42 protein-coding genes, 9 tRNA genes, 1 pseudogene and 1 riboswitch are annotated in these 57,671 nt (G+C 72.1%); of the genes and pseudogenes, 27 read left to right on the top strand and 25 right to left on the bottom strand.

Going from position 1 to position 57,671, the window contains the following annotated elements; all coding sequences use genetic code 11:
* The first annotated feature begins 123 nt into the window (after positions 1–123).
* From purD to HTV45_RS31480, 4 genes are all read left to right on the top strand, one after another.
* Positions 124–1,380 (top strand): phosphoribosylamine--glycine ligase, encoded by a 1,257-nt coding sequence (purD, locus tag HTV45_RS31495; protein WP_215209311.1) that lies wholly within the window; start codon positions 124–126, stop codon positions 1,378–1,380.
* Between the two features lie 293 nt (positions 1,381–1,673).
* Entirely contained in the window at positions 1,674–3,716 is a 2,043-nt protein-coding gene (locus HTV45_RS31490; RefSeq protein ID WP_215209310.1) for a hypothetical protein, read from the top strand.
* 294 nt (positions 3,717–4,010) lie between these two features.
* The gene (locus HTV45_RS31485; protein ID WP_215209309.1) at positions 4,011–5,543 is read left to right on the top strand and encodes a N,N-dimethylformamidase beta subunit family domain-containing protein; all 1,533 of its coding nucleotides are present in this window, start codon (positions 4,011–4,013) and stop codon (positions 5,541–5,543) included.
* Positions 5,544–5,612: 69 nt separating this feature from the next.
* Positions 5,613–6,512: a phosphoribosylaminoimidazolesuccinocarboxamide synthase gene (locus tag HTV45_RS31480; RefSeq protein WP_215209308.1), complete on the top strand. Its 900-nt coding sequence runs from the start codon at positions 5,613–5,615 to the stop codon at positions 6,510–6,512.
* Between the two features lie 114 nt (positions 6,513–6,626).
* Here the strand turns inward: HTV45_RS31480 and HTV45_RS31475 are convergent.
* From HTV45_RS31475 to HTV45_RS31440, 8 genes are all read right to left on the bottom strand, one after another.
* Positions 6,627–6,699 (bottom strand) — tRNA-Gly (locus HTV45_RS31475).
* A gap of 22 nt (positions 6,700–6,721) precedes the next feature.
* Positions 6,722–7,342 (bottom strand): response regulator transcription factor, encoded by a 621-nt coding sequence (locus tag HTV45_RS31470; RefSeq protein ID WP_215209307.1) that lies wholly within the window; start codon positions 7,340–7,342, stop codon positions 6,722–6,724.
* A complete protein-coding gene (locus HTV45_RS31465) occupies positions 7,339–8,610 on the bottom strand; it encodes a sensor histidine kinase (RefSeq protein WP_215209306.1) in 1,272 nt (423 codons plus the stop codon). The genes HTV45_RS31470 and HTV45_RS31465 overlap by 4 nt, the downstream gene beginning before the upstream one ends.
* 28 nt (positions 8,611–8,638) lie before the next feature.
* The gene (locus tag HTV45_RS31460; RefSeq protein ID WP_215209305.1) at positions 8,639–9,415 is read right to left on the bottom strand and encodes an ABC transporter permease; all 777 of its coding nucleotides are present in this window, start codon (positions 9,413–9,415) and stop codon (positions 8,639–8,641) included.
* A complete protein-coding gene (locus tag HTV45_RS31455; protein ID WP_215209304.1) occupies positions 9,412–10,374 on the bottom strand; it encodes an ABC transporter ATP-binding protein in 963 nt (320 codons plus the stop codon). The genes HTV45_RS31460 and HTV45_RS31455 overlap by 4 nt, the downstream gene beginning before the upstream one ends.
* A gap of 149 nt (positions 10,375–10,523) precedes the next feature.
* Positions 10,524–10,596, bottom strand: a tRNA-Gly gene (locus HTV45_RS31450).
* 95 nt (positions 10,597–10,691) lie between these two features.
* Positions 10,692–10,763, bottom strand: a tRNA-Gly gene (locus tag HTV45_RS31445).
* A 223-nt stretch (positions 10,764–10,986) separates the two neighbouring features.
* On the bottom strand, positions 10,987–11,304 hold the full coding sequence (locus HTV45_RS31440) for an Lsr2 family protein (protein ID WP_215209303.1): 318 nt from the start codon (positions 11,302–11,304) through the stop codon (positions 10,987–10,989).
* Positions 11,305–11,656: 352 nt separating this feature from the next.
* Between HTV45_RS31440 and purS the strand changes: the two genes are divergently transcribed.
* The 7 genes from purS (at position 11,657) to purM (ending at position 19,525) form a co-directional block, all read left to right on the top strand.
* Entirely contained in the window at positions 11,657–11,920 is a 264-nt protein-coding gene (gene purS / locus HTV45_RS31435) for a phosphoribosylformylglycinamidine synthase subunit PurS (RefSeq protein WP_010045045.1), read from the top strand.
* A complete protein-coding gene (purQ, locus tag HTV45_RS31430; protein WP_215209302.1) occupies positions 11,917–12,621 on the top strand; it encodes a phosphoribosylformylglycinamidine synthase subunit PurQ in 705 nt (234 codons plus the stop codon). The genes purS and purQ overlap by 4 nt, the downstream gene beginning before the upstream one ends.
* Positions 12,618–14,876 carry a phosphoribosylformylglycinamidine synthase subunit PurL gene (gene purL / locus HTV45_RS31425; protein ID WP_215209301.1) on the top strand — a complete coding sequence of 753 codons (2,259 nt, stop codon included), beginning with the start codon at positions 12,618–12,620 and terminating at the stop codon, positions 14,874–14,876. Before purQ ends, purL begins: the two co-directional genes overlap by 4 nt.
* Before the next feature lie 322 nt (positions 14,877–15,198).
* Positions 15,199–15,996: a maleylpyruvate isomerase family mycothiol-dependent enzyme gene (locus tag HTV45_RS31420; RefSeq protein ID WP_215209300.1), complete on the top strand. Its 798-nt coding sequence runs from the start codon at positions 15,199–15,201 to the stop codon at positions 15,994–15,996.
* 50 nt (positions 15,997–16,046) lie between these two features.
* On the top strand, positions 16,047–16,835 hold the full coding sequence (locus HTV45_RS31415; RefSeq protein ID WP_215209299.1) for an META domain-containing protein: 789 nt from the start codon (positions 16,047–16,049) through the stop codon (positions 16,833–16,835).
* A gap of 62 nt (positions 16,836–16,897) precedes the next feature.
* Positions 16,898–18,424, top strand: a complete 1,527-nt coding sequence (purF, locus tag HTV45_RS31410) for an amidophosphoribosyltransferase (protein WP_215209298.1) — start codon at positions 16,898–16,900, stop codon at positions 18,422–18,424.
* Positions 18,425–18,457: 33 nt separating this feature from the next.
* Positions 18,458–19,525 (top strand): phosphoribosylformylglycinamidine cyclo-ligase, encoded by a 1,068-nt coding sequence (gene purM / locus HTV45_RS31405; protein ID WP_215209297.1) that lies wholly within the window; start codon positions 18,458–18,460, stop codon positions 19,523–19,525.
* Positions 19,526–19,657: 132 nt separating this feature from the next.
* Here the strand turns inward: purM and HTV45_RS31400 are convergent, their stop codons facing one another.
* Together HTV45_RS31400 and HTV45_RS31395 are read right to left on the bottom strand one after the other, a co-directional pair.
* Positions 19,658–19,909 (bottom strand): DUF3073 domain-containing protein, encoded by a 252-nt coding sequence (locus HTV45_RS31400; protein WP_215209296.1) that lies wholly within the window; start codon positions 19,907–19,909, stop codon positions 19,658–19,660.
* Between the two features lie 318 nt (positions 19,910–20,227).
* The gene (locus HTV45_RS31395) at positions 20,228–21,316 is read right to left on the bottom strand and encodes a Glu/Leu/Phe/Val dehydrogenase dimerization domain-containing protein (protein ID WP_215209295.1); all 1,089 of its coding nucleotides are present in this window, start codon (positions 21,314–21,316) and stop codon (positions 20,228–20,230) included.
* A gap of 248 nt (positions 21,317–21,564) precedes the next feature.
* On the opposite strand from HTV45_RS31395, the gene HTV45_RS31390 reads away from it, so the two are divergent.
* Together HTV45_RS31390 and bldC are read left to right on the top strand one after the other, a co-directional pair.
* Complete coding sequence (locus HTV45_RS31390; protein ID WP_215209294.1) at positions 21,565–22,407, top strand: hypothetical protein; 843 nt, start codon at positions 21,565–21,567, stop codon at positions 22,405–22,407.
* A 540-nt stretch (positions 22,408–22,947) separates the two neighbouring features.
* Positions 22,948–23,154: a developmental transcriptional regulator BldC gene (bldC, locus tag HTV45_RS31385; protein WP_003949541.1), complete on the top strand. Its 207-nt coding sequence runs from the start codon at positions 22,948–22,950 to the stop codon at positions 23,152–23,154.
* Positions 23,155–23,590: 436 nt separating this feature from the next.
* Here bldC and HTV45_RS34635 read toward each other — a convergent pair whose 3' ends face one another.
* The 7 genes from HTV45_RS34635 to HTV45_RS31355 all read right to left on the bottom strand — a co-directional run bounded on the left by HTV45_RS34635 (position 23,591) and on the right by HTV45_RS31355 (position 30,251).
* Positions 23,591–23,779: a DUF6274 family protein gene (locus HTV45_RS34635; RefSeq protein WP_251693200.1), complete on the bottom strand. Its 189-nt coding sequence runs from the start codon at positions 23,777–23,779 to the stop codon at positions 23,591–23,593.
* 232 nt (positions 23,780–24,011) lie between these two features.
* Positions 24,012–24,086, bottom strand: a tRNA-Asp gene (locus tag HTV45_RS31380).
* Between the two features lie 92 nt (positions 24,087–24,178).
* Positions 24,179–28,159, bottom strand: a complete 3,981-nt coding sequence (gene hrpA, locus HTV45_RS31375) for an ATP-dependent RNA helicase HrpA (protein ID WP_215209293.1) — start codon at positions 28,157–28,159, stop codon at positions 24,179–24,181.
* A gap of 94 nt (positions 28,160–28,253) precedes the next feature.
* A tRNA-Phe gene (locus HTV45_RS31370) sits at positions 28,254–28,327 on the bottom strand.
* 24 nt (positions 28,328–28,351) lie between these two features.
* Positions 28,352–28,426 (bottom strand) — tRNA-Asp (locus tag HTV45_RS31365).
* A gap of 37 nt (positions 28,427–28,463) precedes the next feature.
* Positions 28,464–28,536 (bottom strand) — tRNA-Glu (locus HTV45_RS31360).
* Between the two features lie 80 nt (positions 28,537–28,616).
* Positions 28,617–30,251 (bottom strand): metallophosphoesterase, encoded by a 1,635-nt coding sequence (locus HTV45_RS31355; RefSeq protein ID WP_215209292.1) that lies wholly within the window; start codon positions 30,249–30,251, stop codon positions 28,617–28,619.
* A gap of 84 nt (positions 30,252–30,335) precedes the next feature.
* Between HTV45_RS31355 and HTV45_RS31350 the strand changes: the two genes are divergently transcribed.
* From HTV45_RS31350 to HTV45_RS31330, 5 genes and pseudogenes are all read left to right on the top strand, one after another.
* Entirely contained in the window at positions 30,336–30,686 is a 351-nt protein-coding gene (locus tag HTV45_RS31350) for a metallopeptidase family protein (protein WP_189557072.1), read from the top strand.
* A gap of 128 nt (positions 30,687–30,814) precedes the next feature.
* Positions 30,815–31,360: a hypothetical protein gene (locus tag HTV45_RS31345; protein WP_215209291.1), complete on the top strand. Its 546-nt coding sequence runs from the start codon at positions 30,815–30,817 to the stop codon at positions 31,358–31,360.
* Between the two features lie 246 nt (positions 31,361–31,606).
* Positions 31,607–33,841, top strand: a complete 2,235-nt coding sequence (locus tag HTV45_RS31340; RefSeq protein WP_215209290.1) for a DEAD/DEAH box helicase — start codon at positions 31,607–31,609, stop codon at positions 33,839–33,841.
* A 150-nt stretch (positions 33,842–33,991) separates the two neighbouring features.
* Positions 33,992–34,064, top strand: a tRNA-Lys gene (locus HTV45_RS31335).
* A 132-nt stretch (positions 34,065–34,196) separates the two neighbouring features.
* Positions 34,197–36,989 (top strand): annotated as a pseudogene (locus tag HTV45_RS31330) (BTAD domain-containing putative transcriptional regulator); the annotation flags it as partial.
* Positions 36,990–37,185: 196 nt separating this feature from the next.
* Here the strand turns inward: HTV45_RS31330 and HTV45_RS35105 are convergent.
* Positions 37,186–37,683 (bottom strand): DUF3040 domain-containing protein, encoded by a 498-nt coding sequence (locus HTV45_RS35105; protein ID WP_308309798.1) that lies wholly within the window; start codon positions 37,681–37,683, stop codon positions 37,186–37,188.
* A gap of 208 nt (positions 37,684–37,891) precedes the next feature.
* On the opposite strand from HTV45_RS35105, the gene HTV45_RS31320 reads away from it, so the two are divergent.
* The 5 genes from HTV45_RS31320 to HTV45_RS31300 all read left to right on the top strand — a co-directional run bounded on the left by HTV45_RS31320 (position 37,892) and on the right by HTV45_RS31300 (position 42,424).
* Positions 37,892–38,890, top strand: a complete 999-nt coding sequence (locus HTV45_RS31320) for a HAMP domain-containing sensor histidine kinase (protein WP_215209289.1) — start codon at positions 37,892–37,894, stop codon at positions 38,888–38,890.
* Between the two features lie 28 nt (positions 38,891–38,918).
* On the top strand, positions 38,919–39,578 hold the full coding sequence (locus HTV45_RS31315) for a response regulator transcription factor (RefSeq protein ID WP_215209288.1): 660 nt from the start codon (positions 38,919–38,921) through the stop codon (positions 39,576–39,578).
* Between the two features lie 72 nt (positions 39,579–39,650).
* On the top strand, positions 39,651–40,784 hold the full coding sequence (locus HTV45_RS31310) for a dihydrofolate reductase family protein (RefSeq protein WP_215209287.1): 1,134 nt from the start codon (positions 39,651–39,653) through the stop codon (positions 40,782–40,784).
* Between the two features lie 63 nt (positions 40,785–40,847).
* A tRNA-Met gene (locus tag HTV45_RS31305) sits at positions 40,848–40,921 on the top strand.
* Between the two features lie 314 nt (positions 40,922–41,235).
* Positions 41,236–41,392, top strand: a riboswitch (cyclic di-AMP (ydaO/yuaA leader).
* Between the two features lie 12 nt (positions 41,393–41,404).
* On the top strand, positions 41,405–42,424 hold the full coding sequence (locus HTV45_RS31300) for a M23 family metallopeptidase (RefSeq protein ID WP_215209286.1): 1,020 nt from the start codon (positions 41,405–41,407) through the stop codon (positions 42,422–42,424).
* A 150-nt stretch (positions 42,425–42,574) separates the two neighbouring features.
* On the opposite strand, the gene HTV45_RS31295 is transcribed toward HTV45_RS31300, so the two are convergent.
* From HTV45_RS31295 to HTV45_RS31280, 4 genes are all read right to left on the bottom strand, one after another.
* Positions 42,575–43,972, bottom strand: coding sequence for a PrsW family intramembrane metalloprotease (locus HTV45_RS31295; RefSeq protein ID WP_215209285.1), 1,398 nt, complete (start codon positions 43,970–43,972; stop codon positions 42,575–42,577).
* A gap of 18 nt (positions 43,973–43,990) precedes the next feature.
* A complete protein-coding gene (gene trmB, locus HTV45_RS31290; RefSeq protein WP_215209284.1) occupies positions 43,991–44,839 on the bottom strand; it encodes a tRNA (guanosine(46)-N7)-methyltransferase TrmB in 849 nt (282 codons plus the stop codon).
* A gap of 57 nt (positions 44,840–44,896) precedes the next feature.
* Positions 44,897–46,153: an L-2-hydroxyglutarate oxidase gene (gene lhgO / locus HTV45_RS31285; RefSeq protein ID WP_215209313.1), complete on the bottom strand. Its 1,257-nt coding sequence runs from the start codon at positions 46,151–46,153 to the stop codon at positions 44,897–44,899.
* Positions 46,154–46,232: 79 nt separating this feature from the next.
* Complete coding sequence (locus HTV45_RS31280) at positions 46,233–47,657, bottom strand: MFS transporter (protein WP_215209283.1); 1,425 nt, start codon at positions 47,655–47,657, stop codon at positions 46,233–46,235.
* Between the two features lie 738 nt (positions 47,658–48,395).
* Here HTV45_RS31280 and HTV45_RS31275 point away from each other — a divergent pair.
* Positions 48,396–50,510 carry an asparagine synthase-related protein gene (locus HTV45_RS31275; protein ID WP_215209282.1) on the top strand — a complete coding sequence of 705 codons (2,115 nt, stop codon included), beginning with the start codon at positions 48,396–48,398 and terminating at the stop codon, positions 50,508–50,510.
* A 286-nt stretch (positions 50,511–50,796) separates the two neighbouring features.
* Here HTV45_RS31275 and HTV45_RS31270 read toward each other — a convergent pair whose 3' ends face one another.
* Positions 50,797–51,546 carry a TetR/AcrR family transcriptional regulator gene (locus HTV45_RS31270; protein WP_215209281.1) on the bottom strand — a complete coding sequence of 250 codons (750 nt, stop codon included), beginning with the start codon at positions 51,544–51,546 and terminating at the stop codon, positions 50,797–50,799.
* A 377-nt stretch (positions 51,547–51,923) separates the two neighbouring features.
* Here HTV45_RS31270 and HTV45_RS31265 point away from each other — a divergent pair, with 377 nt between their 5' ends.
* Together HTV45_RS31265 and HTV45_RS31260 are read left to right on the top strand one after the other, a co-directional pair.
* Positions 51,924–53,303: an NAD(P)/FAD-dependent oxidoreductase gene (locus HTV45_RS31265; RefSeq protein ID WP_215209280.1), complete on the top strand. Its 1,380-nt coding sequence runs from the start codon at positions 51,924–51,926 to the stop codon at positions 53,301–53,303.
* A 172-nt stretch (positions 53,304–53,475) separates the two neighbouring features.
* Positions 53,476–55,224, top strand: a complete 1,749-nt coding sequence (locus HTV45_RS31260; RefSeq protein WP_308309797.1) for a SpoIIE family protein phosphatase — start codon at positions 53,476–53,478, stop codon at positions 55,222–55,224.
* A gap of 36 nt (positions 55,225–55,260) precedes the next feature.
* Here the strand turns inward: HTV45_RS31260 and HTV45_RS31255 are convergent, their stop codons facing one another.
* A complete protein-coding gene (locus HTV45_RS31255; protein WP_215209312.1) occupies positions 55,261–56,535 on the bottom strand; it encodes an MFS transporter in 1,275 nt (424 codons plus the stop codon).
* Between the two features lie 123 nt (positions 56,536–56,658).
* On the opposite strand from HTV45_RS31255, the gene HTV45_RS31250 reads away from it, so the two are divergent.
* Entirely contained in the window at positions 56,659–57,207 is a 549-nt protein-coding gene (locus tag HTV45_RS31250) for a MarR family winged helix-turn-helix transcriptional regulator (protein ID WP_215209279.1), read from the top strand.
* 265 nt (positions 57,208–57,472) lie between these two features.
* On the opposite strand, the gene HTV45_RS31245 is transcribed toward HTV45_RS31250, so the two are convergent.
* Positions 57,473–57,671: hypothetical protein (locus tag HTV45_RS31245; RefSeq protein ID WP_215207724.1), on the bottom strand; the 199-nt coding region annotated here is incomplete at its 5' end.

Genomic DNA, 57,671 nt, shown 5'->3' with positions numbered 1-57,671 from the left:
GTGGAGGGAGCGGCGGACGTCCGCTCCGTGGCCGGGTGTTCGGAGGAACGCACAAGGCGGCTCCCCCCGCGCCTTCGGAAGCCCGCACAAAGGGAACCTGCGGTCTCCCGTAGGCTGACCCCCGTGAAGGTCCTCGTCATCGGCAGCGGCGCCCGCGAACACGCCCTGTGCCACTCCCTGTCCCTCGACCCCGACGTCACCGCGCTGCACTGCGCGCCCGGCAATGCCGGCATCGCCGGGGTCGCCGAGCTGCACCAGGTCGACGCCCTCGACGGCGCCGCCGTGTCCGCGCTGGCCGTGCGGCTCGGCGCGGACCTCGTGGTGGTCGGCCCGGAGGCGCCCCTCGTCGCCGGCGTCGCCGACGCCGTGCGTGACGCGGGCATCCCGGTCTTCGGCCCCTCCAAGGAGGCCGCGCGGCTCGAGGGCTCCAAGGCCTTCGCGAAGGACGTCATGGCGGGGGCGGGCGTACCCACCGCCCGTTCCTACGTCTGCACGACCCCCGAGGAGGCCGACGCCGCCCTCAAGGCGTTCGGCGCCCCGTACGTCGTCAAGGACGACGGGCTCGCGGCCGGTAAGGGTGTCGTCGTCACCGGCGACCTCGAGGCGGCCCGCGCGCACGCCGGACGATGCGACCGCGTGGTCGTCGAGGAGTTCCTCGACGGCCCCGAGGTCTCCCTCTTCGCGATCACCGACGGCGAGACCGTCGTGCCCCTCCAGCCCGCCCAGGACTTCAAGCGTGCGCTGGACGGCGACGAGGGCCCGAACACCGGCGGGATGGGTGCGTACTCCCCGCTGCCGTGGGCCGGTCCGAAGCTGGTCGACGAGGTCATGGAGACGGTGCTCCAGCCGACCGTCGACGAGATGCGGCGCCGTGGCACCCCCTTCTCCGGCCTGCTCTACGCCGGTCTGGCGATCACCTCGCGCGGTGTCCGCGTGATCGAGTTCAACGCCCGCTTCGGCGACCCCGAGACCCAGGTGGTCCTGGCGCGGCTCAAGACCCCGCTGGGCGGCATCCTGATGGCCGCCGCCACCGGCAATCTCGCCGACCTGGAGCCGACGCGCTGGAGCGACGAGGCCGCGGTCACCGTGGTCGTCGCCTCGCACAACTACCCCGGCACCCCGCGCACCGGCGACCCGATCACCGGTCTGGACGAGGTCGCCGCCCAGGACGCCCCGCACGCGTACGTGCTGCACGCCGGGACGCGGAGCGAGGGCGACGCGGTCGTCAGCGCGGGCGGGCGCGTGCTGTCCGTCACGGCGACCGGCAAGGACCTCGACCAGGCCCGCGACCGCGCCTACCGCGCGGTGTCCCGGATCGGTCTGGACGGCTCCCAGCACCGCACGGACATCGCGGCCAAGGCGGCACGGGACGAGACGTAGCCATCACGCCGGTGCGTGTCCCGCCCGGCGCAGGTGAACCCCACAGGCCCTGGATCCGTCTCCGGATCCGGGGCCTGACCTTTGCCGTCTGTCCTCCACCTTTCCCCAAAGCCATTCCATCGGGTGAGCGATACGCCATCCGGCTGACGTGACCCGGGGCCCCAACTATGGTGCCGCGCAAGCGTTCCGGCACTTGGCCCACCGGCATTGCGGTGTCGGTGGCGGGTGCCACAGTGGGGGGCATGGGCAATGCCAGGACAGCGTCCGGAGCCGGGAGGGGGTGACGTCGGACCATGAGCGGAAGCGGAGTGGGAGCAGCTGAGGCCCAGGGCCCCAGCGCGCGGTCCCGGGCCCTGTCCGTGCTGAGGGTCCGCAGCCGGGCGCTGGCCGTCGCGCTGCTGCCGGCCGCCGTCGCCGTGATCCTGCTCGCCGGTGGTTCCACCGGCCACCTGCCGGGCGCCGGCTGGGATCTCGCCCGCCGGATCGTGACGCCCGTCGCGGTGCTCGTCCTGCTTCTCGCCGCCGGGGTCGCCCTGGTGGTCGTCCGGGCCCGTCCCGCCATGAGTCCGACGGTGCCGATCGCCGAGGAGGCGGCGCCCGACCTGTACCGGATGGTGCGTGACCTGGCCGACCGCCTCGACGTCCCGGCGCCGTCCGCGATAGCGCTCACCCCGGACTGCGACAGCTGGCTGGAGGACCGCACCCATCCGGCGCACGGCCCCCCGCCGGCCGAGGAGCACGGCGACATAGCGGGCGCGGGGCGGCCCCCGCGCGGGGGGCCCGCCGCGCCGGTGCTGGTGATCGGGTCGCCGTTCCTGTGGTGGATGCGCGTGGGCGAGCTGCGTGCGGTCCTCGCACCGGTGGTCGCCGGTACGGGACCCTCGGCGCACCCGGACATAGCCGCCGCCCGGCGCTTCGTACAGGGGCTGGACGCGGCGGCGGCCGTGACCTCCGCCCCGCGTCGCGGCCCGGTGTCCCGCCGGGTGCTCGCGGGCGTCGGCTGGGTGGCCCGGCTGCTGCTGCGCGGGTGCCGGGAGCATGTCGCCGAGATGGAGCGGGGGGTCGCGGCCGCGGCGGCCGACCGTGCACAGGCTGTGGACTACGGGGTGCGGATCGTCGCGCAGGAACAGGTGGGCCTGGCGTACGCGGGCTGGGACCGGCTGCTCACCCGGGTGGCGCTGCCCGCCTGGCGGATGGGCCGCTGGCCGTCGCGGCTCAACGCGGGAGTGGTGGCGGCGCTGACCGAGCTGTCCCGCCGGGACCGGCTGGCGGAGGGCTTCGCCTCCCGCCTCGGCGAGCGTCCCGCCTGCGACCTGCTCGAAGAGCCCGGCGCGGTGGACGAGGCCACCTCCCTGCTCGCCGCCCGCCTCTTCCACGGCGGGCCCGCGGAGAGCGGCCCGGACTGGTCGCCGGTCCACTGGGGCGACTACCCGGAGGAGGTCGTCGACCGCAAGTGGCGCACCGACGCCGCCCGCCTCCACCGGATCCTGGACGGCCTCCACGTACCTCCGCCGGCCCCGGGAACCCCTCCGCCCCCGGACGGCCCCACCCTCACCCGAGTCCTCGCCCACCTGACCACCGACCCGGGGCCGGGGGAGCAGCCGCCCGGGTCCGCCGAGCCGCTCGCGTCGGCCGGGCGGCCCGCGTCCGGCGAGCGGCCCGGGTCTGCCGAGCCGCTCGCGTCCGCCGGGCCGCCCACGTCCGCCGGGCCGTCCGGGTCGCTGCCGGACCCCGGGCAGCCACCTGTGCCCTGGGACGGCGACCCGCTTCCGTCCTCCTACCGTCCGTCCGCGGACACGGATCCTGTTTCGCCTCCGGACCCCGACGGCGGCGTCCCTCCCTCCGGCCCCGGCGACGTCCTGGGCGACGACGACGACCTGGCCGGCACCACCCCGCACGGCGCCGCGCTGGCCGCCCGGCTGAGCGCCGAGCTGGCGCGCGAGGAGGTGGCGGCGGCAGCGGTGGCGGCCTCCGCCGTCGCTCACGCCTCGGCCGCGGGCGCGGAAGGCACCACGGCCTCCGGCACCTCCCCCGACCCCGCCGCCCTCCGCGACGACCGCGCGCTCCCCCTCTTCCCGCTCCAGGCCCCGCGCACCGCCCGAGAGCTGCTCGCGGACCACATCACGGCGATGGTCTGCTGCGCGGCGATGGACACCGCGGGCGCCACCCCGGGGCTCGACTGGCTCGACGGCCCGACGCTGATCCTGGGCGGCACACGGGCGGCGGACCTGTCCCCCCAGGTCCTGGCGCTGATCGAGGACGGCGATCCGGCCGACCTGAGGCTGTGGCTGACCCGGCACGGCATACGCCCCGAGAAGCCGGTCCGTCTCGTCTGAGCCGCGTCCGCCCCGGGAGCCCCGGAGCCCCGGAGCCCGGGAGCCCGCCGCCCTCTCCGGGCCCGCGCTCCCCACCCCGGCCCGGCCGGAGTCCACCCCTCCGCTTTCGGTCAATTCGAAACGAACGGTGACGGACTGCGCGCGTTATGTGATGTGCTTGGACCGTTCAGGTTCGCTGGCAAGAGCTGGCGACATACGACAAGCACATAGCTCACGCCGGGCCTCACCCGTCAGGCGACTGCCGAACAGCACCACGCACCGCATCGCAACCGGGGCACGAGGAGGGGAGCGATCATGGGCTCGGAGCAGATTCGCCGCTGGGAGTCGGGAGCACTGGCGCACGCCGTGAACGACCCCTTCGGGCAGGGGCCCCTCCCGTGGCTGCGGGGCAGCGAGACGTACTTCGGCGACACCGGCCAGGTGGTCCCCTGGTACGTGGACGCGGATACCGGGTCCGGCCCCCTACCGCCCCCGGACCGGGCCGCGGCCCGCCTCCCCGGGCAGCGCGGCGCCAGGGTCCCCTCGCCCCGTTCCTCCGGCGGCGGTCCCCGCGCCGCCGACGACGTGCGCCGCCAGATCAAGGGCTTCAGCTCGACCGGCGCCGTGGCCCCCGGCGAGGCCATCGACTTCCACATCACCGTCGACCCGCCCCAGGAGTTCGGCGTCGACGTCTACCGCATCGGCCACTACGCCGGCGACGGCGCCACCAAGATCACCTCCAGCCCCCGGCTCTCCGGCATCGTGCAGCCCCCGCCGCTCACCGCCGACCGCACCGTCTCCTGCCACCACTGGTGGCTGTCCTGGCGGTTACCGGTCCCGTCGTACTGGAGCGTCGGCGCGTATGTCGCCGTGCTCACCACCGCCGACGGCTACCGCTCGCACATTCCGTTCACCGTCCGCGACAACCGCCCGGCGGACCTCCTCCTGGTGCTGCCCGACATCACCTGGCAGGCCTACAACCTCTACCCGGAGGACGGCCGCACCGGCGCCAGCCTCTACCACGCCTGGGACGAGCGGGGCAGGCTGCTCGGCGAGTCCGACGCCGCCGTCACCGTCTCCTTCGACCGCCCCTACGCGGGCGCCGGCCTCCCGCTGCACGTCGGGCACGCCTACGACGTCATCCGCTGGGCCGAACGCTACGGATACGACCTCGCCTACGCCGATGCCCGCGATCTGCACGCCGGCCGGGTGGACCCCGCCCGGTACCGGGGCCTGGTCTTCCCCGGCCACGACGAGTACTGGTCGGCCCCCATGCGCACCGCCGTGGAGCGTGCCCGCGCGCACGGCACGTCCCTGGTCTTCCTCTCCGCCAACACCCTGTACTGGCAGGTGGAGCTGGCCGCCTCCCCGTCCGGCTCCGACCGCCTGCTGACCTGCCGCAAGCGCCGTGGTCCGGGCAAGCCGGTGCTGTGGCGGGAGATCGACCGCGCGGAGCAGCAGCTGCTCGGCATCCAGTACGCCGGCCATGTCCCGCGGCCGCACCCGCTGATCGTCCGCAACGCGTCCCACTGGATGTGGGAGGCGACCGGCGCCCACGAGGGAGACGGCATCGAGGGCATGGTCGCGGGCGAGGCCGACCGTTACTACCCGCGCACCCCGCTGCCCGACCACGAGGAGCGCGTGCTGCTGGCGCACTCCCCGTACACCGACCGGGCGGGTGCCCGGCGACACCAGGAGACCTCGCTCTACCGTGCCCCGTCCGGTGCCTGGGTCTTCGCCGCCGGAACCTTCGCCTGGTCACCGGCGCTGGACCGTCCGGGCCATGTCGACCCCCGGGTCCAGCGCGCCACGGCCAACCTCCTGGACCGCATCTGCAAACGCGACTGACCCGCGGCGACGACCGTCTCTCCCGTACGGGAGAATCGAGTCATTCAGACAGAACCACGGGGAGGAACCGTGTCCGGATTCGTCGAGAAGCCCGAACCGATCCAGGTTCCGGGCCTGGTGCATCTGCACACCGGCAAGGTGCGCGAGCTGTACCGGAACGAGGCGGGCGACCTCGTGATGGTCGCCAGTGACCGCATCTCCGCCTACGACTGGGTGCTGCCGACCGAGATCCCCGACAAGGGCCGGGTGCTCACCCAGCTGTCCCTGTGGTGGTTCGACCAGCTCGCCGACCTGCTGCCCCACCACGTCCTGAGCACGGAGCTCCCGGACGGCGCCCCCGCCGACTGGGCGGGCCGCACCCTGGTCTGCAAGTCGCTGAACATGGTCCCCGTGGAGTGCGTGGCCCGCGGCTACCTCACCGGCTCGGGCCTCGCCGAGTACCAGGCGTCCCGTACGGTCTGCGGCCTCGCCCTCCCGGAGGGCCTGGTGGACGGCTCGGAGCTGCCCGCCCCGATCTTCACCCCGGCCACCAAGGCCGCCGTCGGCGAACACGACGAGAACGTCTCCTACGAGGAGGTCGCCCGCCAGGTCGGCGCGGACACCGCGGCCCGGCTGCGCCAGGCGACCCTCGCCGCCTACTCCCGTGCCCGGGACATCGCCCGGGACCGGGGCATCATCCTCGCGGACACCAAGTTCGAGTTCGGCTTCGACGGCGAGAACCTGGTCATCGCCGACGAGGTGCTCACCCCGGACTCCTCCCGCTTCTGGCCGGCCGAGCAGTGGGAACCGGGACACGCCCAGCCCTCCTACGACAAGCAGTTCGTACGGGACTGGCTCACCTCGGCCGAGTCGGGCTGGGACCGCGCGGGCGAGCAGCCCCCGCCGCCGCTGCCGCGGCAGGTGGTGGACGCGACCCGGGCCAAGTACGTGGAGGCGTACGAGCGGTTGACCGGCACCACCTGGAGCTGAACACCCGGAACCCGAGCGGCCGGGCCCGGCCACCAGGGCCCGGCCGGCGGCGAAGGGCCCGCCGCGAAGGGTCATGACAGAGGCCCCGGTCGATGACCGGGGCCTCTGCTGCTGAGCGAACGACGAGGTTCGAACTCGCGACCTCAACCTTGGCAAGGTTGCGCTCTACCAACTGAGCTACGTTCGCATGCGCCGTGGCGCGACACCCACTATACCCAACCTCGCTCCCGTGCGAGGCGCACCGCGGCATGACGGTTCTCGGCCCCGAGCTTCGAGACGGCCGAGGAGAGATAGTTGCGCACGGTCCCCTGCGACAGCGCGGCCCGCTCCGCGATCTCCGCCACCGGCGCCCCGTCCGCCGCCAGCTCCAGCACCTCGGCCTCCCGCGCGGTCAGCGGGGAGTCACCGGCGGCGATCGCGTCGGCGGCCAACTCGGGGTCGACGTAGCGGTTTCCCGCGTGCACCGTGCGGATGATCTCGGCGAGGCGCTGGGCGCTGACGGTCTTGGGGACGAATCCGCGCACGCCCGCCGCGAGCGCCCGCTTCAGATGTCCCGGCCGGCCGTGACTGGTGACGATCAGCACCCGGCAGCCGGGCAGCTCGGCCCGCAGGGATGTGGCGACCTTCACACCGTCCGCGCCGGGCATCTGCAGATCCAGTACGGCGACGTCCGGGGCGTGGGCGCGGGCCATCGCCAGTGCCTCCGGTCCGGTGGCCGCCTCGGCGACGACCGTCAGGTCGTCCTCGAGCGAGAGCAGCGCGGCCAGCGCGCCCCGGATCAGATGCTCGTCGTCTGCGAGCAGCAGCCGCACGGGCCGGTCACCGGTCACGGCGTCGCCTCACTCACGGAATCAGGGGTCTGTCCGGCGGCGGCCGGAGCGGCCTCGCCGGAGTGCGCGGGCAGGGGGACCTCGACGGTCAGCAGGAACTGCCCGTCCCCGGTGGGGCCGGCCCGCAGCGTCCCCCCGATCTCGGCCAGCCGTTCGCGCAGACCGACGAGTCCGGCTCCCCGGCTCGGGCCGCCGGACTGCGGCACCACCCCGTCGTTGCTCACCGTCAGCACCACGCGCCCTTCCCTTACCCGCAGTTCCATCGCGCAGCGTCGCGCGTCCCCGTGCCGCAGCACATTGGTGGCCGCCTCCCGCACCGCCCAGCCGAGCGCGGACTGCACCGGCGCCGGGAAGCCGGTCACCGGTCCGGTGACCGTGCAGTGGATACCGGCGGCGGTCAGCACGCCCTGGGCGCCGGCGAGCTCGCTGCCGAGATCGGCCTCGCGGTAGCCGCGCACCACCTCGCGTACCTCCCGCTGTGCCTCGTGCGCGAGCCGCTGCACCTCGACCATCTGCGTCACGGCCTCCGGGCGCTCCCGCTGGGCCAGCTGGACGGCCAGTTCGCTCTTCAGCGCGATCACCGCGAGGTTGCGCCCCATCACATCGTGCAGGTCCCGCCCGAACCTGAGCCGCTCCTCGGCGACGGCGAGCCGGGCCCGGGTCTCCCGGGCGTCGTCCAGTGCGTAGACGGCGTCGAGCAGCCAGACGGAGAAGGCGGAGGTGAAGGCGAAGAACCCGCCGACGACCAGCACCAGCGGGCCGACGACCAGCGCGCCGAGCCAGGGCAGCCCGGTGATCAGGTACAGCACACTGGCCCCCGCCGCGAAGCCCGCCACCATGGCGAACACGCGCCGCCCTCCGTGCACGGCGACCGCGGTCGCGCCGGCCCCGAAGATCATGACGGCGGAGAAGATCCCGGCGGCGGCCCTGGTGATCTCGCCACCCTCGCCGTGCCGGGAGATGAGGAGCGCGGTGACGGCCACCAGGGCGGTCGTGACGCCGAACGCCCACAGCGTCCGCACCGGCCGGTCCCGCTGCCCGCGCCGCCAGTCCAGGGCGCGCGAGGTCATCACTCCGCAGGCCGCGCTGTGCACGAGGACCAGGGAGATCAACGGCGTGGCGGGCCGCGGCCCCACCTGTCCGAGCACCGGCCCGACCGCGACGGAGAGCTCGGTCAGCGGGAGCAGATGGAACGACCACCGCGTGTACGTCTCGAACTTCGCCGGTGTGCTCTTCCGTCCCCACCAGCCGCCGGGCCTGCTTCTCATCTCGTCGCGTCCCTCGCGCTCGCGTACGTCAGTGCCTCGGCTCCCAGCGGAACCACCGTCGTACAGCAAACACCGCGAAAGCGATCCAGGCCACCGCCACGGCCACCGCTCCCAGCGCCTCGCCGGCCGAGAGGCCGCCGGTGAAGCCGCCGCGCACCAGGGTCATCACGGGTGTCAGGGGCAGCAACTCGCAGACGGCGGCCACCTTGTCGGGAAGGATCTCCAGCGGGACCATCATCCCGGAGGCCATCACCGACAGGAACATCAGCGGTATCGGAGTGACCTGGGCGCTCTCGCTGGTCCGGGTGAAGCTCGCGGTGACGACGGCGAGTCCCACGCACAGCACCAGCCCCAGCAGCAGGCCCAGCACCGACAGATACACGGCCGGCGGGGCCGACATGTCCAGCAGGATCGCGCAGCCGACCGCCAGCAGCAGCGACTGCACCAGGCCGGTGGCGGCCGCCGGCAGCGCGGACCCGGCCAGGATCTCGCCGTCCCGCAGTTCCCCGGTCCGCAGCCGCTTGAGGACGAGTTCCTCCCGGCGGGCCACGAGGGAGCCGACGAGCGCCGAGTAGACGGCGAACAGGAGCGAGAAGCCGATCGCGGCCGGCAGCACCATCGTGCCGATGGTGAGCCCGGCCTCGGCGAGGTCCATCCCCTTGGCCGCCTCGCGCGCGCTGATCGGCAGCACCAGCGGGACGAACAGCGCGGCGAAGAGGGTGCCCTTGGCCCGTCCCAGCAAGGTCAGCTCGGCCCGGGCGAGCGAGGTCATCCGGCTCATCGGGGTGGTCACGGCCGTGCTCATGCTGCGTACTCCTTCGTTGTCGCCATCCCGGCGGCCGCCTCCTTGGCGATCCCGAGGAACGCCTCCTCCAGGGAGGCCGAGCGCATGTCCAGCCGGTGCAGTTCCACCCCGGCGCGGTCCGCCCACACCAGCAGTTCGGTGGCTGCCCGCTGGAGTTCGTGGGTGCGCAGCCGGACGGTCCGGCCGTCGACCGTGTGGTGGCTCACGCCCAGTTCGGCGAGCGGGGGCAGATCGCCCACGAAGTAGCCCTCGGGCAGGTCGAAGGTGATCCGGGACGGTTCCGAGGCGGTCACCTCGGCCGGGGTGCCGGTGACGGCGATGCGGCCCTCGTGCATGATCGCGAGCCGGTCGGCGAGGAACTCGGCCTCTTCCAGGTAGTGCGTGGTGAGCAGCACGGTCGTCCCGCGGTCGCGCAGCGCGCTCACCAGATCCCAGGTCTCCCGGCGGCCCTCGGGGTCGAGTCCGGTGGTCGGTTCGTCGAGGAAGAGCACCTCGGGGTCGCCGAGCAGCGCGAGCGCGAGGTCCAGACGGCGCCGCTGTCCCCCGGAGAGCTGCTTCACGCGGACGCCGGTCTTCGTCTCCAGCCCGACCAGCGTCAGCACCTCCTCCGTGGGCCGGGCTCCGCTGACGCAGCCCGCCCACATCCGGGCGGTCTCGGCGACGGTCAGCTCGGAGGGGAAGCCGCCTTCCTGGAGCATCACGCCGGTGCGGGGCCTGATGGCCGCACGGTCGGTGTACGGGTCGTGGCCGAGGACCCGGATGCGCCCGCCGGCCGGGGCGGCGAGACCTTCCAGCAGTTCGACGGTGGAGGTCTTGCCCGCTCCGTTGGTGCCGAGCAGGGCGAAGATCTCGCCGCGCCGCACCGAGAAGTCGATCCCGCGCACCGCTTCGAACTCGCCCCCGTAGACACGTCGCAGGTCGGTGACCTCGATCACGTGCTCGCGTTCGTTCGTTTCCATGCCTCGATCATCCCCGGGGCAGGGATGTCCGGGCAGTGCGGGCTGTCACTTATGGGCATGACAAATGTCAGAGCGCCGTCGAGGGGAGGCCGCCGTCTCGGACGGGCACGACAAAGGCCCCGGTCGATGACCGGGGCCTTTGATCGAAGAGCGGACGACGAGGTTCGAACTCGCGACCTCAACCTTGGCAAGGTTGCGCTCTACCAGCTGAGCTACGTCCGCATTGCCTCCGACCGCCAGCCTGAAAAAGCACGGCCACCGATCGGCGCGGGCACCAGCCTACCTGATCGACATGGATGTCCGGTACGGCGATGCAGAGCGGGTGACAGGAATTGCACACTGCGCCTTCCCCCTGGAAGGGGGATGTTCTACTACTGAACTACACCCGCGTGTACTCCGTGAGCCGGGCCTTTCGGCCTCGCCCCTCGGCGTGCTCCAGACTCTAGCTGATCAGCGGGGGTGCTGCGCAAGTCGGTTGGGGGAAGAGGCGGGTGACCGGCCGTCGGGCGGGCCACTCGAACGGGCCCGGCCCGGCTCACCCGAACGGGTTCCCCGCGTCCTTCCCCGCCTCCCCGCCGCCGTACGTCGTCACGGCACGGTCGCCCGGCCGGCTCACCGCGCCGCGGCGAACGCCTCGTAGACCTTCTTGGGGATCCGCCCCCGCGCGGGGATGTCCATCCGGTGGGCCTGTGCCCAGGCGCGCACGGCGGCCGGGTCGGGAGCGACCTCCGTCTGCCGGTACGCCTTGCCGGAGCGCGACCGCTTGCGGCCCGCGTCCACGTAGGGCTCGAGCGCCTCCCGCAGTTTCCTGGCATGGGCTTCATTGAGATCGATCTCGTACGACTTGCCGTCGAGTCCGAAGGCGATCGTTTCCGCCGCTTCCGAGCCGTCGATGTCGTCAAAGAGAGTGACCACGACCTTCTGCGCCACGAATATCGGTCCCTTCGTGCGACACCTCTCGTCCGTACGTCCGTGATGACGTGCCGGTACGTCGTCGAGATGTCGGCTGTTCGCCTGTAATCGGGCAAAGTATCTGCTGATGACAATTCATTTGTACAGTGCCTGGCAATGCATTGTGAAGCCCGACTAAATCTGTCCGCGTGTCCACCGCGCAATAGGGATGTGCGTGTGAACACGGATCTTTCCCGGATTTTTTCCGGCCGTCTCCCCGTGATGCCGAATCGTGATCGGGGTCACGTAGATTCCTCCAACTCTACCCGCGTAGAAATTTTGTGCGGGTAGTCTGAAGGGACCTGCTCAGCACCACACACCGGGAGTGCCAGTGGCACGCGTCGTAGTCGACGTCATGCTCAAGCCGGAGATCCTCGACCCCCAGGGCCAGGCGGTGCAGCGCGCACTGCCGCGACTGGGTTTCGAAGGGATCTCTGACGTCCGTCAGGGAAAGCGATTCGAACTGGAAGTTGACGGGCCGGTCGACGAGGCCGCGCTCGCCCGTATCCACGATCTTGCGGAATCCTTCCTCGCCAACACCGTGATCGAGGACTTCACCGTCCGCGTCGAGGAAGTCGCGGAGGCCGTGAAGTGACCGCTCGTATTGGCGTCGTCACTTTCCCCGGCAGCCTCGACGACCGGGACACCCAGCGCGCGATCCGCGTCGCCGGTGCGCAGCCCGTCGCCCTCTGGCACAAGGACAAGGACCTCAAGCAGGTCGACGCCGTCGTGCTCTGCGGTGGTTTCAGTTACGGCGACTATCTGCGGGCCGGCGCCATCGCGCGCTTCTCGCCGGTGATGGACACCGTCATCGACCAGGCGAAGGCCGGACTGCCGGTGCTCGGCATCTGCAACGGCTTCCAGATCCTCACCGAGGCGCACCTGCTCCCCGGCGGCATGCTGGGCAACGACCACCTGCACTTCATCTGCCGCGACCAGAAGCTCCGGGTGGAGAACGCGGACACCGCCTGGACCGCCGACTACACGGCCGGCCAGGAGATCCACATCCCGCTGAAGAACATGGACGGCCGCTACGTCGCCGACCGGCGGACGCTGGACGAGCTGGAGGGCGAGGGCCGTGTGGCCTTCCGCTACATGGTCCGCGGCGAAGCCGCTGATGGATGCGGTAACCCGAACGGCTCGCTGAACGACATCGCCGGCATCACCAACGCCGCGGGCAACGTCGTCGGCCTGATGCCGCACCCCGAGCACGCCGTCGAGTCGCTGGTCGGTACGGGCCGTACCGACGGCCTGCCGTTCTTCACGTCGATCCTCAAGAAGCTGGTCAACGCATGAGCCGGACTCCTCTGGACACGGTCGAGCACGCGGCCGGGACCCCCGATGTCGAGCTGCCCTGGGCCGAGCTGGGCCTGAAGAAGGACGAGTACGAGCGGGTGGTGGAGATCCTCGGCCGCCGCCCGACCGGCGCCGAGCTCGCCATGTACTCCGTGATGTGGTCCGAGCACTGCTCCTACAAGAGCAGCAAGGTCCACCTGCGCCAGTTCGGCGAGAAGGCACCCGAGTCCGAGGCCCTCCTCGTCGGCATCGGTGAGAACGCCGGTGTCGTCGACGTCGGCCAGGGCTACGCGGTCACCTTCAAGGTCGAGTCGCACAACCACCCCTCCTACGTCGAGCCCTACCAGGGCGCCGCCACCGGCGTCGGCGGCATCGTCCGCGACATCATCGCCATGGGCGCCCGCCCGGTCGCGGTCGTGGACCCGCTGCGCTTCGGCGCCGCTGACCACCCCGACACCAAGCGCGTCCTGCCCGGCGTCGTCGCCGGCATCGGCGGCTACGGCAACTGCCTGGGCCTGCCCAACATCGGCGGCGAGGTCGTCTTCGACGCCTGCTACCAGGGCAACCCGCTGGTCAACGCCGGTGCCATCGGCGTCATGCGGCACGAGGACATCCACCTCGCCAAGGCCTCCGGCGCGGGCAACAAGGTCATCCTGTACGGGGCCAGGACCGGCGGCGACGGCATCGGCGGCGCCTCGATCCTGGCGAGCGAGACGTTCGACGACGCGAAGCCCTCGAAGCGCCCGGCCGTCCAGGTCGGCGACCCCTTCCAGGAGAAGCTCCTCATCGAGTGCACCCTGGAGGCGTTCGCCGAGAAGCTCGTCGTCGGCATCCAGGACCTGGGCGCGGCCGGTCTGTCCTGCGCCACCTCCGAGCTGGCCTCCAACGGCTCCGGCGGCATGCGCGTGACCCTGGACGACGTCCCCCTGCGCGACTCCACGCTCTCGCCCGAGGAGATCCTCATGAGCGAGTCGCAGGAGCGCATGTGCGCGGTCGTGGAGCCGGAGAAGGTCGGCCGCTTCCTCGAGATCTGCGACAAGTGGGACGTCATCGCCACCGTCATCGGCGAGGTGACCGACGGCGACCGGCTGGAGATCTACTGGCACGGCGGCAAGATCGTCGACGTCGACCCGCGCACCGTCGCCCACGACGGCCCGGTCTACGAGCGCCCCTACGCCCGCCCGTCCTGGCAGGACGAGCTGCAGGCGGACGACGCGAACAAGCTGCCGCGGCCGGAGACGGGCGAGGAGCTGAAGGACCAGGTCCTGAAGCTGGTGGCCTCGCCCAACCAGGCCTCCAAGCAGTGGATCACCCAGCAGTACGACCACTTCGTACAGGGCAACACCGTCCTCGCCCAGCCCGAGGACTCCGGCATGATCCGCATCGACGAGGCGTCCGGTCTCGGTGTCGCGATCGCCACCGACGGCAACGGCCGCTACGCCAAGCTCGACCCCTACACGGGCGCGCAGCTGGCCCTCGCCGAGGCCTACCGCAACGTGGCGACGACCGGCGCCAAGCCCCTCGCGGTCTCCGACTGCCTGAACTTCGGCTCGCCCGAGGACCCGGCGGTCATGTGGCAGTTCGCCGAGGCCGTACGCGGTCTCGCGGACGGTTGCCTGCAGCTGGGCACCCCGGTGACCGGCGGCAACGTCTCGCTCTACAACCAGACGGGCGAGGCCGCCATCCACCCGACCCCGGTGGTCGCGGTCCTCGGTGTGATCGACGACGTGGCCCGGCGCACCCCGGTCGCCTTCCAGGAGGACGGCCAGCTGCTGTACCTGCTCGGCGACACGGGTGAGGAGTTCGGCGGCTCCGCCTGGTCCCAGGTGATCCACGACCACCTCGGCGGCCTGCCCCCGAAGGTCGACCTGGAGCGCGAGCGCCTCCTCGGCGAGATCCTGATCTCCGCCTCCCGCGACGGCATGATCGACTCCGCGCACGACCTGTCGGACGGCGGTCTGGTCCAGGCGGTCGTCGAGTCGGCGCTGCTCGGGGGGAAGGGCGCGCGGCTGGTCGTCCCGGACGGGCTCGACGCGTTCACCTTCCTGTTCTCCGAGTCGGCCGGCCGCGCGGTCGTCGCCGTGCCGCGCTCGGAGGAGGTCCGCTTCAACGACATGTGCGGTGCGCGTGGCCTCCCGGCCACCCGCGTCGGTGTCGTCGACGGCGACACGATCGAGGTCCAGGGCGAGTTCACGCTCCCCCTGTCCGATCTGCGCGAGGCCCACGAGGGGACCATCCCGGCGCTGCTGGCCTGATCCCTCCGCCCTTCCGCGTGCAGCCCGACGCCCCCGACCGGTCCGCCGGCCGGGGGCGTCGCGCCTTCCGGCAACGGTGGCCCGCCGAAGCGGCCGGCCCTCCCCGGACCACGCAGCGGGCCGGACGGAGGCGTCCGGTCACGGTCAGGGACGCACGACGGTGGGGCCCGAGGGGCCTTTCCGGCCGGTGCGGCCTTTCCGGCCGGTGCGGACGTCGCAATCCACACCGGACCCGGCAGACCCTCACCTGTCCAAGATCACCCCAGCCGGGACCTGGCTCCCTGTCCACACCCTCCCCGGACGGAACACCTAGGCTGCCGCCATGCCCCCGGCCAAGAAGCGCAGCCGTATCTACGATCCCGCGAAGACCCGCGCCGCCGTCCTGGCCCAGTTCGGGAACGTACGGGCGGCGGCCGGCACCCTCACCCCGGACCGGCTCGCCCTGCCCACCCGGCTCGGTGACTGGACCGTGGGGGAACTGGTCGCGCACATCGGGGCGGCCCTGACGGCGGTGGACCGGCTGCTCGACGAGCCCGAGCCCGCCCGGCAGGACGGCCGCCTGTCCGACTGGCCGTCCGCCATCGCGGCCGACGCGGACGCCATCGCCGGCACCGCCCGGCGGCTCGCGGCCGGCCATCCCGACCCCGGCGCGTACCTGGCCGCCGCCGAGTCGCGTTTCACCGCCCGCCTGGACACCCACCCCGGAAGCCGGCTGCTGCCCACCAGCGCGGGCGCGCTGCCGCTGGCCGACTACGTCGTGACCCGTGCCGTGGAGCTCGTCGTGCACACCGACGACCTGAACGCCGCGGTCCCCGGCCTGGACATCCCGTACGACCGGCAGGCCCTCGCCGTCTGCACCCGGCTGCTGGCCGACGCGCTCGCCGCGAAGGCGCCCGGTGGCTCGACGGAGGTGCGCATCCCGCCGTACGCCGTCGTGCAGTGCGTGGAAGGTCCCCGGCACACGCGGGGCACCCCGCCGAACGTCGTCGAGACCGATCCGCTGACCTGGATCCGGCTGGCCGGCGGACGGACACCCTGGCCGGACGCCCTCGCCCGGGGCAGGGTGCGCGCGAGCGGAGAACGGGCCGACCTCGGGCCGTACCTGCCGCTGCTCGGGTGAGTCCGGGCCGGCAAGGGGAACCGCCCGCTCCTCGCCCCCGTCGAATCGGCATGTACAGGCGAAAGCACCAGCAGCGCATGACCCTGACGGCCCTCGCCGTGCTCGTCGTCCCGCTCGCGGCGGCCTGTGGCGGCGAGAAGGCGGGCGCCGGCAGCGCCTCCGCAGAGGCGGAGGAACCGGTCACCGGCATCCGGTGGACCGTCGACAGCCTCACCGTCGACGGCACCACCCACCGGGCCCCCGACGGCGCGAACCTGACCCTCGACGACGACGGCCGGGCCACCGGCAGCTACGGATGCAACCTGTTCAAGGGCCGCGTCACCTTCGAAGGCGACCGGATCCGGTTCGGCGACGACCGCGAAACCACCCTGAGGGCCTGCTCCGAGCAGGTCATGGACCTCGAGAGCGCCGTGGCACGGGCGCTCGGCGACGGGGCCCTGGCGACCGACGTGAACGACGGCCGCCTCACCCTCACCACCGGGTCCGGCGACACCGTCCGCCTGAGCAGGACCGAGGACAGCCCGCTGCACGGCACCCGGTGGACCGTCACCACGCCGGCCGTGGACAGCCGCGCCCACCTCACCTTCGACAAGGAGAAGGGCACGGTCTCCGGCAGCCTCGGCTGCAACCAGGTGAACGCCGACGCCACCGTGCGCGACGGCCATATCACCCTCGGCGCCCCGGGCATGACCCGGATGATGTGCGAAGACTCACTCATGGACGCCGAGAGGGCCCTGTCGGAGCTGTTCAACGGCACCGTGAGCTACCGCATCGAAGGCCGGAACCTCGCCCTGACCAGCGAGAACGGCGCCGGCGTCCAGGCTGTCGCCGCGCGCTGATCCACCGCCGGGGGCATATCCCGCATTCGGATCAGGGGCCGGACTCGCCTACACTCGGAGGCGTGCCACGTGGTGACGGACGACTCAACCACGACCTGCTCCCCGGAGAGAAGGGCCCCCAGGACGCTTGCGGCGTCTTCGGTGTCTGGGCTCCGGGCGAAGAGGTCGCCAAGCTCACGTACTTCGGGCTGTACGCCCTCCAGCATCGGGGCCAGGAATCCGCGGGTATCGCGGTCAGCAACGGCTCCCAGATCCTCGTCTTCAAGGACATGGGCCTGGTGTCCCAGGTCTTCGACGAGACCTCTCTCGGTTCGCTCCAGGGTCATATCGCGGTCGGTCACGCCCGCTACTCGACCACCGGTGCCTCCGTGTGGGAGAACGCCCAGCCGACGTTCCGTGCCACCGCGCACGGATCCATCGCGCTCGGCCACAACGGCAACCTGGTCAACACGGCGCAGCTCGCCGAGATGGTCGCCGAACTCCCCAAGGAGAACGGCCGCGCCCCCAAGGTGGCGGCCACCAACGACACCGACCTGATCACCGCCCTGCTGGCCGGCCAGCGCGCCGCCGACGGCGAACCGGTGACCGTGGAGCAGGCCGCGCACGTGGTCCTTCCCAGGATCAAGGGCGCCTTCAGCCTCGTCTTCATGGACGAGAACACCCTCTACGCGGCCCGTGACCCGCAGGGCATCCGCCCGCTGGTCCTCGGCCGTCTGGAGCGTGGCTGGGTGATCGCTTCCGAGTCCGCCGCCCTCGACATCTGCGGTGCGAGCTATGTCCGCGAGATCGAGCCGGGCGAGTTCGTCGCCATCGACCAGAACGGACTGCGAACGACCCGGTTCGCGGAAGCGAAGCCCAAGGGCTGTGTCTTCGAGTACGTGTACCTGGCCCGTCCGGACACCGACATCGCCGGCCGGAACGTGTACCTCTCGCGCGTCGAGATGGGCCGCAAGCTCGCCAAGGAGGCCCCGGCCGAGGCCGACCTCGTCATAGCGACCCCGGAATCGGGCACCCCGGCCGCCATCGGCTACGCGGAGGCGTCCGGCATCCCCTTCGGCGCCGGCCTGGTCAAGAACGCGTATGTCGGACGGACGTTCATCCAGCCGTCGCAGACCATCCGCCAGCTCGGCATCCGCCTGAAGCTGAACCCGCTCAAGGAAGTCATCAAGGGCAAGCGCCTGGTCGTGGTCGACGACTCGATCGTCCGCGGCAACACCCAGCGCGCCCTGGTCCGCATGCTCCGCGAGGCGGGCGCCGCCGAGATCCACATCCGGATCTCCTCGCCGCCCGTGAAGTGGCCCTGCTTCTTCGGCATCGACTTCGCCACCCGGGCGGAGCTCATCGCCAACGGGATGACCATCGACGAGATCGGCACCTCGCTGGGCGCCGACTCCCTGTCGTACATCTCCATCGACGGCATGATCGAGGCGACCACCATCGCCAAGCCGAACCTGTGCCGCGCCTGCTTCGACGGCGAGTACCCGATGGACCTGCCCGACCCCGAGCTTCTCGGCAAGCAGCTCCTGGAGACCGAGCTGGCCGCCGGCACCGCCGCCCCGGCCTCGGTCGACGCGATCCGCCGCCCGTAAGCCCTGACGGACGACACGAAAGCTCTCACAGCCATGTCCCAGAACACTGGTGCCAGCTACGCAGCGGCGGGCGTCGACATCGAAGCGGGCGACCGCGCGGTCGAACTGATGAAGGAGTGGGTGAAGAAGACCCGGCGCCCCGAGGTCCTCGGCGGCCTCGGCGGCTTCGCCGGCCTCTTCGACGCCTCCGCCCTGAAGAACTACGAGCGTCCCCTGCTCGCCTCCGCCACGGACGGCGTCGGCACCAAGGTCGACATCGCCCGGCAGCTGGGGGTCTACGACTCCATCGGGCACGACCTGGTCGCCATGGTCATGGACGACATCGTGGTGTGCGGCGCCGAGCCGCTCTTCATGACCGACTACATCTGTGTCGGCAAGGTCCACCCCGAGCGGGTCGCCGCCATCGTCAAGGGCATCGCCGAGGGCTGTGTACTGGCCGGCTGCGCCCTGGTCGGCGGCGAGACGGCCGAGCACCCCGGACTGCTCGGCCCGGACGACTTCGACGTCGCCGGCGCCGGCACGGGTGTCGTGGAGGCCGACCGGCTGCTCGGCCCGGACCGCATCCGTACGGGTGACGCGGTGATCGCCATGGCGTCCTCGGGTCTTCACTCCAACGGCTACTCGCTCGTCCGGCACGTGCTGCTGGACCGCGCGGGGCTGGCCCTGGAGGCCCGGATCGACGAACTGGGCCGCACCCTCGGCGAGGAGCTCCTGGAGCCCACCAAGATCTACTCGCTGGACTGCCTGGCGCTGATGCGCACCACCGAGGTGCACGCGTTCAGCCACGTCACCGGCGGCGGACTCGCGGCCAACCTGGCCCGCGTGATCCCCGAGGGGCTGCACGCGCACGTGGACCGCTCCACCTGGACGCCCGCTCCGGTGTTCGACCTCGTCGGGCGGACCGGTTCGGTCGAGCGGCTGGAGCTGGAGAAGACCCTGAACATGGGCGTCGGCATGATCGCGATGGTGCCCCAGGAGTCCGTCGACGTGGCGCTGACGACGCTGGCCGACCGGGGCGTGGACGCCTGGGTGGCCGGCGAGATCACCGACCGCGGCGAGCACACCACCGGCGCGGCCCTCGTCGGTGACTACGCGAGCTGAGCACCGGGACGCTGCCCGCGCCGCGAGCGGGCGGGCAGCGCACCGGACCGTGGCACCGGTCCGGAATTCCCGGGCAACACTGAACCCGGCCGGTGACCGGGGTCACCTACCGGGTTCATGCTCAGCGCAAAGTCACGCGCCGCGACGCTGCTGCGGAGACGGGCCGTCCCCGCCCTCGTCGTCTTCCTCATAGAGGTCGGCGTACCGTGCGTACAGTTCGTCGTCCTGCTCATCGTCCTCGAAACGCTCACCATTGGGTGGTGGTTGGTTCGATGGTGATGCACCCAGCTCCTCAGCCAGGCGTGAGAGATCAGTCCCACCGCTGTTGTACTTCAGCTGGCGGGCGACCTTCGTCTGCTTGGCCTTGGCCCGGCCGCGCCCCATGGCTCGACCCCCTCAACGACGGGGCTCGACGGCCCCAGAGTCTTGACACGCGTTCATGGTCCAGAACGGTCTCTCCATGGAGAGACCGGTCCGTAGGGCTTCCACGGTACCTGAGCCCGCGCCCATCCGGTACGTCGCCCGCATGACGGGCCCGTGCCCAGGACCCTCGAGGTGCCTTGTCCTCGCTGGTCAACCGCGATTTTAACCACTTCTCGACGGTCGACCCGCCGGGAGAAGTGAGAGTTCTCTCCAAGGGCCCGCCCGCGGGTACCGCTCACACGTACGAGGGCGGCCCGGAGCGGGCCGCCCTCGTACGGCTCAACGGCCCGGACGCGCCTCCGCCATCCGCTGCTCGGCGATCCGGTCGGCCGCGGCGGCCGGCGGAATCCCGTCGTCCTTCGCACGTGCGAATATGGCGAGCGTGGTGTCGAAGATCTTCGAGGCCTTCGCCTTGCACCGGTCGAAGTCGAAGCCGTGCAGCTCGTCGGCGACCTGGATGACACCGCCGGCGTTCACCACGTAGTCCGGCGCGTAGAGGATCCCGCGGTCGGCGAGGTCCTTCTCCACGCCCGGGTGGGCGAGCTGGTTGTTGGCGGCGCCACAGACCACCCGGGCGGTCAGCACCGGGACACTGTCGTCGTTCAGTGCCCCGCCCAGGGCGCACGGGGCGTAGATGTCCAGGCCCTCGGTGCGGATCAGCGCCTCGGTGTCGGCGACGGCCGACACGCCCCGGGGGTGACGGTCGAGGATCCGGCGCACGGCGTCCTCGCGCACATCCGTGATCACGACCTCGGCGCCCTCCGCGCGCAGGTGCTCCACCAGGTGGTGGCCGACCTTGCCGACGCCCGCGACGCCGACCTTGCGGTCGCGCAGCGACGGGTCGCCCCACAGGTGCTGGGCGGCCGCCCGCATGCCCTGGTAGACGCCGAAGGAGGTGAGCACGGAGGAGTCACCCGCGCCGCCGTTCTCGGGGGAGCGGCCGGTGGTCCAGCGGCACTCGCGGGCCACGATGTCCATGTCGGCGACGTAGGTGCCGACGTCGCAGGCGGTGACGTACCGGCCGCCGAGCGAGGCGACGAACCGGCCGTAGGCCAGCAGCAGCTCCTCGCTCTTGATCTGCTCCGGGTCGCCGATGATCACGGCCTTGCCGCCGCCGTGGTCGAGACCGGCCATGGCGTTCTTGTACGACATCCCGCGCGCGAGGTTCAGCGCGTCGGCGACGGCCTCCTCCTCGGAGGCATACGGGTAGAAGCGCGTACCGCCGAGGGCGGGGCCCAGCGCGGTGGAGTGGAGGGCGATGACGGCCTTGAGGCCGCTGGCACGGTCCTGACAGAGCACGACTTGTTCGTGGCCCCCCTGGTCCGAGCGGAACAGGGTGTGCAGGACGCCGTCAGATACGTCGGTCACTGTGGTGACTCCTGAGTAGAAGCGGCGGGTGGGTCGGCCCCCGCGGGGTCCCCCGCGCTTGTGGCAGTGGGGGAGGGTGGCGGGGGCTTGTGGGCACGAGATTAGATCCTGGGACGCCGGTCGGTGGCACCGTGTCGCGGATCACCTCCGTCCGGAGTACCGCAGTGCGGCGGATTGTCCCGGTTCACCACCCGTCCGGGGCGCGTGCCGGCAGGTTTTCGCGGCGGTCCGCGGGGGAGGGAGCAGGCGTGCCCAAGGTGTCCTCGGTGATCGTCCCCTATGCGACCTACCTGCGCGTGTACGAACCGCTGGCCGCCTTCCCGGAACCGGAACGCGGCCACTGGGCCCGTTACGCGCGCCGCCCGGACCGTCCCTCCTACCAGGACGAACTCCGCCGTTCGCTGGCCGACCTGGCGCCCACCCCGCCGGTGCCGGTGCCGGTGCACGAGAGCGACGACGCGTTCGTCCTGGAGGCGGACGGCGTGGTCTGCGTCTGCCCGTGGCGCACCCGGCTGCGCGGCTGGCAGGCCCTGGGCGAGCTCGCCGAGGACTTTCCGCTGCCGGTCCTGGACGCGCTGCTTCCCCCGGTGGTCCGGCGTCAGGCCACCCAGGACTACGAACGCTGGCTGGCGGGCCATCCCGACGCCCGGCCGTGGATCCGCACCGCGACGTGGCAGGTGCCGATCAACTGGTTCGTGCTGTTCGAGGACGGCGAACGGGAGTACGGCAGGGGCTCGGCCGGTGAGGCGCCCTTCCTGCGGTACCGGACCCCCATGGTCCAGGCCCGCCGGCGGGTGGCGCGCGGACTGCGGGCCCTGCGGGACGCGATGGACGAGAGCCTGCTGATCGACGGACTCGTGGACGTCGGACGGTGGCTGGAGGAGTTCCACCCGCGCTCGCGGGTCGAGCTGGACTACGGCGGGCTGGTGCACGCCCTGCCGGCCGGCTCCCTCGAGGACGACCACTCGGCGGCGGACGTGGCCGAGGGGATCGCGGCGCTGCGGCGCGGGGACGAGGAGGGGGCGGGGGCGGCCTACGGGCGCCTCGTGGAGCGCTGGAGGTCGGTGCGTGACCTGCGCTCTGCGAACTGACGTTTGACCAAACGCCCTTCTTGGGGTTTTGTCATCGCCCTGAGGATCCTGAGATTCCGTCAGTGCGAGCCCGACAACGGACGTAGTCGCCGATCCCGGTCCTATGCCTCAAGCGTGGCAAGCGTGACGGACCGCACTTACGCGACCCTTGCGTCCCTTGCCCACCCTCATGCCAAAATAGGACAAGGAGTCCGGGGAGGGCTCCTCCGTCCTGTTGTGCTCGACTATGGGCGGAATCTCTGCATTGCACGCTTTGGGGGGTCTGATGACTCCTGATCGCTGGTGTGACTGATCGTCACAGCGGCGTGACTGTCCGCTATGGCACGGTCCATCGGCTTCCGCGGCTGATGAACACCTGGGAGGGCAATTCCATCGGTTTGGCCGACGTGGTTGGACAGATGGTGTAGTTGTAGTGCCGAGGACAAGCCGTTCGTCCTATAACCGACTCGACTCGCGTCCGCCATTTCGGGCAACGCGGGTCAAGGTGCAGAATTTAGAGGAAAGAACCGAGAAGGTTCGGTTCTCCCGAGGAGGCCGCTCATGACCGCTCGCACCCCTGATGCCGAGCCGCTGCTGACCCCGGCTGAGGTCGCCACCATGTTCCGCGTCGACCCGAAGACGGTCACGCGCTGGGCGAAGGCTGGCAAGCTCACGTCGATCCGCACGCTCGGCGGGCACCGCCGCTATCGCGAAGCCGAGGTCCGCGCACTGCTCGCGGGCATTCCGCAGCAGCGCAGCGAGGCCTGAACAACCGCATGAACCGGGCGCAACCGGCTGGTCCCCCACTGGTCGAGACGCCCGTGAACCTCAGCTCCAAGCGACGCGGGGACTGCCCCAACAGGCCCCTCGCCCAAGCCGATCAGAGCTTTCCAGGCAACTGAACACGGGTGCGTCGTCGATCGCGCTGGACTCCGCCGGGTCCAGCGCGATCTTTTTTGTGCGCTGCTGGTGGGCCGGCGGCGCCTCCGGCGAGTGTGGGGGGTGTTCTGTGTGCGGGACTGTCCGAGCCTGGGGGCGGCTGAGGGGTCACCTCGGTACGGGCCGGGACGGACCTCCCCGAGTAGTGCAATTGCACATATTAAATTGACTGGTTGTAGGGCGGGTGTAAGTACCGCACTTTCAGAAACTCATGCGGTGACACCCGTCACATACCAGTCGGCTTGTTGAGCCTGTGGCATATGCGCTAGAGGGAACGCCCGTTGGGCGGGGCTTGTTCCCCGGCCGGTTCCGGCGGGCGGGGCGGGCGGTCCAGCGCGAGCCGCAACAGGCGGTGGCAGACGGGACAGTGACGCGTCAGATGCCCGTACGACGACGCGGCCGACAGATGCGCGCGGAGCAGCGCCCGCGTCCTGTGCCCAGCCGATGCCGGCATGCGCCACCTCCAGGGGTTCCACGGGGTCGTGCCCTGCTTCCTGGAGTACCGGGAGACCTGCGGGCCCGTCAAGGCGGCGCAGGGCCGCAGAAGGGCGCACAGGGCCCCGGGGCGTGCGCGGGGGCCCGGTCGCGCGAGAAGGCCCGTCGCGCGAAGGAGCCCGGGTCCGAAGACCCGGGCTCCTTCGTACGGAAGGCCCGCCCTCTCGCGAGGTACGGGCCTTCCTGTGCTGCGGTCCTGACGGGATTTGAACCCGCGGCCTCCACCTTGACAGGGTGGCGAGCACTCCAAACTGCTCCACAGGACCAGATTCGCGGCGCCATTCGTGCGTTGCGCTGCGAGAAGGACTGTACAGGAGCGGCCGCCCCCCGGTCGAACTCACCGTGTGTGCGGGCGCGGTCACGGCACCGCCGCGTCGATCGCCTTCACGATCCGCTTGTCCGACACCGGGTACGCCGTGCCGAGCGCGTGGGCGAAGTAGCTGACCCGCAGCTCCTCGATCATCCAGCGGATGTCCAGGACCTGGCGCGGCACGGGCCGCCCCCGCGGCAGCTGTTCCAGCAGCCACGCGTACTCGTCCCGCATCTCGTGGACCTTCGCCATCCGCGTGGTGTCCCGCTGCGCGTTCGCCGCCATCTGCTGGAGCCGCCGGTCCGCGGCCACCAGATAGCGCATCAGGTCCGGCAGCCGCCGCAGCCCGGCCTCCGTCACGAAGCCCGGCCGTACGAGCCCGTCCAGCTGCGTGCGCACGTCCTGGAGGTTCGCCAGCAGCGCGGGGCTGCGCACACCCTTCAGGCGGCGCTCACAGGCCTGCCAGGCGGCCAGTACCTGCTGCACCTGGTCCACCGCGCGCACCGTCGTGTCGACAAGGTCCGCGCGGACCTTGTCGAACAGCTTCCGGAACGACTCCTCGTCCCACACCGGACCGCCGAAGTCCGCGATCAGCCGGTCCGCCGCGGCTGTCGCGCAGTCCTCGAACAGGGCCTGCACCGAACCGTGCGGATTCGCGGACAGCGCCAGCTTCTGGGGGTTGGTCAGCTTTTCGGAAGCGAACTTCGCGGGGTTCACCGGGATCCCGAGCAGGATCAGCCGCCGCGTGCCCCTCCACATCGCCTCCGCCTGCTCGGCCTCCGAGTCGAACAGCCGGACCGAGACCGAGTCACCGTCGTCCACCAGCGCCGGATAGGCCTTCACCGGCTGACCGGCACGACGGGTCTCGAACACCCGGGTGAGCGAACCGATCGTCCAGTCCGTCAGTCCCCGACGCTCCAGCGACTCACCGCCCTGGCGCTGCGCGGTCGCGGCGGCCGCCTGGGACAGCGCCTGGCGCGCCTTCGGCCGCAACCGGACCTGGAGCGCCTCCAGATCCTTGTCCTCGGCGAGCTTGCGGCGCCGCTCGTCGACGATCCGGAAGGTCACCTTCAAGTGGTCGGGAACGCGGGACCAGTCGAAGTCCTCCGCCTCGAACGGCACTCCGACCATCCGCTTCAGCTCGCGGGCCATCGTCACCGTCAGCGGCTCCTGCGACGGCACCGCCCGCTCCAGGAACGCCCGGGCGAAGTCCGGCGCCGGCACGTAGTTCCGGCGGATCGGCTTGGGGAGCGAACGGATCAGCTCCGTGACGACGTCCGCCCGCAGCCCCGGGATCTGCCACTCGAAGCCCTCGTCCGTCACCTGGTTCAGTACCTGGAGGGGAATGTGGACCGTCACACCGTCCGCGTCCGCGCCCGGCTCGAACTGGTACGTCACCCGGAACTTCAGGGGACCCTGGTGCCAGGTGTCGGGATAGTCGGCCTTGGTGACCGATCCGGCCGATTCACGGATCAGCATCTCCCGCTCGAAGTCGAGGAACTCCGGCTGCTCGTGCCGCTTGTGCTTCCACCAGGAGTCGAAATGCGCCCCGGAGACCACGTGGTCGGGGATCCGCTGCTCGTAGAAGTCGTACAGGGTCTCGTCGTCGACCAGGATGTCCCGGCGCCGCGCCCGGTGCTCCAGCTCCTCGACCTCGGTCAGCAGCCGCCGGTTGTCCGCGTAGAACTTGTGGTGGGTACGCCAGTCGCCCTCGACCAGCGCGTTGCGGATGAACAGCTCCCGGGAGACCTCCGGATCGATGCGGCCGTAGTTCACCTTGCGCTGCGCCACGATCGGCACGCCGTACAGCGTCACCTTCTCGTAGGCCATCACGGCCGCCTGGTCCTTCTCCCAGTGCGGTTCGCTGTAGGTGCGCTTCAGCAGATGCTCCGCGAGCGGCTCCACCCACTCCGGCTCGATCTTCGCGTTGACCCGCGCCCACAGCCGGGACGTCTCCACCAGCTCGGCCGACATCACGAACCGCGGCGGCTTCTTGAACAGGGCCGACCCCGGGAAGATCGCGAACTTGGCGTTGCGCGCGCCCAGGTACTCGTTCCGGCCGCCGTCCTTGCGGCCGCCGCCCTGACCGGAGTCCTTGGACTCCTTCACGTCCTTCATACCGATGTGCGAGAGCAGACCGGACAGCAGCGACACATGGACGCGGTCCTCCGCCGCGTCGCCCTCGTTCAGCTGGATGCCCATCTGCCGGGCGACCGTCCGCAGCTGCGTGTAGATGTCCTGCCACTCCCGGATCCGCAGGAAGTTCAGATACTCCTGCTTGCACATCCGCCGGAACGACGAGGAGCCGCGCTCCTTCTGCTGTTCACGGACGTACCGCCACAGGTTGAGGAAGGCCAGGAAGTCGCTGGACTCGTCCCGGAAACGGGCGTGCTGCTGATCGGCCTGGGTCTGCTTGTCCGCCGGCCGCTCGCGCGGGTCCTGGATCGACAGCGCCGCCGCGATCACCATGACCTCGCGGGCGCAGCCGTTGCGGTCCGCCTCCAGCACCATGCGCGCCAGCCGGGGGTCCACCGGCAGCTGTGCCAGTTTCCGCCCGGTCTCGGTGAGCCGCTTGCGCGGGTCCTTCTGCGCCGGGTCCAGCGCCCCCAGCTCCTGCAGCAACTGCACACCGTCACGGATGTTGCGGTGGTCCGGCGGGTCGATGAACGGGAACTTCTCGATCTCGCCCAGGCCGGCCGCCGTCATCTGCAGGATCACCGAGGCGAGGTTGGTCCGCAGGATCTCCGCGTCGGTGAACTCCGGGCGGGTGAGGAAGTCGTCCTCGCTGTACAGCCGGACGCAGATGCCGTCCGACGTACGGCCGCAGCGGCCCTTGCGCTGGTTGGCGCTCGCCTGCGACACCGGCTCGATCGGCAGCCGCTGCACCTTGGTGCGGTGGCTGTAGCGGGAGATACGGGCGAACCCGGGATCGATGACGTACTTGATGCCCGGCACGGTGAGGGAGGTCTCGGCCACGTTGGTGGCCAGAACGATCCTGCGTCCGCTGTGCTGCTGGAACACCCGGTGCTGCTCGGCGTGCGACAGCCGCGCGTACAGCGGCAGCACCTCGGTCGACCGGTACCGCTTCTTCGTCAGCGCGTCCGCCGTGTCCCGGATCTCCCGCTCACCGGAGAGGAACACCAGGATGTCGCCGGGCCCTTCCGCCATCAGCTCCTCGACGGCGTCCGTGATCGCCGTGATCTGGTCCCGGTCGGCGTCGTCCGAGTCCTCCTCGAGCAGCGGCCGGTACCGCACCTCCACCGGATAGGTGCGCCCGCTGACCTCGACGATCGGGGCGTCGCCGAAGTGCCGGGAGAAACGCTCCGGGTCGATCGTCGCGGAGGTGATGACGACCTTGAGGTCCGGCCGCTTCGGCAGCAGCTGCGCCAGGTAGCCGAGCAGGAAGTCGATGTTGAGCGACCGCTCGTGCGCCTCGTCGATGATGATCGTGTCGTAGGCGCGCAGCTCACGGTCGGTCTGGATTTCCGCGAGCAGGATGCCGTCGGTCATCAGCTTGACGAAGGTGGCGTCCGGGTTCACCTGGTCGGTGAAACGGACCTTCCAGCCGACGGCCTCACCCAGCGGGGTGTCCAGCTCCTCGGCGACCCGCTCCGCGACGGTACGGGCGGCGATCCGGCGGGGCTGCGTGTGCCCGATCATGCCCCGGACGCCCCGGCCCAGCTCCATGCAGATCTTCGGGATCTGCGTGGTCTTGCCGGAGCCCGTCTCACCGGCGACGATCACGACCTGATGATCACGGATCGCCTCGGCGATGTCGTCCTTCTTCTGGCTGACGGGGAGCTGCTCCGGATACCGGATACCGGGCACCCGGGCGCGCCGTGCCGTCATCCGCTCCGCGGCCGCGGCCACCTCCGTCTCGATCTCGGCGAGCACGGCGTCGCGTGCCTCCGGCTTACGGATCCTGCGTGCACCCTCGAGCCGCCGTCCGAGCCGGTGCGCGTCGCGCAGCGACAGCTCGGTGAGACGGGAGGCGAGGGAGCCGAGAGCGGGGGCAGAGTGCGTAGACATACGGACTCCAGGGTCTCATCCCGCGGAAATACGCGGCCAATGATTTTGCCGGGACACACAACAAGGCCCCGATCGATGATCGGGGCCTTTGCTGTGGCTGGGGCCGGGGTCGAACCGGCGACCTATCGCTTTTCAGGCGATCGCTCGTACCAACTGAGCTACCCAGCCGTGGTGTTTCACGTGAAACACCAGCGGTCCTGACGGGATTTGAACCCGCGGCCTCCACCTTGACAGGGTGGCGAGCACTCCAAACTGCTCCACAGGACCAAGCGTGTCGTACGACAGTGTCGCACAGGGTGGTGCGTGCCCCCAACGGGATTCGAACCCGTGCTACCGCCTTGAAAGGGCGGCGTCCTAGGCCGCTAGACGATGAGGGCTATCGGCCCGCCTGGGCGCCTTGCGGCGCGTCGGGGACGTCAGAAGCATATGGGATGGCGGGAGGGTTCGCCAAAACGGTTTACGGCGCGGGGGTCGAGCGGCTGCCCGGGGAGGGGGTCGGCGCGGTGGCCGGGGGAGCGCCGGAGGGGGAGGGCGAGGGACCCGAGGGGGACGGCGAGGTCTTTGCGCCCGGCTGGTTCTCCTCGGGAAGGTGCCGGCTGACCTCCGCCGTGGTCAGGCCGAGTCCGCCCAGTTCGATCGAGTCCCAGGCCTGGAGGCGGCGGCTGTCCCGGTCGAAGTAGAGGATCGACGTCTCGATGGGGTCGGGGTACTTGCCCTCGATGGCGCGCAGGCCGCTGCCGCCGGTGGAGCCCTCGACGCGGAGCCGGGTGCCGTACCGCATGACCTTGGTCTCCTCGCGGTGGAGGTGACCGGCCAGGACCAGCGGCACGGTGCCGTCGACCTCGCGGGCCGCCGAGGGCTCATGGGCGAGTGCGACGTCCACCGGGGTGCCGGCGGCGCGCTGGTCGCGCAGGGCCGAGGCGAGCCGGGCGCCGGCCAGTTCCTGGGACTCCTCGGCGCCGGTCCTGGTCGAGCGGTCGGGGGTGAACTGCGGGTCGCCGATGCCCGCGAAACGCAGTCCGGCGACGGTCTTCGCCCTGCCCTCGTCGAGGACGTGGACGTTCTTCATGCGCTCGAGATAGCGCTGGGTGACGAGCGAGTCGTGGTTGCCGCGGACCCAGACATAGGGAGCGCCGAGGTGCTCGACGGGGTCGAGGAAGCCGTTCTCGGCGGCGGTGCCGTGGTCCATCGTGTCCCCGGTGTCGACGATCACGTCCACCCGGTACTGCTCCACCAGGGAGGCGATGATCTTCCAGCTGGCGGGGTTGAGATGGATGTCGGAGACGTGCAGGACGCGCAGCGTGGTCGGGTCGGGCCGGTAGACGGGGAGGGTGGAGGTGGCGTCGTAGAGCTTGGTCACGTTGGTGACGAGGCGGGCCAGCTCCTGCTGGTAGACGTCGAACTCGGTGACGATGCTGCGCGCGTCGCCGACGAGTGAGGGGGCCGAGGAGAGCAGGCCGGAAAAGCGGGGCTCCAGGACCGAGTCGGGGTTCCAGGTGGCGTACGCGGTGCCTCCGGACGCGGCCAGGAGGGTGAGGGCGAGGCCGCCGGCGGCGAGGGCCCGGCGGGGGCGGCGGTAGACGATCAGACCGAGCGCGGTGGCACCGGTGACGACGGCCACGCAGGAGCGTACGGCGAGGTCGGCGGTGCCGCGGGCGATGTCCTGGGTGACCTCGTCCTGGAGGCCGGAGAGGCGCTCGGGGTGGTCGACCAGGGCCTGGGAGCGTGCGGGGTCGAGCTGGTCGACGTTGACGTCGAGGCGCACGGGGGCGGTGTGGCTGTCGAGTTGGAGGGCGCCCAGAGGGGAAACGTTGATCTTGGTGCCGCCGGACAAGGAGGGGCGCAGCGCCATCGTGGTGTCCATGGGGCCGACGGGGACGCGCACGTTGCCGACGACGAGCAGACCCAGCCAGGCACCGAGAACGACCACGGCCACGAGCACCGGAGCACGCGTCCAGGGGCGCACGGCCGGGGCGAGGGTGGTGGTCCCGGTCGGGGGCGCGGACCGGCGGGAGCGGCGGGGGGACAGGGCCCGCGGGAGCCGTGGGAAGCGGCGGAGGGCGTTCTCGACGAGGGTGGGGACGCGGGCCATTGGTCCCGTATGCCCATCTGGCGCGGGGGATATGCGGGTGTCCCGCGCATCTCGTACGGACGGCCCGTACCCGACAATGGCTCTGTGCTGGAGATGACGCGCGAGATGTTCGAGGAGCTGGTCTCCGAGGCGCTGGACCGGATTCCGCCGGAGCTGATGCGGCTGATGGACAACGTCGCGGTGTTCGTCGAGGACGAACCGCCGGCGGACGATCCGGAGCTGCTCGGGCTGTACGAGGGGACTCCGCTGACGGAGCGGGGTGAGTGGTACGCCGGAGTGCTGCCGGACCGGATCACCATCTACCGGGGGCCCACCCTGCGGATGTGCGAGTCCCGGGAGGACGTGGTCGCCGAGACGGAGATCACGGTGGTGCATGAGATCGCGCACCACTTCGGGATCGACGACGCCCGGCTGCACGCGCTCGGCTACGGATAGGAGGGCGGCCCCGGGTGGTCCGGGGGCCGCGGAGTGAGGTGTACGACACCCCCGGGCCGTACGCGTGTCTTCTTGCGGGTGGCGGGAGTTGGGGTTGTTGACCCTGTACTCCCACCGGAGGTGGCTCCGTGCGCCGCTTGTACGTACCCGTCCGCCTGGCCGCCACCGTCGTCGCCGTCGCCGCTGCCGCCGGCTGTGTGAGCGTGGGTGAGGACGGTGCCGGCGGGGGCGGCGGGCCGTCGCACTCCGTGGGGCGGCCGGGCGGTGCGGCGCCGGAGGGGGACACGGCGGGGCCGGACGGCGCCGGCGGCCACGGCGCCGCGGCGGACGGTGGCGAGCGCGCGGACGGCGGTCAGGGCACGGAGCGCGAGGGCAGGAGGAAGAAGGGCCGGGCGACGGCGACGGCGTCCGCCGGCGTCTCTCCGGCTCCGGGGGCGAGCCGGCCGGCACCGGCCGACGGAGGGCCGGGCGACCTCCCGGGGCCGGACCCCGACGAAGGCCCCGTTCCGCCGGAGCCCACGCGGACACCGGATCCGGATCCCACACCGGTGCCGCCCGAGCCGTCGGACGTGCCGGAGCCGACCCAGGCGGAACCGTCCTCGTCGGCACACCAGCCGCCCGGGACCCAGCTGGCGCAGCGGGAACCGGCGCCGGAAGCGGGGGCGCCGGCCTAAGGTCTTCTCAGCACTTCCCTGCCCATCGGACCCCCGCTCACCTGCCGGTTTGCTTCAGAGGTGCCGGGGTGCGTATGGTGGCAGATCGTTTGATCCTATTTGCCCGGCGCCACTGCAGAGCGCGCCGTGTGGCGCGTAGTCTCTCCCTTGCCGTGGTGGACCGCATCGAGGCGGTCGTATTGCGAAGTGCGAATCACGGAGTTGACGGGCGCGTGCCGAAGAGACTCCGGAAGGTTTCGCATTCGTATGCCCATCGCCAGTACTGATCACGTCGTCGTGCCCGAGAACCCCGAGAACATCGAGGACGTCGACATCACCATCGAGAACACCGACACCGACACCGACGTCAGCGTCGAGCCGGCGGTCCTCGAGCCCACCTTCACCGACCTCGGCCTGCCCGAGGGTGTCGTGCGCAAGCTCGCGCAGAACGGTGTCACCTCCCCCTTCCCGATCCAGGCCGCGACCATCCCGGACGCCCTGGCCGGCAAGGACATCCTCGGCCGCGGCCGCACCGGCTCCGGCAAGACCCTCTCCTTCGGTCTGCCGACCCTGGCCACGCTGGCCGGCGGCCGCACCGAGAAGCACAAGCCGCGCGCCGTCATCCTGACGCCGACGCGTGAGCTCGCCATGCAGGTCGCCGACGCGCTCCAGCCGTACGGCGACGTGATGGGCCTGAAGATGAAGGTCGTCTGCGGCGGCACGTCGATGGGCAACCAGATCTACGCCCTCGAGCGCGGCGTCGACGTCCTCGTCGCCACCCCGGGCCGTCTGCGGGACATCATCAACCGCGGCGCCTGCTCCCTGGAGAACGTGCAGATCACCGTTCTCGACGAGGCCGACCAGATGTCCGACCTGGGCTTCCTGCCCGAGGTCACCGAACTGCTCGACCAGGTCCCGGCGGGCGGCCAGCGCATGCTGTTCTCCGCGACCATGGAGAACGAGATCAAGACCCTGGTCGACCGCTACCTCACCGACCCGGCGACCCACGAGGTCGACGCGGCGCAGGGCGCGGTGACGACCATGTCGCACCACATCCTCGTGGTGAAGCCCAAGGACAAGGCGCCGGTCACCGCGGCCATCGCCTCCCGCAAGGGCCGCACCATCATCTTCGTCCGCACCCAGCTGGGCGCCGACCGCGTTGCCGAACAGCTGCGCGACGCCGGGGCCAAGGCCGAAGCGCTGCACGGTGGCATGACGCAGGGCGCGCGCACGCGGACCCTGGCGGACTTCAAGGACGGCTACGTCAACGTCCTGGTCGCCACGGACGTCGCCGCCCGCGGTATCCACGTCGACGGCATCGACCTCGTCCTGAACGTGGACCCGGCCGGTGACCACAAGGACTACCTGCACCGCGCGGGCCGCACGGCGCGCGCCGGCCGCACCGGCACCGTGGTGTCCCTGTCCCTGCCGCACCAGCGGCGCCAGATCTTCCGGCTGATGGAGGACGCGGGCGTCGACGCCACGCGCCACATCATCCAGGGCGGCGCGGCGTTCGACCCGGAGGTCGCCGAGATCACCGGCGCCCGGTCGATGACCGAGGTGCAGGCCGAGTCGGCGGGCAACGCGGCGCAGCAGGCCGAGCGCGAGGTCGCCCAGCTCACCAAGGAGCTCGAGCGGGCGCAGCGCCGCGCCTCCGAGCTGCGCGGCGAGGCCGACCGGCTGCTGGCCCGCTCCGCGCGGGAGCGCGGCGAGGACCCGGAGACGGTGGTGGCCGAGGCGGCCGTCGTGGCGTCGGCCGAGGCCGAGGTGTCGCTGCCGGAGCAGCCGACCGCGCGGGACGTCGAGCGGACGGAGCGCTTGGAGCGCCCCGCGGCCTCGGCGCCGTACGAGCGGCGTGAGCGCCGTGACGACCGCGGTGGCGACCGTGGCGGCTTCCGTCGCGACGACCGCGGTGACCGTGGTGACCGTGGCGGGCGTCCCTTCGAGCGCCGTGACGACCGCGGCGGCTTCAACCGGGACCGCGACCGGGACAACCGTGGCGGTGACCGCGGCGGTTTCCGCCGTGACGACCGTGGTGACCGTGGCGGGCGTTCCTTCGAGCGCCGTGACGACCGCCGTGACGACCGTGGCGGCGACCGCGGTGGCTTCCGCCGTGACGACCGTGGTGACCGTGGCGGGCGTCCCTTCGAGCGCCGTGACGACCGCGGTGGCGACCGTGGCGGTTTCCGTCGTGACGACCGCGGCGACCGCGGCGACCGTGGTGACCGTGGCGGGCGTCCCTTCGAGCGCCGTGACGACCGTGGCGGTGAGCGTGGCGGCTTCCGCCGTGACGACCGCGGTGGGCGTCCCTTCGAGCGCCGTGACGACCGTGGCGGCAGCCACCGGGGCAGCGACCGTCCGTTCAACCGCGACCGCCAGGGCGACCGCCCGGCCTTCCGCACCGGCGGCCACGACCGTCCGCAGGGCCGCCGTGACGACCACCGCGGCGGCAGCCCCGTCGGCCGACGCGACGACAAGCCGCGCTGGAAGCGCAGCAGCTGACGCCTCCTCACGGCACTGACCGGAAGGCCCGCGCGACACACGTCGCGCGGGCCTTCCGCGTTCTCCGCGGGACACGTCCTGACCCGTCTCCCCGATACCCGATCGGAGACTCGGCGACGTCCCGCTATGCTCGTGGAGGCAACATCGCCAGGGCCCTTAGCTCAATTGGCAGAGCAGTGGACTTTTAATCCATTGGTTGTGGGTTCGAGTCCCACAGGGCCTACCTCGTGAGCAGCCCCTGACCTGCGGCGGAAGCCGGAGGGCAGGGGCTGTGTCGTTCCGGTGCCGGCGCGGCGGCCGGTCCGCGGCCGCCGGACCCACGGGGCGGGAGGTGGCGGGCACTAGAGTTCGAGAAATGAGCGCATCGGGGAACGGGCTGCGTTTTGCCGTGCTGGGGCCGGTCAGGGCCTGGCGGGACGGGCGGGAGCTGGATCTCGGCTCTCCGCAGCAACGGGCGTTCCTGGCGGCGCTGTTGCTGCGCGGCGGACGGCCCGTCACACTCGGCGGGCTCGTCGACGACCTCTGGGGCGAGCAGCCGCCCGCCGCCGCCGTGTCCGTCCTGCGGACGTACGCCTCGCGGCTGCGCAAGGTAGTGGAGCCCGGCGGGAACGCGGCCGGCGCGCCACGGGTGCTCGTCTCGGTCGGCGACGGATACCTGATGCGGTTCCCCCCGGACGCCCTGGATCTGACGGAGTTCAGACGACGGGTCGCCCGCGCCCTGACATGGCGCGCGGAGGGCGGGTTCGACGCCGCGGACGGTCTGCTGCGCGCCGTGCTGGACGGCTGGCAGGAGGTGGCGCTGGCCGGCCTGCCCGGCCGGCTGGCCGAGGCGGAGCGCGTCCGGCTGAACGAGGAGCGGCTCGCCGTGCTGGAGAGCCGCATCGAGAACGATCTCGACCTCGGGCGGCACGGCGAGGTGATCGCCGAACTGATGTCCCTGAACCGTCACCACCCGCTGCGGGAACAGCTGTGCCGACTGCTCATGCTGGCTCTGTACCGGTCGGGCCGGCAGGCCGAGGCGCTGGAGGTGTTCCGCGGCACCCGCCGGACCCTGGTGGGGCAGCTGGGCATCGAACCCGGCGCCCCGCTGCGGGAACTGCGCGACCGTATGCTCCTCGCCGACCCGGCCCTGGCACCGCCCCGGCGGCAGACTCCGCCGCCGTCCCCGCCGGCCCGGCCCCCCGCACCGGCCGAGCAGCGGATCACCCGGCCGGCGCAACTGCCCGCCGACCTGCCCACCTTCGCCGGCCGCGGCACCGAACTCGAGCGGATACGGTCCCTTCTCCCGGCCGGCGCAGGGGCCCCCTCCTCGGTGGTCATCGGGGCGATCGGCGGTATGGGCGGTATCGGCAAGACCACCCTGGCCGTGCGCTGGGCGCACGAGGTCGCCGACCGCTTCCCCGACGGACAGCTCTGCATCAACCTCAGGGGCTTCGACCCGACCGGCACGGCCATGACGCCGGAAGAGGCGATCCGTGCCTTCCTCGACGCCCTCGGCGTCCCGCCCGCGAGCATCCCCGCCGGTCTCGACGCACAGGCGGCGCTGTACCGCAGCATCCTCGCCCGGCGGCGGGTGCTGATCCTGCTGGACAACGCCCGTGACACCGCCCAGGTACGCCCGCTGCTGCCCGGGTCACCCGGTTCCCTGGTCATCGTCACCAGCCGCAGCCGGCTCACCGGCCTGGTCGTCGGCGAGGGGGCGTTCCTGCTGACCCTGGACCAGCTGACCACCGCCGAGGCCCGCGATCTGCTGGCGCGCCGCCTCGGGGCCGGCCGGGCCGCCGCGGAACCGGAGGCGACGGACGAGATCATCACCCGGTGCGCCCGGCTGCCGCTGGCGCTGGCCATCGTCGCCGCCCACGCCGCCGGCCATCCCGCGTTCCCGCTGGCCTCCATCGCCGAGGAGGTACGCGAGAGCCAGGGCAGCCTCGACGCCTTCACCGGGGGCGAGGACATCACCACCGACGTGCGGGCCGTGTTCTCCTGGTCGTACAACGCGCTGTCCGCCCCGGCCGCGCGGCTGTTCCGCCTCCTGGGCCTGCACTGCGGGCCGGACATGTCCCTGCCCGCCGTGGCCGCGCTCGCCGGCCTGGAGACGCGGGGGACCCGCACGCTGCTCGCCGAACTCACCGGGGCCCATCTGGTCATCGAGCGTCTGCCCGGCCGCTACGCCCTGCACGACCTGCTGCGGGTCTACGCCGCGGAACGCGTCCACACCGAGGATCCGCCGCCGGAGCGGGAACGGGCCGTCGAGCGGCTGCTCGCCTGGTACCTGCATTCCGCCGGCGCCGCCTACCCGCTGATCACCCCGTACCGCGACCGGGTTCCGCTTCCCGGCCCGCCCGACCGGTGCCGGCCCTTCACACCGGCGACGCGCGAGGAGGCCCTGGAATGGTGCGAGACCGAGCGGGGCAACCTGGTCCGCGCGGTGCACCAGGCCGTCGCGTGGGGACTGCCGGGCATCGCCTGGCGGCTGCCCGCGGTCCTGTGGGGGTTCCTCTACCTCCGCAGCCATCTGCACGACTGGCTCGACACCGCGGGCGCCGGACTGGCCGCCGCCCGCGCCGCACAGGACCGGGCCGGTGAGGCCCAGGGCCTCGCGGACCTGGCCGCCGCGCTGCGCAGTATGGGCAGGATCGAGGAGTCCATCGAGGTGCAGTACCGGGCGCTGGCCGTCTGCCGTGAGCTCGGGGACGCGCGGGGCAGGTCGAGGGCGGTGGGCAACCTGGGCGACGCCTACCTCCAGATCGGCCGGCCGGCCCGGGCCGTGGAGTACATCCGCCGGGGACTGGCCCTGGACCGGGCCCTCGGCAACGCATGGGGGGTGGGCATCGCCCTGACCAATCTGGGCGACGCCTACCAGCGGCTCGGCCGGTTCGAGGAGGCCGTCTCGTCCCTGGAGGAGGCACGGACCGTCCTGCGCCGGAGCAACCACCGCTGGGTCGAGGGCCTCGCGCTGGACATCCTCGGCACGGTCCACCACCGGCTCCGGCACTACGACGACGCGGTCGCGCACTACCACCGTGCGCTGGAGACCCACCGTGCCGTGGCCAACCGCTGGGGCGAGGGCCATTCCCTCAGCAATCTCGGCGACGCCCTGCTCGACGCCGGCCGGCCGGAGGACGCCCGCGCGGAATGGACCCGGGCCCTGGAGATCTTCGTGGAGATCGGTCATCCGGACGCCGGAAAGGTCCGCGAGAGGCTCGGCCGGCCGCCGCGGGAGGACCCGCCCGTAGCGGACGGCGACGAACAGCACCAGCCCGGCGACGCCCAGCGCGATGCCCAGGGTGACGCTGCCCGNGCGCGGCCCGAAGGCCGCGCGGGGCGTGACGGGGTGGCCCGTGTCAGTGGCGGTACGAGGGCCGTGCGCCCGTACGGCGGCGGTCGGGGTCGAGGAGTTGCACGGCGATGCCGGAGAGCACCAGACCCGCCGCGATCAGCAGTCCGTCGGAGACGATCACACCCGCGATCAGCATCACCACTCCGACGGCCAGCGCCCACCAGGCGCCCGTGCGCCGGTACTCGCGGGGGCGGGTCGGCTGCCCGGCGGACAGCGAGCGGGCGAAACGGGGATCCTGGTGCTCGAGTCGGGCCGCGAGGTCGACCAGACGATCGTCGTTGGACTGGGGCACGGCTCCTCCTTCCCAGAGGTGGCCGCACGGCGCCACGCCGACGGCCGTCGCTCCGGTACCAGGGGACGGGCGAGGGGGCCCGCCCTCCTGCTGCGGGCCCGGCCACTGCAAGGGAACGCGCCTGTCTGCAGGCGTCTCGTCCGTCCGGTACCGGGTAGACCCCAGCGTCTCCCGCCGCAGCCGGTCCGGGCCATCGGTCACGGGCCCCATCCTCACTGGGGGCCGCTGCGTACACGGACCGTGGGCCGGCCCGCGGCCCGGGGGAAAAATGGGGGTTGTCACCGATGGCGCGGGGACGGATCAGGGGACAGGCTGGGCGGTGACGGCCCGCGCCGCGCCCCCGGTCCGCGGGCCCGTCACCGCTCCCGCCGCACCGGGAGCCCGAGTGAGCGGCCCAGGGTGAGGAGGCGGTTGACGGGTGCCTCTGTTCTGGCGGATCTTCATGCTGAACGCCGTCGTCCTCATTGTCGCCACGGCACTTCTGCTGGGACCGGTCACCGTATCCACCCCCGTGCTGCTCACCGAGGCCGCGGTCCTCACCGTGGGCCTGGCCGCCATGCTGGTCGCCAACGCGCTGCTGCTGCGCTTCGGGCTCGCCCCGCTGCAACGCCTGACCCGGGCCATGACCACGACCGACCTGCTCCGCCCGGGACGCCGTCCCGCGGTCGGCGGACGCGGCGAGATCGCCGAGCTGATCACCACGTTCAACACCATGCTCGACCGGCTGGAGGACGAGCGCGCCACGAGCAGCGCCCGCGCCCTGTCCGCCCAGGAGGGCGAGCGCCGCCGCGTCGCCCAGGAACTGCACGACGAGGTCGGCCAGTCCCTGACCGCCGTACTGCTCCAGCTCAAACGTGCCGCCGACCACGCCCCGTCCGAGCTGCGCGAGGAACTGCGGATGGTCCAGGAGACCACCCGCGCCAGCCTGGAGGAGATCCGGCGCATCGCCCGCCGGCTGCGCCCGGGGGTGCTGGACGAGCTGGGCCTGGCCAGTGCCCTCAAGGCCCTCGCCACCGAGCTCGGCGGCTCCGGTCTGGGCGTCCAGCACAGCCTCGCCCCGGACGTGCCGGAACTCGACCGGGAGACCGAGCTCGTCATCTACCGCGTCGCCCAGGAAGGCCTCACCAACGCAGCCCGTCACTCCGGCGCCCGCCGCGCCGAACTCGCCCTGTACCGCTCACCCGGCGGTGTCGAACTCCGGGTCCGGGACGACGGCCGGGGCATCGGCCTGGCGCAGGAGGGTGCCGGCATCCGCGGGATGCGGGAGCGCGCCCTGCTCGTCGGCGCCGTGGTGACGGTGGAGGGCCGCGCCGAGGGCGGTACCGAAGTACGCCTGGCCGTCCCCGTTCCCGCCCGTTTTCCCGCGCACGCCCTCGTCCCCCTGCGAGGGCCGTCCGCCCACGCCCCGCCCCCGTGACCGATGAGCCCCGACCGGAAACGACGAAATGAACGAGCAGGCCCCCACCCGCATTCTCCTCGCCGACGACCACGCGCTGGTCCGCCGGGGGGTCCGTCTCATCCTGGACGGCGAACCGGAGCTGACCGTCGTGGCCGAGGCCGCGGACGGCGCCGAGGCACTCGAACAGGCCCGTGAGCACCGCCCCGACCTGGCCATTCTCGATATCGCCATGCCCCGGCTGACCGGTCTCCAGGCGGCCCGTGAGCTCTCCCGCACCCTGCCGGAGACGCGGATCCTCATCCTGACCATGTACGACAACGAGCAGTTCTTCTTCGAGGCGCTCGCCGCCGGCGCCTCGGGCTATGTCCTGAAGTCCGTCGCCGACCAGGACCTGGTCGCGGCCTGCCACGCCACCATGCGCGGTGAGCCGTTCCTCTACCCCGGGGCCGTCAACGCCCTCATCCACAACTACCTCGACCTCGCGCGGGAGGGCAGGACCCTGCCGGCCAAGGCCATCACCGACCGCGAGGAGGAGATCCTCAAGCTCGTCGCCGAGGGCCACACCTCGCAGCAGATCGCCACCCTTCTGGTGATCAGTCCCAAGACGGTGGAGCGGCACCGCGCCAACCTGCTGGCCAAGCTCGGCCTGAAGGACCGCCTGGAACTCACCCGGTACGCCATCCGCGTGGGGCTGATCGAACCCTGACCGGGGCGTCCCCGCGCCCGGCCGGGTTGTCAGACTGGCCCCGGGCCGCCGCCCCTCACCCGGAGCACGCCGATGCCTCATCCGTACGTCCTGCTGTCCGCCGCCGTCTCCCTCGACGGCTACCTGGACGACACCGGCCCCGAGCGGCTGCTGCTGTCCGGTCCGGCCGACTTCGACCGGGTCGACGAGGTACGGGCGGGCGTGGACGCCATCCTGGTCGGCGCCGGCACGATCCGCGCCGACAACCCCCGGCTGCTGGTCAACTCGCCCGAGCGGCGTGCCGCCCGGGTCGGGGCGGGCAGGCCGGAGTACCCGCTCAAGGTCACCGTCAGCGGCTCCGGGGACCTCGACCCGGCCGCCCGGTTCTGGCACACCGGCGGTGAGAAGGTCCTCTACACCACCGACCGGGGCGCCGGCCGGGCCCGCGCCCTCGGTCTCGCCGCCGACGTCGTCCCGCTCGGCCCCGAACTGGGCTGGCGGCCGCTGCTGGAGCACCTGCACACCGTGCGCGGGGTGCGGCGGCTGATGGTCGAGGGCGGCGGACAGGTCCACACCCAGCTGCTCACCCAGGGTCTCGCCGACGAGCTGCAGCTGGTCCTCGCCCCGCTGTTCGTCGGCGACCCGGACGCCCCCCGCCTCTTCGGCCCCGGGTCCTACCAGGGCGGCCGGCTGCGGTTGGCGGAGACCCGCCAGGTCGGTGACGTCGTGCTGACGCGCTACGAGCCCACCGCGCCGGGAACCGGGACGCTCCCCGCCGCCGCCGACCACCACTGGCTGGCCCTCGCCTGCGAACTGGCCACCCGGTGCCCGCCCTCGACCACGGCTTTCAGCGTGGGCGCGGTGGTGGTGGCGGCCGACGGTACGGAGCTGGCGCGCGGGTACTCCCGGGAGGGCGCGGACCCGGTGGTGCACGCGGAGGAGGCCGCGCTCGCCAAGGTCGGTCCCACCGATCCCCGCCTGGCCACCGCCACCGTCTACTCCAGCCTGGAACCGTGTGCCCGGCGCGCGTCCCGGCCGGCGCCCTGCGCCCGGCTGATCCTGGACACCGGGGTACGGCGGGTGGTCACGGCCTGGCGGGAGCCGGACACGTTCGTACCGGGGGCCGACGGCAGTGGCGTACTGGCCGGTGCGGGCGCCGCCGTCGTCCTCCTGCCCGAGCACGAGGAGCGCGCCAAGGCGCCGAACGGACACCTGATCAGCGGCTGAATCCGGGGCCGCCGTCATCGGTGTGCGCCGGGCCCCGCGGATGGCGTACACTGGTGTCAACGACGCGGGGTGGAGCAGCTCGGTAGCTCGCTGGGCTCATAACCCAGAGGTCGCAGGTTCAAATCCTGTCCCCGCTACTGAAGGCCGAGGGCCGGAATCCGAAAGGATTCCGGCCCTCGGTGTTTTCCGCTGCATGGTTACTTCCCGCCCCCAGGGCTTCTGCCTCACTCGCTGTGAGCAAGCCATCCCGCAGCGCGTTACAACTGACGCTCCGTCAGGGCCCCTCCGGCGCCTGAGGCGGGGGCAACTCGCCCGTTTTCAGCCGCTCATGGCGGGTAAGTCCCTGCGGGGTTTGTTAATGATCAAGAGGAACAGCTTGGAATCCGAGCCCTGCGTCTATTAACGTTCGATAACGCAGCGCGGTCGTCCCAGCCGTCACAGAAGTCGGCTCCGTGCGCACGCGCCGAATCCCGCAAGGGAACCGGGGAACCACCAATTGGGGTGAATCGCGCGAATGCCGCCGTGGAGACACGGGGTGCAGTCGCGCGTAGGAGACCTTCCTGCTCCGAACCCGTCAGCTAACCCGGTAGGCGAAGAAGGAAGGAAAGGAGCACGCCCACGTGGCGTCCAACCCGCCTGCTCCCGAGGCCCCGTTCAAGCCGAGCGACACCTTCGCCTATGGCGAAGCCCGCGCCGACGACGGGCCCTTCGAGGAGTGGAACCCCACCGCGGAGTCCCTTCGCCCGGTCCGTGGCCGGCACCGCGTCTCCAAGCAGCGCGGGGGAGGACTCGCCCGTAGCTCCACCGTCCTCGGTGTCGGTGTCATAGCCGCGGTCGGCGCCGGCGGTATGGCCACCGCCCAGACCGGCAAGCCGCCGGTCTCGATCTCCATGCCCGACCTTCCCCATGTGGGTTCCCTCATCTCCGACGAGGAAACGCCCGAGGGTTCGGCCACCCCCCTCAGCACCCTCGGCGTGGCCGAGACCGAGGCGGAGCAGGGATCCAGCGGCGCCGGCGAGGCGCTGCGCACGCGGATCATGGCCCAGGTCGAGCAGCAGCAGATCCAGGCCGAGACCAAGGCAGCCGCCGAGGCCGTCGCCGCCGCCGAGAAGCAGGCCGCCGAGGCCGCCGCCAAGGCGGAGAAGGAGGCCAAGGCCAAGGCCGAGGCCGCCAAGCAGAAGGCCGAGAAGGAGGCCGCTGAGAAGGCCGAGGCCGAGCGCCTCGCCAAGCTGGCCACGCAGTACACGCTGCCGACCTCCTCGTACACCATCTCCTCGACCTTCGGTCAGTCCGGCGCCTACTGGTCCTCCGGCCAGCACACCGGCCTCGACTTCGCCGCCCCCACCGGCACCCTGATCAAGGCGGTCCACACCGGCACGATCACCTCCGCCGGCTGGGACGGCTCCTACGGCTACAAGACCGTGCTCACCCTCGACGACGGCACCGAGATCTGGTACGCCCACCAGTCCTCCATCAGCGTCAGCGTGGGTCAGAAGGTCACCACCGGCGAGGTCATCGGCCGCGTCGGCTCCACCGGCAACTCCACCGGGGCCCACCTCCACCTCGAGGTCCACACCGGCGGCTCCTCCTCGGGCATCGACCCGATGGCGTGGCTGCAGAGCAAGGGCCTCAATCCCTGAACCCCCTTCCCTCCAGTCCTTCCCGATCCCGGCAGTCCGACGACGACCCCCCGACGTCAGGGCTGCCGGTCAGGTGTTTTCCGGGGCGGTCGCGTGCCCGCGTGCGCGGCGGTACCGCGGGCGACGAGCCGCAGTCCACGGCGGGACCGGTCAGGAGCGGTGGGCGGTCGGGGAGTACGCCGGATAGGGGTGCCCGTACGGGGGCTGTCCGTGCGAGGGGTGCCCGTACGGGGGCTGTCCGTGCGAGGGGTGCCGGTACGGGGGGTGCCCGTACGGGGGATGCCCGTACGCCCCGTGTACCGGCCACGGTGCCGCGGCGGCCGGGACGGGGGGCGCGGTGACGCGGGCCGCGTGGTCCAGTGCCGGACGGGCCGCACCGCGCCGGTGCCACAGCTCCAGCAGCAGTTCCCGCTCCCGGGTCAGGAAATCCGTCCCGGCCTTCCCCCGCCTGCCCCGGTGACGCAGGAAGGCCAGTGAGGTCGCGTACGCCTCGTACTGCGCGACCGCGCGCGCCGCGGGCCTGCCGCCGTACCGGCGCGCGTACTGCCGGGCCAGGCGCCGCGCCCGCATCGAGCCGAGCGCGAAGGGCTCCGCCGGGGTGAGCCAGCCGGCCACCGCGTACGCGGGCAGCTCCGCTCGCACGGTGCGCAGTTCCCGCTGCCGCGTCCACACCACCAGCCAGGTCAGCAGGCCGAACGCCGGGACCATGAACGCCGCGTACACCGCGAAGAAGCCGTAGGTGCCGAGCGAGGCCGAACCGTTCCACAGCGCGTGCATGCCCATCGAGAGGAGCAGCCCGCACAGCGGCAGCAGCACCCGCCTCAGCCGCTGCCGGTCCGTGGACAGCGCGGCGATCCCGAAGCCGATCCCGGTGAGCACGGTGAACAGGGGATGCGCGAACGGCGACAGCACGATGCGGACGAAGAAGGTCGCCGCGGTGACCGAGGCCACCCCGCTGCCGCCGGTGAGCTGGTCGGTGCCGAAGGCGGTGCCGAGGTAGAGGATGTTCTCGGTGAACGCGAAGCCGGTGGCGGTGACCCCGGCTATCACCACGCCGTCGATGATCCCGCCGAAGTCGCGTCTGCGGAAGAGGAAGACCAGGAGGACGGCCGCCGCCTTCGCGGACTCCTCCACGACCGGCGCGATGACGGTCGCCCCCAGGGTGTCGGCGCCGGCCGGGTCGGCCGTCGCCGTCGCTATCCAGCGGGTGGCGAAGCTGTTGGCGATGATCGCTATCAGCGCCGCCGCGCACGCCCCCCAGGCGAACGCGAACAGCAGGTTCCGCCAGGGCCCCGGCTCGACCCGGTCCAGCCAGCGGAAGGCGGCCAGCAGCAGCGGCACCGGGAGCACGGCGAGACCGAGCCCGACCAGGAACCCCTCGGTGCCGGTCTGCTCCCGGACCAGGGCGAGGATCACCAGACCGGACAGCGTGAGCAGGGTGATCAGCGCGCCGTAGCGCACCCACCGCCGCTGCCACCAGTGCGCGTGCCGCCGCGTGTCGCCGGGAGCTTCACCGGGGTGCGCCGGGTACGGAGGGCTGCTGGCCACGGGATCGACCCTCACGATTCAGGGGCAGGGCTGCGTGCGGTCTCGGGCTCGGTGCCCGTCCCGCTCCTCGAGCGGTACGCGGCGGAAGAGCAGGTCGTTCACCACATGACCCTTGTCCAGTCCCTGTCCCTCGAAACGGGTGAGCGGACGGAACCCGGGACGCGGCGCGAAACCGCCCTCCGCCCGGGTGTTCTCGAAGGCGGGATGCGCGGTGAGCACCTCGAGCATCTGCTCCGCGTACGGCTCCCAGTCGGTGGCGCAGTGCACGACCGCCCCCGGCCGCAGCCGGGCCGCGGCGAGGGTGAGGAACTCCGGCTGGATCAGCCGGCGCTTGTGGTGCCGCTTCTTGGGCCAGGGGTCGGGGAAGTAGACGCGCAGCCCGCCGAGGTCGTCGGGCGTGAGCATCTCCCGCAGGAGGATGATCGCGTCGCCGTTGCCGACCCGGATGTTGGTCAGTCCGCGCTGCTCGGCGAGGTTGAGCAGATTGCCCTGGCCGGGGGTGTGGACGTCGACCGCGAGGATGTTGGTGGCCGGGTCGGCGGCGGCCATCGCCGCGGTGGCCTCACCCATGCCGAAGCCGATCTCCAGCACGACCGGGTGGTCGTTGCCGAAGAACGCGGCGAGGTCCAGCCGCCGGCTCCCGTCGATGTCGAAACCCCAGCTCGGCCACAGCCGCTGCAGCGCGTCCGCCTGACCCGCGGTGACGCGGCTGCGGCGGGGCTGGAAGCTGCGGATGCGCCGCTCGAAGTGCGACCCCGCGGGATCGGCCTTCGGCCCGTCCGGGAAGCGCGGTTCCCCCTTGGCCCGGGTACGGCTGACCGGCACACCGGGCGTCTGGGCGGGGTGCGGTGTTTCGGGGGTGCTCACGGAGTCGGACACAGTGCTCTCGATTTTACGGGGGCGCGGCGGGCGGTGGGCGTGGCCTCACCTCCCCGCGGCCGTGAGCTGCGCCATCGTCCGGCGCGCGATCTCCCGTCCGATCGGCAGGGACGCGGTGGCCGCGGGCGACGGTGCGTTCAGCACATGCACCGCGCGCGGGGTCTCCTGGAGGAGGAAGTCGTCGGCGAGGGTGCCGTCCCGCAGCACCGCCTGGGCTCGCACCCCGGCCGGGGCCGGCACCAGGTCGTCCTCCCGCACGGCGGGCAGCAGCCGCCGCACGGCCCGGGCGAAGGCCGCCCTGGACAGCGAGCGGTGCAGTTCGCCGGCGCCGTACCGCCAGTGGCGGCGGGCCAGCTGCCAGGAGCCCGGCCAGGCCAGGGTCGCCGCCAGCTCACGCGGGCGCACCGTGCGCCGGCCGTAGCCCTCGCGGGCCAGGGCCGGAACCGCGTTCGGGCCCACATGGACGCCGCCGCCGATGCCCCGGGTGAGGTGGACGCCGAGGAAGGGGAACGCGGGGTCGGGCACCGGGTACACCAGTGCGCGCACCAGCTCCGGGCGGGCCAGCTCGTAGTACTCGCCGCGGAAGGGCACGATCCGGGCGCCCGGGTCGTCACCGGTCAGGCGGGCGAGCTCGTCGCAGTGCAGCCCCGCGCAGTTCACCAGCACCCGGCCGCGGACCACGTCGCCGCCGGCCGTCAGGACGGCGACTCCCCGCTCGGGTCGGCGGTCCACGCGCACCACCCGCGCCCCGTAGCGGATCTCCGCGCCGGACGCCTCCGCGAGCCGCCGGGCGACCGCCGTGAAGTCGCAGATGCCGGTGGTGCCGACGTGGATGGCCGCCAGGCCCTCCACCTCCGGCTCGTGCTCCGCGATCTGCGCGCCGGACAGCTCGCGGACCGTGATGCCGTTCTCCCGGCCGCGCTGGGCCAGGGCGTGCAGCCGCGGCAGCTCCTCGCGGGCCGTGGCGACGATCAGCTTGCCCGTCACCGCGTGCGGGATGTCGTACTCCGCGCAGAACTTGACCATCTCCGCGGCGCCCCGCACCGCGTACCGCGCCTTCAGCGAGCCGGGGCGGTAGTAGACACCGCTGTGGATGACTCCGCTGTTGCGGCCCGTCTGGTGCAGGGCCGGACCGGGCTCCTTCTCCAGCACCGTCACCCGGGTGCCCGGCGCCGCGCGGCCGATCGCGTACGCCGTCGACATCCCGACGATGCCGCCGCCGACCACCAGCACGTCACAGTCGTACGACCGCGCCACGCCCGTGTCCCGCACCGCCCGCGTCACCCGCGCCACCTCCCGCATCCGATAGTGCACCGTGCCACTGACAACGGCTTCGCGCCCGGCGGTCCCGGGGCGCGGCCGGGCCGTGGCCGGACCGTCGTCACGCCGTCGTCATCAGCAGGGGGCGGGCGCGCTCGCGCAGTTCCACCACGCGGGGTTCGTCACCGTAGGGCTCCAGGCGGTGCAGGAGGTCCTTGACGTACTCGGTGGTGCGCGCGGACGAGATGCGGCCCGCCACCTCCACCGCGCGCACGCCCTGGGCGCAGGCCGCGTCCAGGTTGCCCGACTCCAGTTCGGCGACCGCCGAGACGACCAGGCGCAGCCCGTGCGAGCGCACGAACTCCTCCGTCGGCCGGGACAGCGCCTGCTCGGTGAAGCGGCGGACCTGGCGCGGCGCCTTCAGGTCGCGGTAGCACTCCGCGGCGTCGGCGGCGAAACGGTCGTAGGAGTAGAAGCCGAGCCAGATGGGGTCGCTGTCGCCGGGGCGGGAGCGTTCCAGCCAGCTCTCCGCCGACTTCAGCGCGGCGCCGGCCGCGTGGGCGTCCCCGGCGCGTGCGTGCGCGCGGGCCTCCACCAGCCGGAAGAAGCTCAGGGTGCGGGCGGTGGCCAGTCCGCGGTTGCGCTCCAGCGCGGCCTGGGCGAGGTCCACGCCCTCGTCGCCGAAGCCGCGGTAGGTCGCCTGGAGGGACATCGAGGCGAGGACGTAACCGCCCAGGGGGACGTCGGCCGCCGCGCGGGCCAGCCGCAGGGCCTGGATGTAGTAGCGCTGGGCCGCCTCCTGCTGGCCGGTGTCGAAGGCCATCCAGCCGGCCAGGCGGGTCAGTTCCGCCGCGGCGCCGAACAGCGAGCGGCCCACGTCGTCGGCGTAGGAGCCGAGCAGCAGCGGGGCCGCCTCGACCCGGAGGCACTCGGGGACCATCGACGAACGCCAGTCGCCGCCGCCGTACTTGGAGTCCCAGCGCCGGGCGTCCTCGGCGGCCTCCCGCAGTTTCTGCACATCGCTGTGGCCGACTTTGAGCGGTGCGCCGGAGCCGTCGGCGGGGTTCGCCTCCCGCGCCACCGAGCTGTCGGCCGGGGTTATCAGCCACCGTGAGGCGGGCGTCGCGTACGCGCTCACCGCGAACGACCCGGCGAGGGACTGCCAGATACCGCCGGAGCCGGCTCTGCGGCCGGCGAGATCCAGCCGGTACAGGTCCGTCGCGGAGCGCACCGCCTGTCCGACGTCGCGCGGGAAGGCGAGGCCGACCTCGGGCGCGGGGTCCGCGTCCGCCAGGCCGATCTCGTGCAGCGGCACGGGGCGGCCCAGCTTCTGGCCGATGGCGGCGGCGATGAGATGCGGCGCCGCACCCTGCGGCACCATTCCCTTCGACACCCAGCGCGCCACCGACGTCTTGTCGTAGCGCAGTGTCAGTCCTCGCTGTGCGCCGAGATCGTTGACGCGCCGCGCGAGGCCTGCGTTGGAGATTCCCGCGAGGGCGAGAACGGCGCCGAGTTTTTCGTTCGGCCCGCGTTGCTCCCTGGACATGCGCCACCCCTCGACACAGACGGCTGCCGCTCTGGCATAACCATGCGGCATTCGTAAACCCAGCGTAGTTCGCCGCATCCCAAGCGTTAAGGGGCATTCTTCCGGATGGCGGGATTGTGGTCCGTACTGAAGTGCGGGTCCGATACGCGCAGTCGCGGCGTGCCCCCGTTGTGTGGCCGTGCGCCCGTGTGTGCGCTCTACTCCGGCCATCGCGGGAGCGGTTCCATGGGTGATGCGTGGGTCGGCCCGCTGTACTGGATCCAGTGGGCTGGGGGATACCGCCGCCTACATCCCCGCGGGCGGCGGACCGGTCCGGGAGGCGTGCTCCGTCTCCCGGACTGCGCGGCCGTCCGGTGGTGCGCAGTGCCTGCACGGAGCGTGTTCGAGGTTGCCCTCACCGCTTCGATTCGGCCGAAAATCGACCCCGCTCTTTCGGGTGTATCCGCCTTCTTACCCAGGTAGTTGACGGCGCGTTGGGGGTCTTGGGGGCGCGCTGTGGGGGCGCATTCGCGTCGCAGTGGCGTGACATGTGGCGTGGCGTCGGTGGAGTGATGAGAGGGCGGCGGATACCTGTTCGGACCGCGGTGGATCCGCGGTGCAGCGGGGTGGGTGTATCCGCCGGGGCGCACTCGACGGAGCACAGACGGCTCCGGCGCGCTTCCTGAGCGCCTCCTTCATGGCAGCATGGGGAACCGGTTCATGCAGAGCACTGGTTGTCCACAGCCTGTGGAGGCTTCGATGCGGTGGTTGGTGGGATGGAGCAGCACCGCCGCGAGAGCCATGGGCTTCGGCCCCGGCGGCTCGGTGGGCGCCACCGGAGCAGACGGCGAGACCGTGCAACCCGTGGGGTCCCATCCGCTGTGGGGCGATCCCGACCCGCTGTGGGCGGTCGGCGACTGGCGCCCCGACGAGATCCGGGTGGTCACGGCCGACGAACAGACCCGGATCGCCGTCCTCGGCACCTGCGGCGCCTCCGACGAACAACTGCGCGTCGCGCTCTTCGCCGCACGGGGCGGGGCGCTGCGGCATCTCACCGCGTGGGCGGGCAGCTACACGGCCGTGGTGCAGGTGGGGCGCCGGATCACGGTGTGCGGCGATCTCGCCGGTGCCCGGCCCGTCTTCCACACCCCCTGGGCGGGCGGTACCGCCTACGCGACCGCAGCCCTGCCGCTCGCCGACCTCGTCGAGGCCAACCTCGACTTCGGGCACCTCGCCGCGCTGCTCGCCGCACCCGACGTGCCGGCCGCGCTGCACGACTCCACGCCGTACGACGGCGTGAAGCGCGTCCCCCCGGGGCACGCGCTGATCCTCCGCGCGGGGGCGCGCGAGATCGCCGGGTACGAACCCGTCGCCTCGCTCGTCGTCGCGGCACCGCCGGCCGATCCCGACCGCGCGGTGGACGCGGTACGCGACGCTCTGGTCGAGGCCGTACGAACCCGGCTCGCCGCGCCCCGGCACGTTCCGGGCGCCGACATCGACCCCGGGCCGGTGCCGGGGATGGGGCCCGCCGAGCGGCGGGCCGCCCGCGGGACTCCGGTGCCGGGGATCGGGGCGGATCTGTCCGGAGGGCCGGCGTCCGGGGCGCTGGCGCTGCTGGCGGCGGGACTGCCCGGGATGCCGGGGACCGTACTGGGGCACGGCACGGGCGCCGGTGAGCGGCTGCTGGCCGTCACCTTCAACGACCTGGCCGGCGGCGGAGCGCGGGACGAGGACGAGCTGGAACGGGCGGGGGCGCTGGCCGCCAACCCGCGGCTGCACCATGTGGTGGTGGCCGGCGGGGAGTCGACACTGCCCTACGCCGAGCTGGACGGGCCGCTGACGGACGAGCCCGGGCCCTCGCTGGTGACCGCGGCCCGGCACCGGGCGCGACTGGCCGCCGGGAGCGCGGACCACTTCACGGGGTACGGGGCCAAGCAGGTGCTGGACGCCCATCCGGCGCGGCTGGCCGATCTGCTGATGGACCGTAAGCGGCGGCACCTGGTGCGGCCGGTCGCCGCGCTGGCGAAGGCGGACGGGTCCGTGATGGTGCCCGGCCGCGTGTACGCGGCGGCCCGGCGACTCGCCCGCACGCCGTACCGGGCCGGATTGGAGAGCCTCGCGGAGCGGCTGCTGCACCGGCGGCTCGACGATGACGGGCCGGGGGCGGCGGACGCCTCGCTGGCCGCGCTGACCTGGGGCAGACCCGGACCGGCGGCGCGCTGGCTGACCGGGGAGGCGCTGGCTGAAGTATCGGTTCGCCTTCAGGCCTCGACGCGGCGGTCGGACGTTGGGCCGGGGCAGCGGCCCGGGGACTTCCGGGCCCGCGCGGCGCTGGCCCGCCACGCGGCGGATCTGCGGGTGCTGGAGCAGGCGGCCGAGATCCGCTCGCAGCGGCTGCACGCGCCGTTCCTCGACAACCAGGTGGTGCGGGCGTGCCGGGCCCTGCCGGAGGCGCTGCGGGTGCAGCCCGGGGCCCGGGCGTCCATCCTGCGGTCGGTGCTGGAAGGGGCGGGGGTACGGGAACTGCCGGCGGGGTGGGGGGCGCCGGGCGCGGCCACCCCGGCCGCCGCGGCGCGGACAGGGCTGCGGGTGGCGGCGGGCACGCTGATGTCGCTGTTCGACACGCCGCTGCTGGCGGAGGCCGGACTGGTCGAGGCACGGGTGGTCCGCAAGGCGCTGCGGGGCGCGGCGGAGGGCGAGCCGCTGCCGCTGGACGGTCTCGCGGACCTCGTCGCCCTGGAGGTGTGGCTACGCCGCCTGCTGGCCCGCCGGGGAACCTGCTGGACCGGAACCCCGGCCCGCCAGCGAGCGGTCCCGGGCGGGATCGCCCCGCAGCGCGGCGCCCTCGGCGCCGGCGCCCCCGGCACCCGCTGACCCCCACCGGCGAACTCCCCGCAGGCCGCGGGCCGGGCGCAACCCGGCACCAGCGGGGTGCCGTCGCGCCCGCCCTTCCCCGCTCTCGGCTCGCTCGAAGGGCGGGCCCGTCACCCTGCGGCACGACTGCCCGCGGAGTCGGCAACGGTAAGGCCATGGCGGTCGCCGCGACCGGGATCGCCGCCAGTCCCCGGACGGGAGGCCGGGGCACACCCGACGCACCGGCGGTGACACCTTCCCGGTGGCCGTCAGCCGCCCCGGCGCGACCGCCCCGGCGCGAGGCAGGTCATGCCGGCCGGGACCGCAGCCCTTCGAGCAGGATGTCCAGCAGCCGCGCCGACGCCGCCGCCTGCTGCGCGGCGTCCGGCAGGGCCGGCGCCGCCGTGGCGATCACCAGCAGCACGTCCGACACCGACACGTCCGGCCGCAACTCGCCGGCCGTCCGCGCCCGCTCCACCAGCTGCCCCACGACATCGAGCAGCTCCGAGGCTCCCGCGTCGTCCGCCGCCCCTCCCACCGGCGGTGCCTCCGGCACCAGCCGCAGCTCCCCCGCCGCCTGCGTCCGCTGCTGCGGCAGCCGCGCGTGGTCCGGCAGACCGCGTTCCTCCGCCACACCGACCCGCAGCACATGCGGCGGCAGCAGCCGCCCCGCGCCGGAGGCGACGGACGTGCGCAGGAAGCGGGACAGCGCCGACCACGGCTCGTCCTCCTGGCCGAGCGCCGTACGCGCCTGCTCGGTCAGCCGGGACGTCTCCTCCGCGGCTATCCGCCGCACCAGGACGTCCTTGCTGGGGAAGCGCCGGTACACCGTGCCCACGCCGACCCGTGCCCGGCGTGCCACGTCCTCCATCGGCGCGCCGTAACCCAGTTCGCCGAAGACCTCACGTGCGGCGCGCAGCACGTGCTCCAGATTGCGCTGCGCGTCCACGCGCAGTGGTGACGTGCGCGAACCGTCACCGCGTGCGCCGCCCGCGGGCGCGCTCAGCGCGCCGCCGGCCGTGAGAGCGGAAGACCAGTGAGAGTCCTGAACATGCATATGTGTTCCCCCGGTAATGACGTCTCCCCCCGGAGACTTCTCCCCGCCATTGATGGCCGGGGCGTGTGGAAGAGGCCGGCCCGCCGGTGCCGCCCGTCGCGGACCCGATGAACACATCCCCCTACACCCCGTCGACACACGAACATAGTTGAGCGGGGGTCAATTCAGAAGAGGCGAGTTCCGCACGGAGCGCCCCCCGATCGGAGCACGGGTCGTATACATCCTGAATGTGACCTTGGACGGACATGAAGACACCCGTGCTGACCTGCGACTATGCGGTCGGCGCCGGTGAATCGGCCAACCACGGGTGACGGAACCGTCCGGTCACACAATCCGTCGAGGCTGTGGACAAACGGACGCGGCGGGTGCGTCATGGGATGGTGAAGGAACGCGCGCGCATTCTCGTTGTCGGCGGTGGCTACGTCGGGATGTACACGGCTCTGCGTCTCCAGCGGAAGCTGAAACGGGAACTCGGGCGGGGCGAGGCGGAGATCACGGTGGTCACCCCGGACCCGTACATGACGTACCAGCCCTTCCTGCCCGAAGCGGCCGCCGGTGCCATTTCTCCTCGCCATGTCGTCGTACCGCTGCGTCGTGTCCTCGGCCGGTGCCGCGTCATCATCGGCGAGGCGACCGGTATCGACCACGCGAAACGCACCGCCACCGTCAGGACCCCCGCCACCGACGAGGAGGGCACCGGAGGACGGCGGATCGCCTACGACGAACTGGTGCTCGCGCCGGGTTCCGTGTCGCGCACACTGCCGATCCCCGGTCTCGCCGAGCACGCCATCGGCTTCAAGACCGTGGAGGAGGCCATCGGCCTGCGCAACCACGTGCTCGAACAGATGGACATCGCGTCGTCGACCCGTGACCCCGAGATCCGCGACGCGGCCCTCACCTTCGTCTTCGTCGGCGGCGGCTACGCGGGCGTCGAGGCGCTCGGCGAGCTGGAGGACATGGCCCGCTACGCCGCGCGGTACTACCACAACCTCCGGCCCGAGGACATGAGGTGGATCCTCGTCGAGGCATCCGGCCGGATCCTCCCCGAGGTCGGCGAGGAGATGGGCCGGTACACGGTCACCGAACTGCGCCGGCGCAACATCGACGTACGCCTGGAAACCCGGCTGGAGTCCTGCGCGGACCGGGTGGCCGTGCTCAGCGACGGCTCGCGCTTCCCCACGCGCACGGTCGTCTGGACCGCGGGGGTCAAGCCGCATCCCGTACTCGCCGCCACCGATCTGCCGCTGAACGGGAGGGGGCGGCTGAAGTGCACCGCGGAACTGGCCGTCGACGGTGCCGCACACGTGTGGGCCGCCGGCGACGCCGCCGCCGTCCCCGACGTCACCGCTCGGGAGACCGGCCGGGAGTGCGCGCCCAACGCACAGCACGCGGTGCGCCAGGCGCGGGTCCTCGCGGACAACCTCGTCCGTTCCCTGCGGGGCGAGCCGTTGGAGGCGTACGCCCACCGGCACGCCGGTTCCGTCGCCTCCCTGGGGCTGCACAAGGGAGTCGCGCAGGTGTACGGGCGCAAGCTCAAGGGCTTCCCCGCTTGGTTCATGCACCGCACCTATCACCTCAGCCGGGTCCCGACCTTCAACCGCAAGGCGCGGGTGGCCGCGGAGTGGACACTCGCGGGGCTCTTCAAACGGGAGATCGTGTCCCTGGGGTCACTCGAACACCCCCGGGCGGAGTTCGAACTGGCGGCCGGTGGAGAACCCCTCCACGACCCCCCGGACGACCCGAAGGGGTCGTCCTGACCGGACCCAGGAACTCCTGCGGCAGGCCCGGCGTCTGACGGATGTCGGCCCGGTCTGCACCCTGCCAGACTGGTCCACCACCGCGGGCGGGTCCCGCCCACCCCGGTGCGGCCCCCGGGGCCCCGGCCGGTCCCGGTTTCCGGCCGCCGACAACTACACGAGGCAAGGATTCGTGAACTTCACGCGCTGGAGCGCCCGGCTCCCCGGAACGCAGCGCCGCGCGGCAGCGCGGACCGAGCAGGCGGTCTCCCCGGACCGGCGGGGAGAGGGCTCCGTGCCCGCGGCCCGCGGCGGACGACTCCCCGACGACCCCCGGCCCCTCCCGGCCGTCGATGATCTCGGGGTGCGCGAGGTGCTGGACCGCGTCCCCTCCCTCGTCGCCCTGGTCCACGGTCCCGAACACCGCATCGCCTATGTCAACGACGCCTACACGGCGGCCTTCGGTGCCCGTCCGGTCGGCGCTCCCGCGCGCGGAGCGCTTCCCGAACTCGACGCGCTCGGTCTGCTCCCCCTCCTCGACCAGGTCCAGCGCAGCGGCAAGCCGCGCACGGTGAAGTCCCGGAAGGCCCCCGACGGCCGCTGCTACACGTTCACCTGCACCCCCGTCAGCGAGGGCGAGGACCGCGCGGTGCTCATCTTCGCCACCGACGTCACCGACCACGCCGAAGCCGCCGAACGCCTGCGCGCCAGCGAACGCCGGCAGCGCGAGACCGCCGTCACCCTCCAGCGCTCCCTCCTCCCGCAGGAGCTGGAGGAGCCCGACGACCTGCGCGTCGCCGCCACCTACCACCCCGGCGGCACCGAAGCCGCCGTCGGCGGCGACTGGTACGACGTGATCACACTGGGCGGCGGCCGTACCGCCCTGGTCATCGGCGATGTGATGGGCAGGGGAGTGCGCGCCGCCGCCGTCATGGGACAGCTCCGTACGGCCGTACGGGCCTATGCGCGGCTCGACCTCCCGCCGCACGAGGTCCTCCAGCTCCTCGACGGCCTCGCCATGGAGATCGACGCCAACCAGATCGCCACCTGCGTCTACGCCATCCACGACCCCAACGAGGGCCGCCTGGTGTACGCCTCGGCCGGCCACCTCCCCATCCTCGTCCGCGACGAGAACGGCACCGTCCGGCGCGCCGACGAACCGACCGGCCCGCCGCTCGGCACCGGCGGCTGGATGCACACCTCCGGCTCCATCACCCTCGGCCCCGGCTCCACCGCCGTCCTCTACACGGACGGCCTGGTGGAGCGGCGGAACGAGGACCTGGACGAGGGCATCGCCACCCTGGAGCGCGCCCTGGCCGGAGCCACCGGCAGCCCTCAGGTCGTCTGCGACCGCCTGGTCCGCTCGGCCGGCGTCACCCCCGACCACGACGACGACGTCGCCGTCCTGGTCCTCCAGCATCCCGCCCGCAGGGGAGCGGAGAGCGAACTCTTCCGCAACGCCGCACTCGAACTGCTCGGCGGAGTCGAGGCGGCCCCCCGCGCGCGAGCCTTCGCGTCCGGCGTGCTGACCAGCTGGCGCTTCCCCGTCGAACTGCACGACCTGGGTGTCCTGGCAGCCAGCGAACTGGTCGCCAACTCACTCCAGCACGGCACACCCCCCATGCGGCTGCGCCTGCGCCGCACGGACCGCCGGCTGATCATCGAGGTCACCGACGGCGACGACCACCTGCCCTTGCGCCGCCGCGCGGAGCCCGGCGACGAGTCCGGCCGGGGCATCGCCATCGTCGCGACGATCGCCTCCGCCTGGGGCAGCAGACGCACCCCGGGCGGCGGCAAGGCGGTCTGGTGCGAGTTCCTCCTGCCGAAGGAGTCGAAGCCCGCGAAACCGTCGACGTCGTCGATGACGTCGACGTCGACGTCATCGACCGCGTCGTCTCTGACGTCGCTCGAACCGTCGGAGACCGGCGGCTCCCCCTCATGACCGGGCGGGGCCGGGCCGGGGACGCGCTCGCCCCGCTCAAGCGTGCGCCGGGGCCTGCCCCGGTTCCGCGACGCCCTGCGCCACCACCCGGCTCCGCGCCGCCGACGGGTGGTTCTGCACGTCGGTGAGCTGCCGCCCCAGCCGCACCGCGAGCACCGTGATGCCGAGCGAGAACAGCAGGAACACCACGATGTACGGCGCGTGCAGCGACGCCCCCAGCGGACCGCCCACCGCCGGACCCACGGCCAGCGCGAGCTGCTTCACCAGGGCGAACGCCGAGTTGTACTGACCGGCCATCCCGGTCGGCGCGAGATCGGCGACCAGTGGCGCGAGCGTCGGCGACAGCAGCGCCTCCCCGAGCCCGAACAGCGCGTACGTCGAGATGAACGCGGCGGTCGCCATCGCCTGGCTGCCGTTGCCCAGCCCCGCGTATCCGGCGACGGCCCAGGCCACGGCCCAGATCAGACCCACGGACGCGATCACGCGGGAGCGCCTGCGCCGCTCCACGAACCGCAGCACGGCGAACTGCGCGACCACGATCACCAGCGTGTTCGCCGCGAGTGCCGTCCCGAGCGCGGAGGTGGAGATCCCGGCGGCCTCGACGCCGTACGCGCTCAGCCCGGACTCGAACTGCCCGTAGCAGGCGAAGAACAGCACGAAGCCCAGCACACAGAGCTGCACCATGGCCCGGTTGCCCAGCAGCTGCTTCCAGCCCGCCGCGGCCGACTGACCGGGCGCGCCCGTGACGCGCGGCGCGTGCGGCATCCGCACCGACGCCATCACCACGACCAGCAGCAGGAACATCGCCGCCTCGATGGAGAAGAGGAGGGTGAAGGAGCCGGCTTTCGTCGGATCCACCAGGTGACCGCCGATGAGACCACCGACACCGAGCCCGAGATTCTGCAGGAAGAACTGCGTGGCGAACGCCCGCGACCGGGTCCGTGCGGTGGAGCAGTCCACGATCATCGTGGCGAGGGCCGGCTGCATCACGGCCTGCCCGGCGCCGAGCGCCGACGCCGACAGCAGTACGGTCACCGCACCGCCCGACAGTCCCAGACTCAGCGCGCCGACCGCGGCCGTGACCAGGGTGACGAGCAGCACCGGCAACGGACCCCGCCGGACGATCGCCCGTCCGGCGAACGGCAGCACGATCAGCGCCGCCACGGCGAAGACGGCGAGCACGAGACCCGCCGTCATGGAGCCCAGCCCTCGCACCTGCGCCACATAGACGTACAGATACGGGACCGTGAAGCCCAGCCCGAACGCGCTGAGTGCGTTGCCCACATGGATCCGGCGCATCGCAGCGCCCATCGCCCTGGTCACGTTCACCTCACTCACTAGTTAGATCTGAAGACTTAGAACCTAAAGTTCGAAGCTAAAGAGTACATAGCGAAGGACCTCAAGGCAAAAGAGTGGCGTGCCATACTGCGGGGCATGGGCGACACCTCCGGCCTCGGCGAGCCGACACTCGAAGAGCAGATCGCCGCCTACCAGCGCGAGTTCCAGGACCTCGACCCCCAGGTCGAGCAGATCGTCAACGCGCTGTCCCGTCTGAACCGGCGCATGAACGTCGCCTACGGCCGCCAGACCGCCGAACTCGGCATCACCAACGCCGACTGGGAGGTCCTCAAGGCACTCGTGCTCTCCGGCGCCCCGTACCGTATGGGCCCCGGTGAACTGGCCAAGCGCCTGGGTCTGACCCCGGCCGCCATGACCCACCGGATCGACCGCATGGTCGCCGAGGGTCTGGTCACCCGGGACCGGGACGAGACCAACAGGGTCCGCGTCATCGTGGAGCTCACGCCGGCGGGCCGGGAGAAGTGGCAGGAGGTCATGCGGATGGCGACCGTCTTCGAGGCCGACCTCCTCCAGGACCTCGACCAGGACGAGCGGACGACCCTCGGTGACGTCCTCACCCGCCTGCTGCGCCGGGTGGAGGAGGCCCAGCCGGACGCCGGTGGACGCCTCACGGACCTGGACTGAAAGATCTTGCCCGGAGGCGGTTGACAGTCACTCTGCCGATCCGTAGTGTTCTCCGGGTTGCCACGGAGCCGTAACGGTTCGGAGGCATCACCTTCCGCCGCGCACCGCGGCACTCACAACCTCAGCACGACCTCCCGGTGGGAAAGATTTCGGCATGCCCGAATTCGCATTCCACCCCCGATTTGGGGAACACGGAGAGAACCGCTAAGGTTTGAGACGTCGGAACGGCCCAACGGCCGGGAAGGCGAACCCCGCTGACTGGGGGTCAGGCCGAGAAAAGGGTCTGATAGAGTCGGAAACGCAAGACCGAAGGGAAGCCCGGAGGAAAGCCCGAGAGGGTGAGTACAAAGGAAGCGTCCGTTCCTTGAGAACTCAACAGCGTGCCAAAAGTCAACGCCAGATATGTTGATACCCCGTCCATCCGGTTTCGGATGGTCGAGGTTCCTTTGAAGAAAAACACAGCG

The organism is Streptomyces sp. CHD11, from assembly GCF_018638295.1.
Lineage (GTDB): Bacteria > Actinomycetota > Actinomycetes > Streptomycetales > Streptomycetaceae > Streptomyces.
This window is presented reverse-complemented; position numbering and strand designations above follow the sequence as displayed.

Coding starts and splice junctions, on each gene's coding strand:
- HTV45_RS31400 (WP_215209296.1), bottom strand. CDS start 19,909: ATGGGGCGCGGCCGGGCCAAGGCCAAGCAGACGAAGGTCGCCCGCCAG.
- HTV45_RS35105 (WP_308309798.1), bottom strand. CDS start 37,683: ATGGGGCCCGTGACCGATGGCCCGGACCGGCTGCGGCGGGAGACGCTG.
- lhgO (WP_215209313.1), bottom strand. CDS start 46,153: ATGCGGGAGGTGGCGCGGGTGACGCGGGCGGTGCGGGACACGGGCGTG.
- HTV45_RS31485 (WP_215209309.1), top strand. CDS start 4,011: ATGGGCTCGGAGCAGATTCGCCGCTGGGAGTCGGGAGCACTGGCGCAC.
- purL (WP_215209301.1), top strand. CDS start 12,618: ATGAGCCGGACTCCTCTGGACACGGTCGAGCACGCGGCCGGGACCCCC.
- purM (WP_215209297.1), top strand. CDS start 18,458: ATGTCCCAGAACACTGGTGCCAGCTACGCAGCGGCGGGCGTCGACATC.
- HTV45_RS31455 (WP_215209304.1), bottom strand. CDS start 10,374: ATGGAAACGAACGAACGCGAGCACGTGATCGAGGTCACCGACCTGCGA.
- HTV45_RS34635 (WP_251693200.1), bottom strand. CDS start 23,779: ATGCCGGCATCGGCTGGGCACAGGACGCGGGCGCTGCTCCGCGCGCAT.
- HTV45_RS31460 (WP_215209305.1), bottom strand. CDS start 9,415: ATGAGCACGGCCGTGACCACCCCGATGAGCCGGATGACCTCGCTCGCC.
- HTV45_RS31355 (WP_215209292.1), bottom strand. CDS start 30,251: ATGGCCCGCGTCCCCACCCTCGTCGAGAACGCCCTCCGCCGCTTCCCA.
- HTV45_RS31420 (WP_215209300.1), top strand. CDS start 15,199: ATGCCCCCGGCCAAGAAGCGCAGCCGTATCTACGATCCCGCGAAGACC.
- hrpA (WP_215209293.1), bottom strand. CDS start 28,159: ATGTCTACGCACTCTGCCCCCGCTCTCGGCTCCCTCGCCTCCCGTCTC.
- HTV45_RS31265 (WP_215209280.1), top strand. CDS start 51,924: ATGGTGAAGGAACGCGCGCGCATTCTCGTTGTCGGCGGTGGCTACGTC.
- HTV45_RS31315 (WP_215209288.1), top strand. CDS start 38,919: ATGAACGAGCAGGCCCCCACCCGCATTCTCCTCGCCGACGACCACGCG.
- HTV45_RS31250 (WP_215209279.1), top strand. CDS start 56,659: ATGGGCGACACCTCCGGCCTCGGCGAGCCGACACTCGAAGAGCAGATC.
- HTV45_RS31280 (WP_215209283.1), bottom strand. CDS start 47,657: ATGTCCAGGGAGCAACGCGGGCCGAACGAAAAACTCGGCGCCGTTCTC.
- HTV45_RS31415 (WP_215209299.1), top strand. CDS start 16,047: ATGTACAGGCGAAAGCACCAGCAGCGCATGACCCTGACGGCCCTCGCC.
- HTV45_RS31490 (WP_215209310.1), top strand. CDS start 1,674: ATGAGCGGAAGCGGAGTGGGAGCAGCTGAGGCCCAGGGCCCCAGCGCG.
- HTV45_RS31465 (WP_215209306.1), bottom strand. CDS start 8,610: ATGAGAAGCAGGCCCGGCGGCTGGTGGGGACGGAAGAGCACACCGGCG.
- HTV45_RS31310 (WP_215209287.1), top strand. CDS start 39,651: ATGCCTCATCCGTACGTCCTGCTGTCCGCCGCCGTCTCCCTCGACGGC.
- HTV45_RS31275 (WP_215209282.1), top strand. CDS start 48,396: ATGCGGTGGTTGGTGGGATGGAGCAGCACCGCCGCGAGAGCCATGGGC.
- HTV45_RS31270 (WP_215209281.1), bottom strand. CDS start 51,546: ATGCATGTTCAGGACTCTCACTGGTCTTCCGCTCTCACGGCCGGCGGC.
- HTV45_RS31340 (WP_215209290.1), top strand. CDS start 31,607: ATGCCCATCGCCAGTACTGATCACGTCGTCGTGCCCGAGAACCCCGAG.
- bldC (WP_003949541.1), top strand. CDS start 22,948: ATGACCGCTCGCACCCCTGATGCCGAGCCGCTGCTGACCCCGGCTGAG.
- HTV45_RS31255 (WP_215209312.1), bottom strand. CDS start 56,535: ATGGGCGCTGCGATGCGCCGGATCCATGTGGGCAACGCACTCAGCGCG.